53 protein-coding genes, 7 tRNA genes and 1 pseudogene (1 of these 61 running past the window's edge) are annotated in these 57,671 nt (G+C 37.2%); 55 read left to right on the top strand and 6 right to left on the bottom strand.

Annotation, left to right across the window (positions count from 1 at the left end; translation table 11 throughout):
• From LI241_RS08170 to LI241_RS08060, 23 genes are all read left to right on the top strand, one after another.
• Positions 1 to 626: the 3' portion of a V-type ATPase subunit gene (locus LI241_RS08170; protein ID WP_008687668.1), read on the top strand. 412 nt of this gene lie to the left of the window's left edge; only the last 626 of its 1,038 coding nucleotides appear in the window; its start codon lies beyond the left edge, outside the window; its stop codon occupies positions 624 to 626.
• A gap of 13 nt (positions 627 to 639) precedes the next feature.
• Positions 640 to 2,559 carry a V-type ATP synthase subunit I gene (locus LI241_RS08165; protein ID WP_008687670.1) on the top strand — a complete coding sequence of 640 codons (1,920 nt, stop codon included), beginning with the start codon at positions 640 to 642 and terminating at the stop codon, positions 2,557 to 2,559.
• 13 nt (positions 2,560 to 2,572) lie between these two features.
• The gene (locus tag LI241_RS08160; protein WP_008687672.1) at positions 2,573 to 3,016 is read left to right on the top strand and encodes an ATP synthase subunit C; all 444 of its coding nucleotides are present in this window, start codon (positions 2,573 to 2,575) and stop codon (positions 3,014 to 3,016) included.
• A 339-nt stretch (positions 3,017 to 3,355) separates the two neighbouring features.
• Positions 3,356 to 3,664: a V-type ATP synthase subunit F gene (locus tag LI241_RS08155; protein ID WP_008687674.1), complete on the top strand. Its 309-nt coding sequence runs from the start codon at positions 3,356 to 3,358 to the stop codon at positions 3,662 to 3,664.
• An 11-nt stretch (positions 3,665 to 3,675) separates the two neighbouring features.
• Complete coding sequence (locus tag LI241_RS08150) at positions 3,676 to 4,272, top strand: V-type ATP synthase subunit E (protein ID WP_008687677.1); 597 nt, start codon at positions 3,676 to 3,678, stop codon at positions 4,270 to 4,272.
• A gap of 37 nt (positions 4,273 to 4,309) precedes the next feature.
• Positions 4,310 to 6,061: a V-type ATP synthase subunit A gene (locus LI241_RS08145; RefSeq protein WP_008687679.1), complete on the top strand. Its 1,752-nt coding sequence runs from the start codon at positions 4,310 to 4,312 to the stop codon at positions 6,059 to 6,061.
• A 16-nt stretch (positions 6,062 to 6,077) separates the two neighbouring features.
• A complete protein-coding gene (locus tag LI241_RS08140) occupies positions 6,078 to 7,520 on the top strand; it encodes a V-type ATP synthase subunit B (protein WP_008687681.1) in 1,443 nt (480 codons plus the stop codon).
• A 2-nt stretch (positions 7,521 to 7,522) separates the two neighbouring features.
• Positions 7,523 to 8,161, top strand: a complete 639-nt coding sequence (locus tag LI241_RS08135) for a V-type ATP synthase subunit D (RefSeq protein ID WP_008687685.1) — start codon at positions 7,523 to 7,525, stop codon at positions 8,159 to 8,161.
• A gap of 167 nt (positions 8,162 to 8,328) precedes the next feature.
• Positions 8,329 to 8,405 (top strand) — tRNA-Arg (locus LI241_RS08130).
• Between the two features lie 7 nt (positions 8,406 to 8,412).
• Positions 8,413 to 8,489, top strand: a tRNA-Pro gene (locus LI241_RS08125).
• A gap of 6 nt (positions 8,490 to 8,495) precedes the next feature.
• A tRNA-Met gene (locus LI241_RS08120) sits at positions 8,496 to 8,572 on the top strand.
• Between the two features lie 12 nt (positions 8,573 to 8,584).
• A tRNA-Ile gene (locus LI241_RS08115) sits at positions 8,585 to 8,661 on the top strand.
• 17 nt (positions 8,662 to 8,678) lie between these two features.
• Positions 8,679 to 8,769: transfer RNA gene (locus tag LI241_RS08110), tRNA-Ser, on the top strand.
• A gap of 44 nt (positions 8,770 to 8,813) precedes the next feature.
• Positions 8,814 to 8,890, top strand: a tRNA-Met gene (locus tag LI241_RS08105).
• A gap of 3 nt (positions 8,891 to 8,893) precedes the next feature.
• Positions 8,894 to 8,969: transfer RNA gene (locus tag LI241_RS08100), tRNA-Phe, on the top strand.
• Between the two features lie 462 nt (positions 8,970 to 9,431).
• Entirely contained in the window at positions 9,432 to 9,947 is a 516-nt protein-coding gene (locus tag LI241_RS08095) for an RNA polymerase sigma factor (RefSeq protein ID WP_008687687.1), read from the top strand.
• Entirely contained in the window at positions 9,944 to 10,663 is a 720-nt protein-coding gene (locus tag LI241_RS08090) for a hypothetical protein (RefSeq protein WP_008687689.1), read from the top strand. The genes LI241_RS08095 and LI241_RS08090 overlap by 4 nt, the downstream gene beginning before the upstream one ends.
• Entirely contained in the window at positions 10,653 to 11,546 is an 894-nt protein-coding gene (locus tag LI241_RS08085) for an ATP-binding cassette domain-containing protein (RefSeq protein WP_227151126.1), read from the top strand. The genes LI241_RS08090 and LI241_RS08085 overlap by 11 nt, the downstream gene beginning before the upstream one ends.
• Positions 11,524 to 12,867 carry an ABC transporter permease gene (locus LI241_RS08080; protein ID WP_008687693.1) on the top strand — a complete coding sequence of 448 codons (1,344 nt, stop codon included), beginning with the start codon at positions 11,524 to 11,526 and terminating at the stop codon, positions 12,865 to 12,867. The genes LI241_RS08085 and LI241_RS08080 overlap by 23 nt, the downstream gene beginning before the upstream one ends.
• 295 nt (positions 12,868 to 13,162) lie before the next feature.
• A complete protein-coding gene (locus LI241_RS08075; RefSeq protein WP_008687696.1) occupies positions 13,163 to 13,936 on the top strand; it encodes a hypothetical protein in 774 nt (257 codons plus the stop codon).
• Positions 13,936 to 14,133: a hypothetical protein gene (locus LI241_RS08070; RefSeq protein ID WP_008687699.1), complete on the top strand. Its 198-nt coding sequence runs from the start codon at positions 13,936 to 13,938 to the stop codon at positions 14,131 to 14,133. Before LI241_RS08075 ends, LI241_RS08070 begins: the two co-directional genes overlap by 1 nt.
• A gap of 15 nt (positions 14,134 to 14,148) precedes the next feature.
• Positions 14,149 to 14,517: a GntR family transcriptional regulator gene (locus LI241_RS08065; RefSeq protein ID WP_008687700.1), complete on the top strand. Its 369-nt coding sequence runs from the start codon at positions 14,149 to 14,151 to the stop codon at positions 14,515 to 14,517.
• Positions 14,501 to 15,202 (top strand): ABC transporter ATP-binding protein, encoded by a 702-nt coding sequence (locus LI241_RS08060; RefSeq protein ID WP_008687702.1) that lies wholly within the window; start codon positions 14,501 to 14,503, stop codon positions 15,200 to 15,202. The genes LI241_RS08065 and LI241_RS08060 overlap by 17 nt, the downstream gene beginning before the upstream one ends.
• A gap of 117 nt (positions 15,203 to 15,319) precedes the next feature.
• On the opposite strand, the gene LI241_RS08055 is transcribed toward LI241_RS08060, so the two are convergent.
• A complete protein-coding gene (locus LI241_RS08055) occupies positions 15,320 to 15,886 on the bottom strand; it encodes a hypothetical protein (RefSeq protein WP_008687703.1) in 567 nt (188 codons plus the stop codon).
• A gap of 201 nt (positions 15,887 to 16,087) precedes the next feature.
• Between LI241_RS08055 and LI241_RS08050 the strand changes: the two genes are divergently transcribed.
• The 8 genes from LI241_RS08050 to LI241_RS08015 all read left to right on the top strand — a co-directional run bounded on the left by LI241_RS08050 (position 16,088) and on the right by LI241_RS08015 (position 23,741).
• Positions 16,088 to 17,359 (top strand): FHA domain-containing protein, encoded by a 1,272-nt coding sequence (locus tag LI241_RS08050; RefSeq protein WP_008687706.1) that lies wholly within the window; start codon positions 16,088 to 16,090, stop codon positions 17,357 to 17,359.
• The gene (locus LI241_RS08045) at positions 17,356 to 21,453 is read left to right on the top strand and encodes an FtsK/SpoIIIE domain-containing protein (RefSeq protein ID WP_008687708.1); all 4,098 of its coding nucleotides are present in this window, start codon (positions 17,356 to 17,358) and stop codon (positions 21,451 to 21,453) included. The genes LI241_RS08050 and LI241_RS08045 overlap by 4 nt, the downstream gene beginning before the upstream one ends.
• Positions 21,446 to 21,700, top strand: coding sequence for a hypothetical protein (locus LI241_RS08040; RefSeq protein ID WP_008687711.1), 255 nt, complete (start codon positions 21,446 to 21,448; stop codon positions 21,698 to 21,700). Before LI241_RS08045 ends, LI241_RS08040 begins: the two co-directional genes overlap by 8 nt.
• A gap of 13 nt (positions 21,701 to 21,713) precedes the next feature.
• Positions 21,714 to 22,016, top strand: coding sequence for a WXG100 family type VII secretion target (locus LI241_RS08035; protein WP_008687713.1), 303 nt, complete (start codon positions 21,714 to 21,716; stop codon positions 22,014 to 22,016).
• 12 nt (positions 22,017 to 22,028) lie between these two features.
• A complete protein-coding gene (locus LI241_RS08030) occupies positions 22,029 to 22,325 on the top strand; it encodes a pore-forming ESAT-6 family protein (protein ID WP_008687718.1) in 297 nt (98 codons plus the stop codon).
• A complete protein-coding gene (locus LI241_RS08025) occupies positions 22,326 to 22,502 on the top strand; it encodes a hypothetical protein (protein WP_008978628.1) in 177 nt (58 codons plus the stop codon).
• A gap of 74 nt (positions 22,503 to 22,576) precedes the next feature.
• Positions 22,577 to 23,419 carry a hypothetical protein gene (locus tag LI241_RS08020; RefSeq protein ID WP_017144684.1) on the top strand — a complete coding sequence of 281 codons (843 nt, stop codon included), beginning with the start codon at positions 22,577 to 22,579 and terminating at the stop codon, positions 23,417 to 23,419.
• Positions 23,420 to 23,444: 25 nt separating this feature from the next.
• Positions 23,445 to 23,741, top strand: a complete 297-nt coding sequence (locus tag LI241_RS08015; protein WP_008687722.1) for a DUF4176 domain-containing protein — start codon at positions 23,445 to 23,447, stop codon at positions 23,739 to 23,741.
• 82 nt (positions 23,742 to 23,823) lie between these two features.
• Here the strand turns inward: LI241_RS08015 and LI241_RS08010 are convergent, their stop codons facing one another.
• Complete coding sequence (locus tag LI241_RS08010; protein WP_008687724.1) at positions 23,824 to 24,387, bottom strand: HD domain-containing protein; 564 nt, start codon at positions 24,385 to 24,387, stop codon at positions 23,824 to 23,826.
• 147 nt (positions 24,388 to 24,534) lie between these two features.
• Between LI241_RS08010 and LI241_RS08005 the strand changes: the two genes are divergently transcribed.
• The 12 genes from LI241_RS08005 (at position 24,535) to LI241_RS07950 (ending at position 39,460) form a co-directional block, all read left to right on the top strand.
• Positions 24,535 to 25,536: a nucleoid-associated protein gene (locus tag LI241_RS08005; protein WP_008687727.1), complete on the top strand. Its 1,002-nt coding sequence runs from the start codon at positions 24,535 to 24,537 to the stop codon at positions 25,534 to 25,536.
• Positions 25,537 to 25,832: 296 nt separating this feature from the next.
• Positions 25,833 to 26,717 (top strand): cysteine synthase A, encoded by an 885-nt coding sequence (gene cysK / locus LI241_RS08000; protein ID WP_227151127.1) that lies wholly within the window; start codon positions 25,833 to 25,835, stop codon positions 26,715 to 26,717.
• Positions 26,717 to 27,271, top strand: a complete 555-nt coding sequence (gene epsC, locus LI241_RS07995) for a serine O-acetyltransferase EpsC (RefSeq protein ID WP_008687730.1) — start codon at positions 26,717 to 26,719, stop codon at positions 27,269 to 27,271. Before cysK ends, epsC begins: the two co-directional genes overlap by 1 nt.
• 288 nt (positions 27,272 to 27,559) lie before the next feature.
• A complete protein-coding gene (locus tag LI241_RS07990; protein ID WP_008687732.1) occupies positions 27,560 to 27,889 on the top strand; it encodes a PadR family transcriptional regulator in 330 nt (109 codons plus the stop codon).
• Entirely contained in the window at positions 27,886 to 28,632 is a 747-nt protein-coding gene (locus LI241_RS07985) for a DUF2812 domain-containing protein (protein WP_008687734.1), read from the top strand. The genes LI241_RS07990 and LI241_RS07985 overlap by 4 nt, the downstream gene beginning before the upstream one ends.
• A 30-nt stretch (positions 28,633 to 28,662) precedes the next feature.
• Positions 28,663 to 29,370 carry an ABC transporter ATP-binding protein gene (locus LI241_RS07980; protein ID WP_008687736.1) on the top strand — a complete coding sequence of 236 codons (708 nt, stop codon included), beginning with the start codon at positions 28,663 to 28,665 and terminating at the stop codon, positions 29,368 to 29,370.
• On the top strand, positions 29,367 to 30,929 hold the full coding sequence (locus LI241_RS07975) for a putative ABC exporter domain-containing protein (protein WP_008687738.1): 1,563 nt from the start codon (positions 29,367 to 29,369) through the stop codon (positions 30,927 to 30,929). The genes LI241_RS07980 and LI241_RS07975 overlap by 4 nt, the downstream gene beginning before the upstream one ends.
• A gap of 137 nt (positions 30,930 to 31,066) precedes the next feature.
• The gene (locus tag LI241_RS07970; protein WP_008687740.1) at positions 31,067 to 32,344 is read left to right on the top strand and encodes a hypothetical protein; all 1,278 of its coding nucleotides are present in this window, start codon (positions 31,067 to 31,069) and stop codon (positions 32,342 to 32,344) included.
• A gap of 212 nt (positions 32,345 to 32,556) precedes the next feature.
• A complete protein-coding gene (locus LI241_RS07965; protein ID WP_008687742.1) occupies positions 32,557 to 33,021 on the top strand; it encodes a MarR family winged helix-turn-helix transcriptional regulator in 465 nt (154 codons plus the stop codon).
• A complete protein-coding gene (locus LI241_RS07960; protein ID WP_008687744.1) occupies positions 33,015 to 35,288 on the top strand; it encodes an ABC transporter ATP-binding protein in 2,274 nt (757 codons plus the stop codon). The genes LI241_RS07965 and LI241_RS07960 overlap by 7 nt, the downstream gene beginning before the upstream one ends.
• On the top strand, positions 35,281 to 37,149 hold the full coding sequence (locus LI241_RS07955) for an ABC transporter ATP-binding protein (RefSeq protein ID WP_008687747.1): 1,869 nt from the start codon (positions 35,281 to 35,283) through the stop codon (positions 37,147 to 37,149). The genes LI241_RS07960 and LI241_RS07955 overlap by 8 nt, the downstream gene beginning before the upstream one ends.
• 232 nt (positions 37,150 to 37,381) lie before the next feature.
• Complete coding sequence (locus LI241_RS07950) at positions 37,382 to 39,460, top strand: NlpC/P60 family protein (RefSeq protein ID WP_226896973.1); 2,079 nt, start codon at positions 37,382 to 37,384, stop codon at positions 39,458 to 39,460.
• An 85-nt stretch (positions 39,461 to 39,545) separates the two neighbouring features.
• On the opposite strand, the gene LI241_RS07945 is transcribed toward LI241_RS07950, so the two are convergent.
• The 4 genes from LI241_RS07945 to LI241_RS07930 all read right to left on the bottom strand — a co-directional run bounded on the left by LI241_RS07945 (position 39,546) and on the right by LI241_RS07930 (position 42,948).
• Positions 39,546 to 40,103 carry a DUF3783 domain-containing protein gene (locus LI241_RS07945; protein ID WP_227151129.1) on the bottom strand — a complete coding sequence of 186 codons (558 nt, stop codon included), beginning with the start codon at positions 40,101 to 40,103 and terminating at the stop codon, positions 39,546 to 39,548.
• Positions 40,104 to 40,112: 9 nt separating this feature from the next.
• Positions 40,113 to 41,759 (bottom strand): membrane protein, encoded by a 1,647-nt coding sequence (locus LI241_RS07940; RefSeq protein WP_008687753.1) that lies wholly within the window; start codon positions 41,757 to 41,759, stop codon positions 40,113 to 40,115.
• Positions 41,752 to 42,477: an ABC transporter ATP-binding protein gene (locus LI241_RS07935; RefSeq protein WP_026006731.1), complete on the bottom strand. Its 726-nt coding sequence runs from the start codon at positions 42,475 to 42,477 to the stop codon at positions 41,752 to 41,754. The genes LI241_RS07940 and LI241_RS07935 overlap by 8 nt, the downstream gene beginning before the upstream one ends.
• A gap of 204 nt (positions 42,478 to 42,681) precedes the next feature.
• Positions 42,682 to 42,948: an autorepressor SdpR family transcription factor gene (locus tag LI241_RS07930; protein ID WP_008687756.1), complete on the bottom strand. Its 267-nt coding sequence runs from the start codon at positions 42,946 to 42,948 to the stop codon at positions 42,682 to 42,684.
• A 328-nt stretch (positions 42,949 to 43,276) separates the two neighbouring features.
• Here LI241_RS07930 and srtB point away from each other — a divergent pair, with 328 nt between their 5' ends.
• The 12 genes and pseudogenes from srtB to LI241_RS07870 form a co-directional block, all read left to right on the top strand.
• Positions 43,277 to 44,071: a class B sortase gene (gene srtB, locus LI241_RS07925; RefSeq protein ID WP_008687758.1), complete on the top strand. Its 795-nt coding sequence runs from the start codon at positions 43,277 to 43,279 to the stop codon at positions 44,069 to 44,071.
• A gap of 151 nt (positions 44,072 to 44,222) precedes the next feature.
• Positions 44,223 to 45,305 carry a putative lipid II flippase FtsW gene (ftsW, locus tag LI241_RS07920; RefSeq protein ID WP_008687760.1) on the top strand — a complete coding sequence of 361 codons (1,083 nt, stop codon included), beginning with the start codon at positions 44,223 to 44,225 and terminating at the stop codon, positions 45,303 to 45,305.
• Between the two features lie 65 nt (positions 45,306 to 45,370).
• The gene (gene murG, locus LI241_RS07915; protein ID WP_008687762.1) at positions 45,371 to 46,444 is read left to right on the top strand and encodes an undecaprenyldiphospho-muramoylpentapeptide beta-N-acetylglucosaminyltransferase; all 1,074 of its coding nucleotides are present in this window, start codon (positions 45,371 to 45,373) and stop codon (positions 46,442 to 46,444) included.
• An 8-nt stretch (positions 46,445 to 46,452) separates the two neighbouring features.
• Positions 46,453 to 47,355, top strand: a complete 903-nt coding sequence (murB, locus tag LI241_RS07910) for a UDP-N-acetylmuramate dehydrogenase (protein WP_008687764.1) — start codon at positions 46,453 to 46,455, stop codon at positions 47,353 to 47,355.
• The gene (locus tag LI241_RS07905) at positions 47,343 to 48,125 is read left to right on the top strand and encodes a cell division protein FtsQ/DivIB (protein ID WP_008687766.1); all 783 of its coding nucleotides are present in this window, start codon (positions 47,343 to 47,345) and stop codon (positions 48,123 to 48,125) included. Before murB ends, LI241_RS07905 begins: the two co-directional genes overlap by 13 nt.
• An 80-nt stretch (positions 48,126 to 48,205) precedes the next feature.
• Entirely contained in the window at positions 48,206 to 48,568 is a 363-nt protein-coding gene (locus LI241_RS07900) for an Asp23/Gls24 family envelope stress response protein (RefSeq protein WP_008687768.1), read from the top strand.
• A 10-nt stretch (positions 48,569 to 48,578) separates the two neighbouring features.
• Complete coding sequence (locus LI241_RS07895) at positions 48,579 to 50,210, top strand: DAK2 domain-containing protein (protein ID WP_008687770.1); 1,632 nt, start codon at positions 48,579 to 48,581, stop codon at positions 50,208 to 50,210.
• Between the two features lie 142 nt (positions 50,211 to 50,352).
• On the top strand, positions 50,353 to 50,481 hold the full coding sequence (locus tag LI241_RS07890) for a CHAP domain-containing protein (protein ID WP_081484686.1): 129 nt from the start codon (positions 50,353 to 50,355) through the stop codon (positions 50,479 to 50,481).
• Positions 50,482 to 50,756: 275 nt separating this feature from the next.
• Positions 50,757 to 51,362 carry a recombinase family protein gene (locus tag LI241_RS07885; protein ID WP_227151131.1) on the top strand — a complete coding sequence of 202 codons (606 nt, stop codon included), beginning with the start codon at positions 50,757 to 50,759 and terminating at the stop codon, positions 51,360 to 51,362.
• Positions 51,363 to 51,424: 62 nt separating this feature from the next.
• Positions 51,425 to 52,586 (top strand): annotated as a pseudogene (locus LI241_RS07880) (IS256 family transposase); the annotation flags it as partial.
• Positions 52,587 to 54,416: 1,830 nt separating this feature from the next.
• Positions 54,417 to 54,668, top strand: a complete 252-nt coding sequence (locus tag LI241_RS07875; protein WP_008687775.1) for a hypothetical protein — start codon at positions 54,417 to 54,419, stop codon at positions 54,666 to 54,668.
• A 128-nt stretch (positions 54,669 to 54,796) separates the two neighbouring features.
• The coding region (locus tag LI241_RS07870) for a Cna B-type domain-containing protein (protein ID WP_227151132.1) at positions 54,797 to 57,671 on the top strand (2,875 nt) is incomplete at its 3' end.

Below are 57,671 nucleotides of genomic sequence, written 5' to 3'. Positions count from 1 at the left end.
GGAATGTTCGCAGCTTTGATGAATTGCTGGAGGTTGTGAAAAAAACGATGTATTATGATGCCCTTGTCCCTTATCGGGTGAAAAAAGGACAGGAAAACGATATTGCCTATACGGACATCGAGACGACTTTGCATCAGAAGTATTATGCGCATGCAATGGATACGATTCACGATGTGTTAAAAGGAAAAAGCCGTAAACAATGCCATGATATGTTTGCCACTAAGGCAGAACTAGATAATCTGACAAAAATCTATCGTTTTAAAAAGTATTTTCAGGCAAGAGAGGATACCATACGGGATTCTTTAGTGCCATTGTATCATCGCATTTCCAAAGAGCGATTGGAAGAGCTTCTGGCAAGTCCCTTGCCATTATTTTTGAAGAAACTTAAGGAAGGCCCTTACCATCTGCATCTGGAAGATAAAGAAGATTTATATGTAGAATATTATACCCAGGCTTATCTTTATAAAATGGCAAAACGCAATGTGTATTTTGCTCAGGATGCGCCAACGGTATACAGCAGTTATCTCGTCGTTATGCAGCGAGAACTTGACAACATCATCAATATCATCGAAGGTGTTCGCTATCAGGTGAACAGCGAAGATATTGCATCGATGCTGGTGTATTAGAAAGGAGGATATCATGGCGATCGCAAAAATGAAACTCATCAACATTACGGCCGATAATGAGTATCTCAATGATGTCTTATTAAAATTTGTGGATTTGAACTATTTTCATCCGGAACCAGCCAGTAAATTTGTGGACAGTGTACATGGCTTAACAACATTGAGCGAGGAAAATCCTATCGCAGAAGTATTATCTCATGTACAAGAAATCGTCAACGAGATGCAATTGAATTTGCCGCAGCTGAGTATGAAAAGCCGTGACTATGATCTGGATAAGATGACTTCTTATGTAGATGGCATTTATCAGCGTTATCAGGATGGCGCACAGATTCGAGATGATCTGTTACACGTTATTCAGGAAAATAAGGACGCCTTAGTTCAGGTCAGAAATATTGAAAGTATTGATTTAAATTTGGATGATTTATTCGAGTGTGAGTATATAAAAATTCGCTTTGGCCGTTTGCCAATCGATAGTGTGGAAAAATTACAGTACTATCGTAACCGTCCATTTGTCTTTAAATCCTTCAATACAGATGACACCTATAGCTGGTGTTTATATATTACGACATCAAAATATGAAGGAGATGTCGATAACATTTTCTCTTCCTTATACTTCGAGCGTATCCGTATTCCGGAATTTGTTCATGGAACACCGGAACGAGCGAAGGAATCTTTGCAAGAGGAAATAGACAATGATTATAAACAGTTACAGCACGTAGAAGAAGTGCTGGCAAACTTAAAAAAGGAATGCAGTGAAAATATTGCTAAAATCGTAAGCGAATTAGCTTTTTTGAATCATACCTTTGAAGCACGTAAATATGTCGTTGGATTAGGAGAACGTTTCTCCATAACAGGTTTTATTGCAGAAGATGATGTACCAAAACTGAAAGCATCATTCTCAGAATTGAAGGAGGTGGAAATCGAAGTCAGACCTGCCCATAGCGACAAGCGACTCTCGCCTCCGACCAAATTAAAGAATGGGTGGTTTGCCAGGCCGTTCTCGATGTTTATAGAAATGTATGGCACGCCGGAGTATGAAGGCTTTGACCCAACACCAATCGTCGCTATTACCTATTCATTATTATTTGGTATGATGTTTGGAGATGTCGGTCAGGGACTTTGTGTTATCCTTGTTGGATGGTGGATGTATAAATATAAAAAGATGCAGTTAGGAGATGTCATGATTCGTATCGGTATCTTTTCTACCATCTTTGGCTTCGTCTTTGGTTCCGTCTTCGGTAATGAAACCATGTTGAACCCTCTCTATCATGCAATCTTAGGACTTACTGAGAAGCCTATAGAAGTTATGTCAAGTGAATTCATTTTGCCTTTATTGATCGTAGCGGTTGGCATTGGAGCTTTCTTGAATATGTTCTCAATCGTTTTAAATATCATTACGCATGCCAAAGATGATAATAAAGGGGAATGCCTGTTTTCTCAAAACGGAGTGGCAGGGCTTGTCTTCTATGGTGCTTTAGTAATTGGTGCCGGCTTTACAGCTGTTGGTATCAGCGTATTTTCACCACTGTATATCCTGCTGCTGATCGTTGTGCCACTTCTATTAATCTTTTTAAAAGAACCACTCATGCGCAAACTGGATGGTAAAAGCATGTTCCCGGAAAGCTTTGGGGCTTTCTTTATGGAAGGATTCTTTGAATTGTTTGAAATTTGTTTATCTTATATTACCAATACCATTTCCTATTTACGTGTTGGTGGATTCGTCTTATCCCACGCGGGCATGATGATGGCAGTTACCATGATCATGGAAATGGCTGGCGGTATCGGCGGATTAGCTGTTGGTATTTTTGGGAATATTCTAGTTATGTGTTTGGAAGGACTGATTGTCGGTATCCAGGTACTGCGATTAGAATTTTATGAAATGTTCTCCCGTTACTTTACGGGAAATGGAATCGTGTTTAAAACACTGAACGATTAGGAGGAAATTTATTATGTTAAACGCATTTGAATTATTGTTGCCACTGATTTTGATCGTATTGATCTCTTTACCTTTGGTGAATGTATTTCGTGGAAAAAAGAGCGCATCAGTGGCCAAACGCCGCATGATTACGCATGTATGTTTCTTCTTTGCCATTCTGCTTGGAACAGTATTCTTTGCTGCTTCTAAGGCATATGCTGCGACACAGGATGATATTGCATTGAAGATGGCTGGCTCCATCGGTCAGGGTCTGGGCTTTATGGCAGCTGCTTTATCTACCGGACTTTCAGCATTAGGGGCTGGTATCGCCGTAGCTGCTGCAGCACCAGCTGCCATTGGTGCTTTCTCAGAAAATGAAAAGAACTTTGGTAAATCAATGATCTTTGTTGCCATGGGTGAAGGTGTTGCTATCTATGGTTTGTTGATTTCTATTATTATGATCTTCATGAAATTATAAATCTTGATGAAATTATAAATCATGATGAAATTCTAAATCTTGATAAATTATAAATCTTGATAAATTATAAATCTTGATGAAGTTCTAAATCATAATGAAGTTCTAAATCATAATGAAGTTCTAAATCATAATGAAGTTCTAAATCATGGTGAAATTCTATACATGAAGAAATTCTAAATCATGATGATATTCTAAACTTATTTATACTGCCTTCACAATGCCTTTTCATATATAAAAGGAAGATGATTTCATCTTGTACCATATAGGATGAGACTACTTGTATTGTTGATGTAGGTCGTATAGAAAGTAATAAACAGCTGTAAGGAAAGGAGCTTTCCTATGAAATTTTACTTGCTCAGTGATAATATTGATACACAGATGGGATTGCGTCTGGCTGGTATTGAGGGTGTTGTTGTACATGAGCGCCATGAGGTGCTACAGGCTTTGGAAACAGCCATGCATATGGAAGATGTGGCCATTGTTTTAATGACAACCAAACTGATTCAGACATGTCCCGAAGTAATCTCTGAGTTGAAACTAAAACAAAAGAAACCGCTGATTGTTGAGATACCGGATCGTCATGGCTCCGCCAAAATTGGCGAAACAATTGATGGCTATGTATCCGAGGCAATCGGTGTGAAACTATGAGGTGTTGAGTGATGCTTGATGAAAAAATGAAACTGGAAGAATATTTTAAAGAAGAGATACAACGAGTCAGCGACATCCAGATCAGCGGTATTGAACGTGAAATCGAACAAATTCGCAAAAAGACAATCGCCTCTTTGGAACAAAGTGCCCAAACTGAGGCCGGTATGCTGAGAGAAACAGAATTGCGTGAAAAGCAAAGTGAGCATGCCATTGCTTTAAGCCGTTTGCATGAAGATACTAACCGTAAGCTGATGGCAAAGCGTAAAGAGCTGAATGAGGCTGTTTTTGATGAGGTAAAACAACGTATGCTTGCTTATTGTGAAAGTGAAGCATATAAAACAATGCTGTTGGATAAGCTTGATAAACTGGCAGAACATGCACAGGAGCATGCGGTTTTGCATATGGCGAAAAAAGATGAACGTTATCTGAAAATGTTATGTGAACGATATGGTCATGGGTGTGTCGGTGAAGTGGATGCCAGTATCAGCATTGGTGGATTCTTGCTTGCTTGTGAAGATAGCGGCATTGTCATTGATGAAACATTTGATACGGCAATTGAGGAACAACGCAGCTGGTTCTATACAAATTCAGGATTATTTATAAAATAACATGTGAATGTAAATTTCGCATGATCGAGGTGATAATGTGAGTGAAAATGTAATCTATTCCATCAACGGGCCAGTTGTAAAGGTGAAAGATTCAACCGATTTCTCTATGATGGAGAAGGTGTTCGTCGGTCATCAGCGTCTGATGGGAGAAGTAATATCCATCAGCCGTGAGGCTACGGTCATTCAGGTATATGAATCAACGACTGGATTGAAACCAGGAGAGCCGGTAGAACCTACCGGAAGTCCGATTTCAGTAACACTGGGACCGGGAATTTTAAGAAATATCTTTGATGGAATTGAACGTCCATTAAAGGAAATTGCCAAACAATCGGGTGCCTTTATCGCAACCGGAAGTGATGTGGCTAGCTTAGATGAAGAAGTTTTGTGGGATGTTACCATGAAGGTAAAGGTCGGTGATCATGTCATAGGCGGACAGATTTTTGCGACGGTGCCAGAAACGCCATTGATCGAACATCGCTGTATGATTCCGCCAACACTGGAAGGTGAGGTTATTGAAACAGTTTCGAATGGTCAATATAACATTTTGACATGTATTGCCAAAGTGGCAGATGCACAAGGAGAGGTACATGAGCTGACCTTATGTCAGAAATGGCCTATCAAAACGGCACGTCCAGTGAAACGACGTTTGCCAATCAGCGTACCGTTGATTACCGGTCAACGTATTTTTGATACCCTATTTCCAATCGCCAAAGGAGGAACAGCCGCAATTCCAGGCGGTTTCGGTACCGGAAAAACGATGACACAGCATCAATTGGCAAAATGGTGTGATGCGGATATCATTGTGTATGTCGGCTGTGGAGAACGTGGTAATGAGATGACGCAGGTTTTAGAGGAATTCTCGGAACTGATTGATCCAAAATCTAATCGTCCGCTGACCGATCGTACCGTCTTGATTGCCAATACGTCTAATATGCCAGTCGCTGCACGTGAAGCTAGCATTTATACGGGTTTGACTTTGGCAGAATATTATCGTGATATGGGATATCATGTTGCTATTATGGCCGACTCTACTTCACGATGGGCAGAGGCATTGCGTGAAATCAGTGGACGTTTGGAAGAAATGCCGGCTGAAGAAGGTTTCCCAGCTTATCTGCCATCTCGTATTTCGCAGTTCTATGAACGTGCGGGCTATATGGAAACTTTGAATGATGCGACCGGTAGTGTGTCTATCATTGGGGCAGTATCTCCTCAGGGTAATGACTTTAGTGAACCGGTAACCCAGAATACCAAGCGATTTGTTCGTTGTTTCTGGGCTTTGGATAAATCTTTAGCATATGCGCGTCACTATTTTGCTATTAACTGGAATGAAAGCTATTCTGAATATGTAACAGATTTGTCACGCTGGTACAATAAAAATGTTGATCCGCGTTTCTTACGTGACCGTCAGGAAATCATGTCGTTATTAGCAGAGGAAACAAAATTAATGGAAATCGTTAAGCTGATTGGTAGCGATGTTTTACCAGAAGATCAAAAACTGGTAATTGAAATCTGTAAGGTTATTCGAGTTGGCTATCTACAACAGAATGCCTTTCATCAAGATGATACGTATGTGCCTTTAGAAAAACAGTTAAAGATGATGGATACAATCTTGTATTTATATCGTCGTTGTAAAGAGGTAATTACGACCGGTAAACCACTGCGTCTGGTAATGCAGCTTGGTTTATTTGATAAAGTTACAAAGATGAAATATGATGTGCCGAATGACAATATAGCATTGTTGGATGAGTATCCGACGATGATTGATTCTGCCATCAGCACCATAGCGTGAAGGAGGTAAATGTACAATGAGTCTACAATATGTAGGATTGCATGAAGTCAATGGACCTCTGATTTTTCTGGATCATGTGTTAGATGCCAGCTATGAGGAAATGGTAGAAATCAAGTGCAGTGATGGAACAACGCGTTTAGGTAAGGTCGTTCAGCTTGAGGGCGACAAGGCAGCAATTCAGGTATTTGAAGGTACAAATGGTTTATCACTAAAAAATACACGAACGAAATTCACAGGGCGGCCAATGGAACTAGCCTTATCAAAAGAAATACTTGGCCGAACGTTCAATGGTAGTGGACAGCCAATTGATGGCTTGGGTGAAATTTATGCGGAAAAGAGTATGGATATCAATGGACAGCCATTGAATCCAGTATCTCGAGTATATCCGCGAAATTATATAAATACCGGTATCAGCAGTATTGATGCCTTGATGACCTTGATTCGTGGGCAAAAACTGCCAATCTTCTCCGGCTCCGGTATGCCACATAACGAATTGGCAGTACAACTTGTAAAACAAGCAAAGATATCAGATGGAGATGGTAAAAATTTCTGTATCGTGTTTGCGGCCATGGGGGTAAAAAATGATGTGGCAGATTACTTTAAGCGTTCGTTTGAAGAGGCTGGTGTCATGGAAAAGGTTGTCATGTTTGTCAATCTAGCAAACGACCCAATCATAGAACGTACGTTAACACCACGTTGCGCGTTAACTGCCGCAGAGTATTTGGCGTATGAGCATGACATGCAGGTATTGGTTATCTTAACGGATATCACATCGTATTGTGAGGCACTGCGTGAGTTCTCTAGCAGTAAGGGTGAAATCCCAGGACGGAAAGGTTATCCGGGTTATCTGTATTCTGACTTGGCTTCCTTATATGAAAGAGCAGGAATCATTAAGGATGCAAAAGGTTCTGTGACACAGATTCCTATTCTGACGATGCCCAATGATGATATTACGCATCCAATTCCCGATTTGACTGGTTATATTACAGAAGGGCAAATCGTGTTAGATCGTAATCTGAATCAAATGGGAGTATATCCACCAGTAGGTGTCTTACCGTCTTTAAGCCGTTTGATGAAGGATGGCATAGGTGAGGGTTATACGCGTAAAGATCATTCTGATGTATCAAATCAGTTGTTTGCAGCATATGCCAAGGTACAGGATGCGCGTAGTCTGGCATCCGTTATCGGTGAGGATGAGTTAAGTGATGCAGATAAACAGTATATGGTATTTGGAAATCTATTTGAACAGTATTTCTTGAATCAAGGTTTTGAGGATAATCGAAGTATTGAAACAACCTTGGATTTAGGTTGGGATCTGATTTCTGTCTTACCTAAAGCGGAACTAGATCGTGTAGATAACGAGGTGTTGGAGAAGTTTTATGATCACAAACGTGCTGTGAAACGTTTCAACATCAAAGAGGAACCAATTATCCGTGAACTGGCGAATGAGGGTGAGTAGTCATGGCAAATAAACAGGTATTTCCTACGAAGGGAAATCTGATTGCGACGAAAAAGTCGAATGCGCTGGCTCATATGGGATATGAGCTTATGGATCGTAAACGGAATATTTTAACGCGTGAAATGATGGGTTTACTGGATGATGTCAAAATGTTACGTGATGAAATAACTGAGACTTATCAACGTGCATATGCGGCTTTACAGCAAGCGAATATGACGTTGGGTGTTATCAGTGATCTGGTTGAAGCAGTTCCTATCGATAATGGTATACATGTGAGTTATCGCAGTGTCATGGGTGTTGAAATTCCTAAGATTTCTTATGATAAGCCGGATTATACTTTGAGTTATGGTTTAGAACATGCGAATTCTAAATTGGATTATGCGTATCGCTGCTTTTATCGTGTGAAGGAGCTGACCGTTGTTTTGGCGGAGGTTGAGAATAGTGTTTATCGCTTGGCAAATGCTATTCGCAAGGCGCAAAAGCGAGCAAATGCGTTGAAGAATATCGTGATACCGGATTTTGAAGGAAATATTAAATTCATTAGTGATGCGTTAGAGGAAAAAGAGCGCGAAGAGTTTTCTCGACAGAAGGTTATTAAAGCAACGAAAGATAAAAAAAGTAGTCAGGAACGGCCTTTGTAGCTGTTCCTGATGATGTTAAAATGCTTTAAATAAAGGGTTTTAAAAGAGCCGTAAAAAGATTCAAAAAAGTTTTTAAAAAATTGAAAAAAACACTTGCATAAGTAGGAATTATTTGTTATTATATTAGGGCACTGATGAAGTGCAAAAGAAAAAATGGTTTCATAAATGCGCCCATAGCTCAACTGGATAGAGCGTTTGACTACGGATCAAAAGGTTGCGGGTTCGATTCCTACTGGGCGCGCCATTTATATCGGGATGTAGCACAGCTTGGTAGTGCACTTGATTTGGGATCAAGGGGTCGCAGGTTCAAATCCTGTCATCCCGACCATTATTTGGCTGGGTAGCTTAGTTGGCTAGAGCATCCGGTTCATACCCGGAAGGTCGCGAGTTCGAGTCTCGCCCCCGCCACCAATTTGGCTAAATGGACCCTTAGCTCAGTTGGTTAGAGCAGCCGGCTCATAACCGGTCGGTCGTAGGTTCGAGTCCTACAGGGTCCACCAAAATAAAACTATATTTTGGAGGAATACCCAAGTGGTTGAAGGGTCCGGTCTTGAAAACCGGTAGGTCGGGAAACTGGCGCCTGGGTTCGAATCCCAGTTCCTCCGCCATTACGTTATTCAAATATGTGAAAACCGAATCGCTCATTAAACATCGCGGGGTAGAGCAGCCTGGTAGCTCGTCGGGCTCATAACCCGGAGGTCGTTGGTTCAAATCCTTCCCCCGCAACCAAATGGTCCCGTAGCTCAGTCGGTAGAGCAACGGACTGAAAATCCGTGTGTCGTTGGTTCAATTCCGACCGGGACCACCATTTGAATAACTGGCCGTCTCTAGATGAGGCGGTTTTTTTTGTGTGGAATTGAACATTCGGATATGTCCGTTGCTTACATTCCTCATTAACGTCTATTCGAAAAAGTGGCGGGGGAAGGATGCAACATGCACGTGAGGGCTGCTCTGCCTGTACAATGGCGGAGAAATAAACCTACCGGTTTTCCAATCATGAACATGTTACTTGGGTATGACGTGGCGGGGGCTATTTTCATAACGTTCCCGCGACCTTGCTTACCCGTATGGATGACAGGATGAACGCAATTTTATGCTCAATTGATCTCGTCAAGTGCACTTCGTTCCTAACAGGGTAGTCAAACGCACATCCATAATCGTACACACCTTATTGTATTTCAAAATAGGCGTTACTACGACACGCATAAAAAAAACGATTAAAAGAAAACTTTTTTTCTGATTTATCAGTTAACTATATGAGGAGGCTGCTATGAAAGAACATACAATCATAGAACACATACGACATGGCGATGTGAATGCACTCGATACGTTGATCCGTCAATATTATCCACAGATATATTCCTATGTCTATGCACGTGTCAAACATCGTGATATTGCAGCAGATATTACACAAGAAGTCTTTATCCGTTTCACACAACATATTGACTCCTACACCTTTCAAGGAAAAACCAAACAATATTTACTAAGAATTGCCATCAATCAGTGCAATAGTTGGTATGCGAAATACAAAGAAATAGCATTGCCGGATGATTTGGAAATTGCTGATGAAAAAACAGAAGATACATACGATCGACAACGATTGATTTTTTATCTTAACAAATTGCCGGATGAACAAAAAGATGTATTATTGTTAAAATACTTTGAACAATTAAAAAGTAAAGAGATTGCAACATTACTAAACATTAGTGAATCTACGGTAAAAACGCGTGTTCGTTTGGGCTTAAAAAAACTTAAAACGTATATGAAAAAGGAGGAATGGCTATGAGAATACATTGGAAAGAATTGCGGCAATATGATGAAAAGGCAATGGAAAAAACGATAGCGCAATGCCAAACACTAATGAAACACAAAGAAAATTGGTTCGTCAGTAAAAAAACAGCCTATCGTCAATTTGCGAAATTAGAAATTAAACGTATAAGTGTAGTATATGGCTTCTTTTTACTCTGTTTACTATATTTTTTACTTTTTTCAGAACAAATGAAAATCGGAATCGTGTTGCTGTATTATCTGTTACTAGGGTCCTATTTTCTCTATCAATTATATGAATTTAAAAATAATGATATGGAAGAATTAATGCAGGCACTTCCAATTCATGAAGGTAAACGCTTTATCTTGCATATGTGTACGTTTCTTATTATACACCTCATTAGTTTTCTAAGCTTTTCAATAGTTGGCTATCTACGTATGGACATCTCCATGTTAGAAATCATGCAATTAGCCTTAATACCTTTATTCCTGGCACATGGTTGTATGTTGTTTTTCTTAAACAGAATCAAACGACTTTATACAGCTTTCATCAGCTATATAATATTATTTTTGTTCTTTAGCAATTTCTTTCATCCAATCTTGATTAACAGTAGTGCACTGCAGTTAGGTTGGATCCAAACACTTATTGTGTCATTGTTCTCTACCGTATTATTTCTGATTGCCGCATATCGATATGGCTTAAAATTACAAAGGAGGATTCATTATGGAGCTTAAGACACATCATCTCAGCAAATTTTATACAAAAGAAAAGGCAGCGGTTGCCGATGTGAATCTTGTTTTGCAAGAAGGTATTCATGCTTTATTAGGAGCAAATGGAAGCGGGAAGACAACACTTATGCGGATGTTGTGTGGTATTTTAAAACCAAGTGAAGGTATAGTTACCTTTAATGCTAAAAATATTATGGAAAATTATGAAGAATACATTCTTCATTTGGGCTATTTACCGCAAAATGCAGGATTTTATATGAATTTCACAGTAATTGAATTTCTCCAATATATTGCCGTATTAAAGTGTCTGGAAGCTGATTATGCAAAACGGAAAATTGATGAGCTATTGGAGTTATTACGTCTAAAAGAACAGTCCAAAAAGAAATTGCGTCAATTATCTGGTGGTATGCTACAGCGTGTCGGTATTGCACAGAGCCTGTTAAACCATCCTAAGCTATTGATATTGGATGAGCCAAGCAGTGGCTTAGATCCTAAAGAGCGTATTGCCTTGCGGCAGCTATTATCGCGTTTAGCAAAAGATACTATTGTGATTCTTTCAACTCATATCGTCAGTGACATAGAAAATATAGCAGATGATATTTTGCTAATGAAAGAAGGGCATATTCTCTTCCAAAAGACAGTAACAGATACATTGCAAGAATTAAAAGGACACGTTTATGAATTATTAACAGCAGAAAATGAGCGAGAAATTATTGAAAAAAATTACACAGTAGTGAATTGTAAAAGAGTAAGTGAAGGTATCCTGTTTCGTTTGTTAAGTGACGATATGAAAGATAAGCGCTCAATTGTTGTAGAACCAACATTAGATGATGTATATTTATCTTATTTTCATGAGGAGGCTGAATATGTGGAAACTAATTTGTTATGAATGGAAAAAGTTAGCGAAAAGCCGTTCCAATTTATTGCTGTTCGTGGTGTTGTTAGCGGCCTGTGCTTACCAGATTAAAACGAATGTAACAACGGATATAAAAGACTATTATTTCGTATCCGATGAACATCTCGATGTGGTGAAAGAACAACAAAACTTTGCGAACAAAAGCTTTGAAGAGTTACAGAAACAGATGGGCGCCATCCATTACAATGAGATTGATCAAGAGCATTATAATTCTAGTCGTTCTTTGGATGAAAATTATATGAAGGTAACGTATGGTACACACTGGAAAGAACTTGTAAAGGCATATGAAGAGCACACTTTGACGCAAGAAATGTTGAATGATTGGAACGTTATGAGTCAAGATGATACCCAGCAACAGTCGATTGTAAGACTGGAAGATTTTACGATACATTATCTTTATACTGATGAAAGAGAGGTATCCGATCTTAAGGCAATGTTTCCAGATACGGTGATATTAACGAACCGTCAAGATTATCTTTATACCAAAGAAAAAGCTGAGCAAGGTTCCACACAGTGTTTTTTGAAAGAGTGTAATGGTTTTAATGCGATGTACTACGATACGTTAAATACCCGCTTTCTGAATGCGTCAAAGACCTATCATCCCACCATCCTAGCTAATAAATATTTTGATGAAATCATGCGAGTGAATTTTCTTGTTCTATTGCTCATCAGTATTTTGTTAGGCAATATTTACAGCAAAGAATCAAGTGAACAAACAATGATATATCTTTGTACAAGCAAGGCTGGATGGAAAAAAGTATCTATCGCTAAACTCATTGTCGCTTTGACTATTGGCGTATTGATTCCTATGCTGATACCAATTATCTCCAGTTTGGTTAATTATCTACGGTATGGTGGTTTTGACTTACAGATGTTTTATTATGGCATCGGTGATGTATCTGCCAATAGCATCGTACCTTATATTTTTACGAATGGGGAACTTTTAATAATCGTGTGTTTTGCATTGTTGGTTGGCTATACAGCATTGACATTAACATGTTTAACAATATCACGTTATGTAAAAAATACGTATATTGCAGGGGTCAGTGTTTTAATGCTGACGATATTACCCATCTATAATATCTTTACGTTGCAAAGTACCAATCTCAATGTCTGGTTTCCATCCTATCTGTTAATGCGGATATTTGATAATTTGGGGTATACATCACAATTGTTTTTCCAATTTGGCAGTATAACGATTTTACGATTATGGCTATATGTATTGGTTTGGTTTCTTGGCTGTGGTATATGTTTATTACTTATTCATCAGAAAAATAAGAAACATCTTATATAATTTCTCATTGATTGGTAATCTAATAACCTTATGATGTTAATGTCATGAGGTTTTTTTACAAGATAACCTACAGAGATATGAAACAATAGTTATGAAATTAAGATAATCTTTGGGAATTGCGACGCTATATAAAAAGGAGAAACAATTCATACGTTATCCATAACGTTAGTGATCTTTATTTTCCATAACACATATCAAGTGAAATAATGGTTGACACAACTGGCAGATCAATGTATTATTGTATTAGATGATTAATACAATAATACATCTAGTAAGAAACAAGGAGGGAATAAAAGTGTTTTGGAAATTATGTAAACATGAATTGAAATGTTCATATCGAGGTTTTCTTATTTTATATGCAATCACATTATTATTGGCGGTGATGATCAATCCAAGTATAGATTCAATGTTTGTGGTAACATTAACATTGATTTATGGATTGCTGCTATGTGTTATCCTAATCATGTCGATGTATGTCATCATTAAAAATTATCATACATCCATGTTTGCCAAACCGGCATATTTAACCCATACACTACCGGTATCTACGACAAAGCTGTTAATTGTAAAAATTTTGGTAGGGCTTATTTGGTTTGCACTATCCTATGGTGTTATCCTTGCCTCCATTATTGTCATTGGTTTATCTGTCGACAATTTCGATCTACAGCTCCTTTTTAAGGCATTTTCGCATATCCATATTTCATGGGGAGCAATCTTATATGCGGTATACACTGTGCTAGGTGTTGTGGAAAGTATTACCTTATTATATCTTGTAATTGATATTACTCATACGACACATATCCAACGTTTCCGTGTCCCTATTGCTATTGTGCTGTTTTTAATTATTTCTTGGGTATCATCGGAGATTATGAACATGTTCATCAATCCCGGACAAGGTTCTTTATTACAAATGGTCACAAGCAATGCAATGATAGGACAAAATATAAATACGACATTGTTAACAGATATGACGAAATTACTCATTTTATGTGGCTGGGAATTATTGTTAGTTTGTTTGTATTTCTTCTCAGGTAAGTATTTGATAGATCATAAAATAGAGGTAGAATGATGAAGGATCTTAAGGAAAAAGTACTTATTATTGCGTTGATTCTGCTATTTTCCTTTTGGTATTTGTATACCGGATATCTGGTCTTTGATTATTTTACGATCGGATGGCCATTTTATCTGATTGGTATCCTCATTTTGCTGATTATTATAGCAGCATGTCTGCATACAGTAAAACGTATGAAAAATGGTGAGTACTAAAAAGGAGTGATCTTGATGGACTTTGATACAAATCTACCAATTTATTTACAAATTATGACCGAAATAAAACGATTGATCATAACAGGAACTTATAAACCATCACAAAAAATTCCTTCTGTACGTGAATTGGCAATTGATTATGGTGTAAATCCAAATACGGTACAAAGAGCGTTAAGTGAACTTGAACGCGAAGGACTCGTGGCAAGCGAACGAACGAGTGGGCGTTTTATATGTGATGATATTGAACGTATACAAAAATTAAGAGTAACAATGATGAAAGAGAAAACAGATCAATTTCTAAGAGAAATACATGAATATGGATTTGATGAAGAGGAATTGATGGAAACGATAAGGGAGCGATTACAAAATGGAAAATCTTGTTGAGATTTGCGGATTAAATAAAGCATATGGTAATAAGCCGACATTACATGATATAGATATATTTTTACAGCCCGGACAGATTGTTGGTTTGTTAGGACCAAATGGCAGTGGTAAAACAACTCTGATCAAAATATTGACGGGATTGTTAAAGGATTATAGCGGTGTTGTAAAAATCAATGGAAAAGCGATTGGCACGGAAACGAAAGCAATCGTATCTTATTTACCTGATGAACCTTATTTCTCAGATTGGATGAAGGTTAAGGATGCATTATCAATTTTTATGGATATGTATGCTGATTTTGATTATGCGAAATGTCTGGAAATTATGAAAAAGTTCCAGATTGAGGAAAATGTGCGGATTAAAACGATGTCGAAAGGAACAAAAGAGAAGTTTCAACTGGCTTTGGTCATGAGCCGCAAAGCTAAGCTGATTATCTTAGATGAACCAATTGGTGGTGTTGATCCTGCGGCACGTGAAGTGATCTTAGATACGATATTGGAAAATTATTCACCTGAGCAGACCATTTTAATTGCCACACATTTGATTGCTGATATTGAACGAATTTTCAGTAATGTTATTTTCATTAAGAAAGGTAAAATTGTTTTGAATAAAGAAGTAGAAGAAATTCGTCAGGAAAGCAACAAGTCGATAGATGAATTATTCCGTGAGGAATTTCGTTATGAATAAGGCGAAAAAATAACTGTTTTAGCATAATAATGACGTATAGAATCATTCATTAGGAATGAGGATATACGTTTTTTTGTTATGTGATGGATGTAGTGGACTAGACGAAAATAGCTTAGGCTATTTAGATGGTACATTTTCATGTAGTAAATACGACAGGAACAGACTCATGCCAATCGTAAAAGATATTTCTAATAAAGTAGAAACGCCTCCATTTAATAAAAAAAGCAAACTGTCAAATACAACAAGGGTAAAATATTTAGGAAAAGCTTTCCTAAAGAAGCGATAATCTTTTTTAAATGTATCGAAAAGAAAATGAAAGAATAACAGGACATAGCCAATGGTTGACCACATAGCAAGCCGTGTATGCCATTTGGATAATTGAGGATATTGCATAGGATCATAGGGAAGACAGACAGATATGATCATGATGATACAGACAACACCTAAGCAAAACTTACCCAAAGATGATGTATAGCGTAACGCTTGCATGAGTTTCATTGTATACCAGAAAAAATAGGCGGCAGCGCTGCTTGCCCATATTATTAAATATACAGGATGATGTAATGTATTTCCAAGGTAAGATAAGTTTTCTGTTAGGGGAGCACAGTACCATAAGGTTCCCAGATTTATTATACAAATCAAAACAATGGCAATGTACTGTATGAATTGATTCCTATCCTTCATGGCAACTCTCCTTTTCTAATGTCATTATTATACACAAAAAACAAGTAGATAAAAAGAGATCATTCATTATGACATGGATGATGATTTGACCGTATTTGTTATCAGTTTTTATGAACCTAAAATAAAAAAATGAAATAAATCATTAAAAATTACGTTTTTTTGATTTTAAAACGTATATACAAGGTGAAGGGGGATAGAGCAATGAATGATAAGCTGAAAAAGATGGAAAAACGTGAAGATGGTTTTTTAGAAGTTCAGTTGAAACGTCTGGCTGATTTTGATGACTATCTGTTTCAGAAAATGCATGAGGATGCAAGCTGTTTACTTTGTATACGTGATTACCGAAGTAAAAGCCGTTTGTATTATGATCTAAAGGGACATCTCACATTACGTTCTTATTTACAGCAACATGCTTTTGAAAAGGGAGAATTTCTTGCTTTTTTGCTTTTCATTTTAGAAGATATGGTTCGTGTCAATGCCAGCAAACCCATCTGTTTAGATGTAGAATATATTTTTTTATCAGCTGATGGAAAGCATTTAAAATTTCTTGTTTTGCCATTACAAGAAGATGGTTGGTTATTTCAAAAAGAGGAAGTAAAAGCCTTTGTTAAACAGTTGTTGAGTGCGGTACATACGAATGAAGATTATGAAACAGCTGGATTATTGGTTCAAATATTAAAACAAAAAGAATTCACATTGCCTGTCTTGTTACAACAATTGCATGCATTACAGGAACAAACGATGGCAAAGTTAACTTGGTGGCAGCGCATATGGCATAAAGAGAAGGAGGCTTATTATGTAAGAGATCTACCTAATGTACAAGTTTATCCCAGTATTCTGCCGGAAATTTCCATTCAGGAAGAAAGGCTGTACTGTGGGACACAACAAAAGATGAAAGAAGAAGATACATCTGACAAAGCTTCGAATAAGGTTAAAATAAAAAAGAGGAAACGCAGACAGGGAAAGAAAGATCAAAATTCAAATAGTGATGCTATACGAGCAGCTATGGAGGATAAAGAAAAGGTAATAGAAAAGGCAGAAGATCAAAGTAACAGAAGATTGGATAAAGTGGATATTCCAAGCTTTCCAAATGAGTTTGCGCATAATCATCAAGTGAAAGAAGAAGCATATTCGACAATAGACAAGAGAGAGGACAGCTATGCGCAAACTGTGGTTTTATTTGAAGAAACAATACCTTATTTGGAAAATGTGGATAGTCATGAGCGAATTATCTTAATCAAAGAACCTTTTACGATAGGAAGAAGCCCGGATAATGATCTTTGTTTACAGGCGTTGGAAGTATCAGCGTATCATGCGGCGATGGAAAGTTCGCAAAACCTTTTAAAAGATTTGCATTCCTCTAATGGAACCTTTGTGAATGGGGAAAAGATTCATGAACAAAGGCTACAGGATGGTGATAAAATCGCTTTTGCGAATCAGTGCTTTTATTATCATAGCAAGGTTTCTTCATGAATAGGCAAGCAGCAGAGTTATTGTGTTTACATAGCTCATTTTGTTTATATACCAAAGAAAATGTTACCCAAATTGAATTACTTATAAAAGAGCGTGCCAAGTATTGGCTGTATTTAGAATCAAAAGATGAACGCATACCTGTGATGGAGGTAAGCTGGGATAGTAAGCTAGGCTGGCATTGGTATGGTAATCAACAGTTTTATGATGCGAAGCAGCTTTGTGAAGGCTTTTTGAAAAGAGCACATATTCATCAATTTTATGGACAGCCAAGTTTACGTTTATTATTACAGCAATATGATACTATGCCCCAATTTCGTTATTACGCTTTATCATATAAGCAAATTCTCATTGGTCGTGGAAAAGATTGTGAAATTCAGTATGAACAACCTTATGTATCATTTCATCATGCTTTATTGCGTTGTGAGCAAACACAATGGGTGCTTAGTGATCTGCAAAGTCGTAATGGTGTGTATGTGAATCAGCAACGTGTGAAAGAAATAAAGCTACAATGTGGCGATGTTATTCATATCATGGGGTTGCAGCTGGTATTTGGTCATGATTTTTTTATGGTGCAGATGTTAGAAGGTGTCCGCGTGCGAAATCTCTCATATTATCAATTGCCTACTGAACAAGCGTTATCTCCACAGCAATTCTGTTTAAAGGAAAGTAGTGTCCATTTTCCAAAATTTTCGATAGAGCCAATTACCATAGAACCACCGAATGACAAAGTGCCACAAAATCAGCTTCCCTTATGGCTTTCCCTAGGGCCTTCCTTAACGATGGGCATTTCATCAATTGTGATGGGGATATCAGCATGGATGCAAGCAATCATACTGAAACAATCTATATGGCAAAGTATGCCTTCTTTGGTCATGGCTGCCAGTATGGCGCTTTCAACCATATTGTGGCCAATCATAAGTCGTTCCTTTGAAAAACGACAACAACTTCAAAAACAACGACAATATGAAACCGTGTATTTGTCCTATTTAGAAAAAAAACAAAAGAGTATAGAGGATCAGGTCAGTGCTAAAATTGCTTATATGATAAAGCAAAAACAGCTTTGGTTATTAGGAAATGAAAAGCTGCAAGAGCAGGCGCATCCAATATGGTTTCTAACAAAGCAAGCGAACGGCTTTTTAGATGTCTTGTTAGGGGAAACTAGGATGAGCTTGCAAGTGCCTTTGAACTATCAACAACAAGAGTTGTCGCTGTATGAGACATCTATAACAAAAGCGTTTTCCCGTTTTATTGAGCAAGCTACGTTACAGCTTCAACAGACGATTACGCATTCTTTTGGTGAGCACCGTAGTCTAGCCATTTGGGGTGAAGAGAGTTTATGGATGAGCTTGCAATTGGTATTGCAACTATGTCTGACGCACTCACCAAAACAATTAAAACTTTTTTTAATTGGCGATGAATATCTGACACGAGCGTGGCATTTACGTTTTTTACCTCATGTTTTCTTAGATCAACAACGTTTACTTATAACTGATCGCCAGTCGGTATCCTATTTATTAAATAGCCTGCAAAAGTTACAACAACAGAATATTACATGTCTTTTGGTTTATTTTACATCTTCTAAGATGTCCTATCTTCCCATTGATGAATACATAAAGCAATATGCATTTCTACATGTTTTACAACAAGCAAAGGAAAAAACTTTTTTAGCATCGGCAATGGAAACACTTTGTTATGTGCCTCGGCGTGATTTGGCATATCTTCAGCAAGCTGGTGAAAGCATATCATTTCAGCCTTTTCCATGTGCAGATGATGTCATAAAAAATAATTTTCAAGTTATCGACAGCTATACCAAAATGTCTTGTGTAACAAGTACGAAACTGTCGTTTCTGTCTATGTATCATTGTGGGAATGTATCGCAACTAGATGTATTACATCGTTGGAAACAAAGAAAGCAAAAACGTTCTTTAGCTGTCATTGTGGGAAAAGATCAACATGGTGAAATGGTGTATTTAGACGCCCATGAAAGCCGCCATGGACCACATGGTTTGATTGCCGGCATGACGGGATCAGGAAAAAGTGAATTTTTAATGACATATATATTGTCATTATGTGTTTGTTATAGCTGCGAAGAAGTGAGTTTTGTATTGATAGATTACAAAGGTGGCATGATGGCAAACGCATTTGCCAATGTCCCACATATCGCATATTGTATGACGAATCTAGAAGAAGGGAATATGTATCGCTTTATGCAGGCGCTAGATGCGGAATTGAAATATCGTCAGCAGTTGTTTCAAGATACTAAAAGACAGCTTGATGTGGCTACGGTAGATATGGATGCTTATCAACACTATTATCGTGAAGCTCTTGTAAAAAAACCTTTGGCACATCTGTTTCTGATTGCTGATGAATTTGCTGAATTGAAAACTCAACAGCCACAATTCATGGAACAATTAAAACAAGCAGCGCGCATTGGTCGAAGTTTAGGCATTCATTTGGTATTGGCTACACAGAAGCCATATGGCATCATCGATGATCAAATATGGAGCAATGCGCGTTTTCATATATGTTTAAAGGTGCAGGATAAAAGCGATAGTATGGATATGTTAAAAAAAGAGGATGCATGTAATCTTCAACAGGCTGGTGAATTTTATATGCAGGTGGGAAATGATGAGCTATATTTGCAAGGAATAAGCAGTTGGACGCAAGCCCCGTATCATCCGGAAACAACATATCAAAAACCTTTAGCACAGGATATTTGCTTATATAACGATCAATTTGAAATCATCCATAAGCAACAGTTAAAAAAGCAGGAAGCTTCCTTGCATACCCAGCTGGATGTTATTTGTCATTATCTACAACAACAAAGTGAAGTAGCAGATGATCAGCGCCCGTTCTTTTTGCATGCTCCATTACCGTTTAAGGTACAAGAATGTTTATGTACAGAAAGTGAGCCTTGTTTGGGAATGGCGGATGATATCAGCAAGCGTCAGCAATTTCCATTTCTATTTCCTATTGTGAACATGACACATGCATTGGTTGTGGGAAAGCAAGGGAGTGGGAAAACGATATTTATTGAGAAATTCTTATGGGAATGCGCGAGAATTGCGTACAGGGAGCTATCGGCAATTTATGTTTTGGATGGTTTTGCCACCAAGTTAAAGGTTTTGCAACAATTAGATATAGTTGCGAATGTGATGTGTATGAAAGATAACGAATATGTGGAAAGTTTATTTTATCAGCTGCAACATGAAACCTTATGGCAGGATGATACAAAGCATATATTGCTTATCATTCATGGCTATGAGCAATGGAAGGAAAGCTATCCGCAACTGGATGATGTATTAACTTCCGTATTTTTAAAAACGCCTTTTGTGCATATTTTCATGAGTGTTACTGCAATCGCTTTATTACCTTATCGTCTTCTTACTTATTTCGCGCAACGTTATGTTTTGCAACTGCCGGATTCAAGTGAGTATGCCTGTTTATTAGAAGATACTTCGTTGCGGCCTATGGCACAAAAAGGCAGTGGTCTTTTTATCAGGCAACAGCGCGTGATGCTATTTCAAATTTATCCATATGCAAACAGTATACAAGAACAATTGCTGCTTGCCCAAACACAGGGACAAAGTGTATATGCTGTTCCTATCCTTCCCAAACATATATCAACGCAATACCGTAGTGATGCTTTGTTTTTAGGAAAAGATATAGAAAGTAAAGAAGATTGTTGGTTAATGCTCGATTCATGTTCCTATCTTTTCATATGTCAGGCTTTTCAATATGCAAATGCGTTTATCGCTTATCTTAATGAATGGAAACAACGTTTCCCAAGTTATGCCCAACACTTATCGCTGTATCAAGGTACATCTTCCTTACCGCAACAAGAAAACCAGCGCATACCAGTATTACTACAAAATCTTACAACACTTAGCGAGCTGCAATTGTTGCCATGGTATGTGCAGGCTTTGTATGAAGGGGATATTTTGTGGATTGGAAAAGGATTGCAGGAAGCAGCATCAATATTGAAACTGCCTATGGCATGTATGGATAAAGAATTACAGGAGCACGAAGCTTTATGGTATCGAAAGGGGGAAATACGATGGATACGTGTATGGGAGGACGATCAACATGGATGAAAGAATTTTGGTGGAGACGTGCCTACCAGTCGTGCAAATGCGTTTTGATGCAGGTCTGGCATCTTCTTTGACGATTCAACAGGCGATGCAGCTTTTATATGAAGCAGCGATGCAACAGGTAGAGAAAGGAGTATGGATACCAAAGCCAATCTTGTTGTATAACGCTAGCAATAACTGTGTGCTTAGAAAGGATAGCACAATAAAAGAGGCAAGGGTCCAAAGCGGTGATTGTATATATTTATTTTAGGAGGTAGTTTATCATGAGTGTAAAAATCAATGTAGATCCAGCACGACTAGAGGCAAGCGCTTCTCACATAGAACAGATGTATATGAATTATGAACGTGAATATCGTCGTTTGTTTCAAGATGTTCAAACGATGGGAAATAATTGGCAAGGAAAGGATAATCAGGCATTTGTTCAGCAAATTAATGGCTTTGTGAAAGACTTTGCCTCAATGCGAAATTTGATGAAGGAGTATGCAGAATTTTTAAAAGCATCGGCTAGGGCATATCGCAATACACAGAATGAACGTGCACAACAAGCACGGCATCTAATAAATTAGGAGGGCGTATACATGGATACTTTAACGATCACGCTGGCACAAGTTCAAGGCTGTGCCGCTGCCATCCGTACTCAAAATCAGAAATTGAATCATTGTTTGCAAGATATTAGTATGACAATGAATCAGTTGGCTGCTTATTGGCAGAGTCCGGCGTCAGAAACTTTGCGAACAAGATTTCACAGTTTACTCCCCGTTTTTGATAACTATCGAAGTGTTGTAGAATCTTATGCCCGTTTTCTCGATCAGACGGTAGATACCTATCATACACTGGAACAGCAGCTACAGGCCGGAGCAGATCAATTTCGTTAAATGAATGCATACAGCTATGCTTATGAATTACATTTGACGCAATGTGAACAACTGCTGAATCAGGTGACTGTCATTTTGCAGACAGTTGAAGATAATAATGAAAATTCGCTTTTATTGCAAGTGATTCGTTCTATGTTAAAAGAACTGCAACAGCAAAGAAGGTGGCTGCAGATATAAAAAATAGTAAAATATTTGCCATTTAACATGCATTGACATGTATTAATACTGGAAGGCTGAAAGATGCTGAGCTATTGCTGCAGACACTTCCTTTGTCACAACTGTATCAGGATTTACAAAAACTGCAAAAGGTAACTAGTGATGTTATTCAACCTCATGTGTTGTCACAGTTATCACGATCACTTTCACTTTTACAAACAAAACAGCAACAACTTTGTACACACTTAAAAACGAGTGCAACAGCTTATGAAAATATGGAATCGTCATTGAGCAGCAAAGCAAAGGCGATAAGTGATCATTTGCAATATCAAACATACACGATGGATCATTCTATGCGCTGGCATACGTCTTTTCGCAAAGATAAATCCTTGTTTAGTTATTTGCAAAATGGTGTCTGTGCAGGGATTTATGCTGGACTGGATGTTGTGAAATTTTCTGTGGGATTTCATGAAACGTATGCGCAAGGAAATTTATCAACGAGTGTTGGAAGTGCCAGTGTCAGTGGGGATGCTAAGTTTTCGTTGTATGATAATCAAGGTTTCTCTCCTTCACTAACCGTCAGCTTGGTGGCAAAAGCAGCCTTGGCACAGGCAGTTGCCGATATTCATTTAGGTAATTCTTATGTGTACGCGGATGGTGAAGCAAGTGTGGGAGTTGGTGTTGTTAAGGCGGAAGGGACAGCTGTCTTAAATAAAGAAGAGCTTACTTTAAAGGGTGAAGTTGGTGCAGCAGCAGTACAAGGTGAAGTAAAAGGCAGCATAACGATTTTGGGCGTGAGCATAACAGCAACTGGCACTGGTGAATTAGGTGCTATCGGAGCAGGAGCTGAGTTTTCCAGTAAAAAAGGAGAATTTTCATTTGGAGCAAAAGGCAGTTTGTTAGCTGGTCTGGGTTTCCGTGTAAAAGTAAATTACTGATCGATAAGGCAATAAAGGAGTACATATGAATAAAACGAATCTACAGGAATTACTGCCTTTGGGCAGTATCGTCACTTTAAAAAAGGGGACGAAAAAAATCATGATATGCGGTCGTATCCAAGAGGAAGCCACCACGAAAAAAATTTATGATTATGCGGCATGTTACTATCCGGAAGGTATTTTAAATCCACATGAGCTATTTTTATTTCAACACGAAGATGTAGAATTCGTGTATTTTGTGGGAATGCAGGATAGTGAAGAATTCAGCTTTCGCGATTTCCTGATAGGCAAATTGAAAGAAAAAGGGATGCTGGAAACATAAAAAAAGGGTTCTATATGCCATCATATAGAACCTATTATAGTACACATATCAAAATATTTCACAGCAGTATGCATAAACAGTATTATTTCCATATCTGAGTTGCGAAAGAGCAAATAGTTAAAAAAGAAACAGCTGCTCTAGAATAACGAACTTTGCGGCTACCTTGTAAAATGATTTCAGATAGTGCACAATACTTATCAACAGCTTGCAGAAGCCATCCTTCTTTTGTTTTAGGCATATGAAGGGTCATTGGCCACATATGATGAACAATGGCATCTTCTATCACAGGATTGATTGTGCAGGTTTTCTTAGCATTTTCTAAAGCAATTAAAGGATGAATTGCACAATGTCTGCCTTCCATGGGACGATTGTTCTTAGTTCGCCAGTCATAAAAATATAAATCATGTAGTAAGCCGGCACGTGCGATACTGTAGGTGTCTAAACGAAATTTTCGTGCGAATAAGAAAGAATAATAAGAAACATTCAGAGAATGTTGAAATCGTGAAGTATCCATATGCTGAGAAAAGGCTTTTAATTCCTGTACATCGTCAACCTCAATTAAATCTTGTATACAACTGACAAATTCTTTTGCCAGTAAGTCGTTATCGCTTGTTAGATCTACTCTGGAAAATATTGCTTTCTGCATGCCATTACCACCTTTTTTCTGATATATAATCAATGTATCATATTCTGTGTAAAAAATCATGTGAGAAATTTGTGAATTCATCCTATAGGCAAAATAATGAAAATAAGGTATGATGAATAGCAGAGAAAATGGAAAAGAGGAAGCATGATGTTAGAATTTGAAAAGAAAATTGTCCATGTTTTGGATTGTGAACACAATACGTGTATCCTATCAGAAGGATGTATGAAAAAAGAAGACGATGTGATAGCAAAGATGTTGAGTAGCAAGGCAGAAAAAGTATTCCATAGTGCCTCTCGTAAAAGGGGCGTTTTTCGCGAAACGAGTTATGTGAAAGAGCTGCTTGTGAAATTAAAAGATCATAGTATCACATTTGAAACCTTTTCGCAGAAATTGGCACAGTATGTATTTGATAAAAAGATGGAGCATGCCCAATACTATGTTAGCGATTTTATTGTGGCTTTATTATTAAAGGATGAACGTCGTTATGTATTGGTGCTCGATAATGCCTGTACGCAAGGTATTACTCATACGGTTCAAAATGAGGAAGATTCCATAATTACAGAAATAATACCTTACAAAGCATTGATCAGTTCTACGTTAACAGCAAAAGATCGCGCATTTCTTATAGAACTATCCGATGAAAGTCTGTGTTGTGTGGAAAATAAGGTAGAGATTGAAGGTGAAAAGGTAAATTTTTATGCGGAGGTCATTTTACAAAGTACGACAATGCCTTCGTATAAAGAAAGTGTGAAAAGCATCACCAAGTTAACAGAAGAAATGAGTGATAAGTATGAAATGGATGAAGTTGATATTGTTCCGAAAATGAAGAGCATGTTGGTAGATAACATCGAAAATAGTAAGCCGATTCAAATTGATGAAATAGCAGAAGAATTATTTGCAGAAAAACCACTTGCTAAAGCAGAGTTTAAAGAAGCGTTGAAGAAACAGGGGGTGCCGACTGCCATTGAGGTGGAATATGTAAAGCCGACTCGCTCAGATAAAGTACAGAAGATTAAAACAGATAAAGGAATTGAAATTATCATACCTGTGGACTATATGAATACGAAGGAATTTGTCGAATTCAAAAATCAGCCCGATGGAACCATATCCATCCAGTTAAAGAATATCACTCATATAACCAGCAAGTGATTTCTTATATTTCCAATAATTTACATTGATTTTCAGAAACTGATGGTAAATCAGTTTCTTTTTTTGGTGAAATGTGTCATAATAAAAAAACAAAGAGCGTCAAAACTGACTTTCTTTGTATGAATGCATATACTATTGTAGAGAAGGAGGTACTTGTATGTTTCATCAGCTTATAGAATATAGTATGGAAAGGGTTGGATTGCGATGTACAGATGACCTGCTTCAGAAACGATGTTGTTGCGAAAGAGATGCATAAGAAAAACATATCGTAAAACAATAGGAGGAAAATAACGTTTATGAAAGAAACGCTGAAATTAATTGGCAATACGCCATTATATCGTATAGAAAATACCAATATTTATGTAAAATTAGAGAAGTTTAACGCTGCTGGAAGTATTAAAGATCGTGCTGTCTTAGGAATGTTGAAAAAGGCTATGGAAAAAGGCACGATAAAAAAAGACAGTGTTTTGATTGAAGCTACCAGTGGCAATACCGGGATTGCTTTAGCCATGTTAGGAGCAATTTATCATTTGCCAGTCATTATCATTATGCCAGAAACTATGAGTATGGAACGACGTAAACTCATTCAGGCATATGGAGCGGAATTGATTTTAACCGAAGGTGCAAAAGGAATGCAGGGATCATTAGATGCATTGGCAAGCTTACAGAAAGAACATCCTAACTACATCACTTTATCACAGTTTGATAATCCGGATAATCCCCAGTTTCATTATGAAACTACGGGCAAGGAAATCCTGGAGCAATTACCGGATGTGGATATTTTTGTGGCCGGCATTGGAACCGGCGGCACGTTTACAGGAGTTGCTCGTCGTTTAAAGGAAGCTAATCCAAATATTCGCTGTGTAGCCGGAGAACCCAAAGACAGTGCTATCATCAGTGGGCATCAGCCAGGACCTCATAAAATTCAAGGAATTGGCACAAATTTTATCCCTGCTAATTTCGATAAAGAATTAGCAGATGATGTGATGTTGATCAGCAATGAAGAAGCAATTGAAGAAACCAAAAACTTTGCGCGTACCACTGGTATACTCGTTGGTATCAGCAGTGGTGGCAATATTGCTTTAGCAAAACGATTAGCTGCCTATTATCCAAATAAAAAGATTGTTACGATCGCACCGGATGGCGGAGAGAAATATCTTTCCGTATTGGATTTTGACTAATGTTTCGCGTATTAAAGGATATCAATCATAACTTAAATCGCTCATTGGAGAATGATCCGGCTGCTCATTCTAAATTAGAGGTGCTGTTGTTATACCCGCATATCAAAGCCTTGGCATTTCATCGGGTATCGCATTTTCTATATCGGCATCATCTGTTTTTCCTTGCTCGCTTTAATTCCAACATTGCCCGTTTTTGGACCGGTATTGAGATTCATCCGGGGGCAACAATTGGTCGTGGTTTACTGATCGATCATGGAATTGGTGTAGTCATTGGAGAAACTGCCATAATTGGTGATGATTGCCATATTTATCATGGTGTCACCTTAGGTGGTACGGGGAAAGAGCATGCTAAGCGACATCCTACATTGGGGAATCATGTTATGATTGGAGCAGGGGCAAAATGTTTAGGAAACATTACGATTGGTGATCATGCGAAAGTCGGTGCAAACGCCGTGGTCATTACGGATGTTCCAGCGGAAACAACTTTTATCGGGTTAGCCGCAAAAGATAAACGACAAAAGCACAGGTGTACGCCGGAAGGCTTTATCGAATAAATATAAGTGTTATCGTAAAAGCATCTTAGAAAAGGAATCCCTCATTTGCCTTAAGCAAATAAAGAGATTTCTTTTTTTATTATGAACTGATAAACCCTTGTTTCTGGTAATTGTATTTTGTTTCTGCATTTTGCTTTAATATTTTGCTTCAGTATCGTGTTTTCATTGCATGATGATTTAAAAGATGGTTTTCTATTGCGGTAAGACTGCTTGACATAGTATCTATGTTCTGTTAAACTATATCTGTAATGGATATATCCATTTGCGATATAATAGGAGTTGATATGTGTGTCAAAACAGGCAACGCAGGAAAATGAACAGCTGACAGATGCAATGTTTTATATATTATTGGCTTTGTTAGAGGAGCGTTATGGTTATGTCATCATGAAATATATTGAAGAATTAAGTGATGGCATGATGCAGATGGGGCCGGGAACATTATATACGCTGTTGAAAAAACTGACGAAATTGCAATGGATCCAGCAGCTTACAAGTGATAGCCGCACCAAGACTTACCTCATTACACAAGAAGGAAAACGTATTTTATGCCAAGAAGTGAAACGGCGTGAGCGTATGGTGGAAGATGCTAATAAGGCTTTAAAGAAGGGGATTGTATGAAGGAAAAAAGAAAAACGAAACAAATATTATGCGGAGGTTTAGCCTTTTGTGGAGAAGAAGAGATGGAAATGCTGCATGCATATGCCCTGGATGGCTGGATTTTTAGAAAGTTCAGTGGTTTATCTTATGTTTTATATAAAGAAGAACCACAAGATCTTATTTTCAGCTATGATCTAAATAAGGTAAAGAAAGAAGACGCGCAAGAATATCTAGATCTTTTTGCGGCAGCAGGATGGGAACAAATTACCTGTAACTCCTCTAGTACATGGTTTTTTATGGCAAAGCAAGGAACGCCTCCCTTACACAGTGATCATGCGACATTGAGTGAAGAATATACCGGTACCGGTAAAACTGCAAAATATCTATTGTTGGTATTAGCGTTTGTTAGCTTGTTTAGCTTTTTCTTGATTAAACAGGCTGCCATATTTATGTATCTATTTGCTTTTGGCTGTGGATGTATAGGAGGTTTATTCATGCTTTTGATCGGTACGCAGTTTCGCAAACATAAGCGAAAGTTATGCATTACGATGTGGAGCTTTCAACGCAGTATGTGTTATTGTTTAGGCAGTCTGTTCATTATGCTTAGTATGCCGTTCCTATCAGATATCGTTCCCTCTTTGCATATCCTATGGCGCTTTCTTCGCCTTGGAGCATGGATGCTTTTCATCGCCACCTTGTTTTCTATGTATTGGCGATATCCGTTGTATCGCGATCACAAGGAACAATATTTGTTTAAGAAATAAGAAAAAGGAAAATGAAAAAAGGAGAAAATTATGATCGAAGTAAAACATTTAACAAAAACGTATGGGAAGTTTAAGGCTGTCGATGATATTAGTTTATTGGCAAAAGATGGTGAGATAACGGTACTGTTAGGTCCTAATGGAGCTGGGAAATCTACCACGATCAAAAGTATTGCAAATTTATTACGTTATCAAGGTGAAATTAAGATTGGCGGATATGCCAATGATATGCTAGAGGCAAAACGCATTTTCGGTTATATTCCGGAAACGCCGGTACTTTATGATCTATTAACGATAGATGAACATGTAGAGTTTATTGGAAAGGCTTATCGTTGTGAGCATTATCAAGAAAGAGCAGAACACTACATCACGATGTTTGATTTATCATCAAAACGTAAAAAGTTGGTAAAGGAACTAAGTAAGGGCATGCGTCAAAAGGTAAGTATGCTGCTGGCTTTATTGATTGCGCCCAAGGCGTTATTAGTGGATGAGCCAATGGTTGGTTTAGATCCTGCCAGTATAGAGGAAACTTTGCAGTTATTCCAACAACTTAAAGAAGAAGGGGTTGCTATCTTAATATCTACGCATATCATAGATGTCATCGATGCCATATGGGATGAAGCCTATATCATGAATAAGGGGCATATTGTCGCCCATGTACGTAAGGAAGGGTTACAGGAGCAAACCTTAAAAGAATTGTTTTTTACTTCTACGCAGCATGAAGTGGGGGAGGCGTCATGAAAGTATTAGGAAAGTTGTATTTATTAAAATTAAAAGGTACGATACGAAATATTTTTTCAAAACCTTCCAGCGCAATCTTTACGATTATAATGATTTTGCTTTATGGTGCCTTGATTGTAATGGCATTATCACATCCGGAAATTGCGATGTCTGTGGGAAATCTCCAGGATGTTTCTATGGTAATTTTGGTAAATATCGGATTTAGTGCCTTGATGGTAACAACGATGATGATGCAGAAAAAAATGGCTCTATTCACGGAAGATGATGCTTTTTACTTATTTACTGCACCATTTAAACGCAGTGCCGTCATGCAGTATTTGATGGTTAGTGTAGTAGTTTCAGCATTATTATTTGGCGCGATTAATCTTTTTATGATCGTGATGTTGGGAAGTCACATTGCATTTGATGGCGGCTTTCTGCTTTTGGTCTTTTTGACGCAATCACTTTTATATTTCTTTTTTCTGACCACCCAATATTACTTGTATTTAAGAGGATTAGAAAATGCAAAAATGAAAAAGCTGATACGTATCATTCCGCTAGCATGTCTATTCTTAGTTGCCATAATATTCCTTGTTGTTTTAGTAGCAAATGATTTTGATGTTACAAAAAGTGGTATGGAATTTGTCGCGGGTACACCATTTCATTTGGTACCTGTATTTGGCTGGGTAAAACTGATTTTAGTTTCCTATGTTGCCCATGATTTTTACAAGATGCTGATTGGCAGCGTATTGTTGATAGGTGCATGTATCGTGATTTTCTTATGCATGTCTTGTTATCGCAAGGATTTTGTCGAAGATGTTATGGCGGATGCTCAGGCTTTCAGCAAGCGTTATAAAGCCATAAAAGAAGGCAAGACGGATTCTTTTGCGGATCGTAAGGTTAAAGACGTCCAATTTGCTTTTCAAGAAGGGGCGAAAGCTATTTTTTCAAAAAATATGTTGTTAATGCGGAAAACGAATGATTTTATTCGTATGCAGGATGTCATGTTTGTGGGTATTTATTTAGTTATAACGCTCATCATGGGCCTAGGCTTTAGCTTTTATTGCTATATGTTGATCTTTTGGATGTTTTCCATGATTCAAAATAGTGATTTTATGCGGGATATGAAAAATTATCAGATATATCTGATTCCGGATGCCCCATTAAAGAAACTATGGTATGTCATGCTTCCTACTATCATTAAGACCTTCCTTGTCTTGTTAATCGCTATCGTAAGTGCTTATATCCTTTTGCAGCCGGATTTCAAAGAGGCATTGCAATATTTTGTTATGTTGAGTGGTTATGCTTTCTTATTTCTTGCCACGACCGTTTTATCTTTACGTATTTTAAAAAGTCGTAACAATGTAATGATGGAAAATATGTTGCGCATGCTTTTAATGATCTTAGCAGCGATTCCATCTACCGGGGTACTGATTTATATGATATCACAAAATACATTGACAATAGCAATGATGAATAGCATAACGATCTACAATTTGCTCATTAATTTTGTGCTTTCCGGTATTATCCTATATGGTTGTCGTAATATGATGAATGGAAATGAACTCAGTAGTGATTAAGCATACATGTATTGATTCCAGATGTAGATGAAGATGTAAAAAGATTGAAAAATTCCGCTGGTCCAGGGAGTTTTTCTTTTGCTTTTGGCGGTTTTATGATATAGTATGGTACAGTGAAGTAAAAGAGGTAGGCTATTATGTGGAAATATGAATGTAAACGACATTTACTGTATATGACAACAGGCGTTATCATCGGCGCGCTCGTATTTGGGGCATTAGGTTGGCAAAGAGAAGGTTTACTTGCCACTTTAGAAATGGTGACAAGCGATAAAGCAATCTTACAGGATCCAATGACTCCTTACCTTATGGGAGCATTGGCAATTGGTGGATTGGTGAATGGTTTAATGTTAATGTTTCAGCTGATGCAGCGCTTTAATATTAATTATTTTATCTTTATGATGATTTTCTTTTTGGCAAGTGAGCTAATTATTTTAGCAGGCATGGTATTACTGTTACCGGCATTTGTCGTATGTATCTATGGCTGGCTGACTGTGCCGAATCGTGGTAAAAAGCGCATGCTAGATAAAAATACCGTAACCAGTGTACAAGAGGTAGAGCGTGTATATCGCCTGCATCATCATTATGATGAAACCTGCGAGATTTATGGTAAAAATGCATGGAATATTATGCTTCGTGTGAATATCTTATATTTCAGTGGAATCTTAGCTTTATTTCTTGTATTGATGTATGTAGAAGATTTATTTATTGTTATGGCGGCTGGTCTGTTGTACATGATGCTGTTTTTTCAGCTTACGAAGTATAAAAATAAGGCTTTACAGCCGATTATCGCACTATTGTATGATAAATGTGATCCTCAGGCATGTGCCAGTGCCATCTTTGCGTTAGCGAAAAAAGCACATAAGAAAAAGAATTTCCCATTGACACAGCAATTGGCACAGTGCATGATCTATCTTAATGACCCTCATCTGGCCATTGATGTTTTGGTTACCAGCAATCCATCTCGTAATGGGTTTGTATATCCTTATCATACGTTGATGGCATATGCTTATTATCAACTTGGTGATGAAAGTATGGTAAAACATCACTTGCAGGAATGTGAGAAAAGTAAAAAAGGCAATATGGCAGGTCCTATGAACATGTTTGCCCAGCAGGCATTGGCAAGCATTCAAAATAAATTGGATCTGATGAAACAGGATTTCCGTAAGGCGAGAACTTATTATATGCAAGGATTGCAAGCGCAAGCGATGCCATTTCAATTGGTAGATTCTCACTATTATTTAGGCTTGATCTCTTTTGTTGAACAGGATATGCGGGAAGCCCAAATTCATTTCCAATATGTGCAGCAACATGGCAACCGCATGTATTTTAAGGAAAAAGCGGATTCTTTTATGGAAACGATTCTCGCTTTAGAAAAAGCGAATGAAGAAGCTTATAGTGAACAGGAAACTTTGTAAAAAGTTCCTGTTTTTTTCATCTACATACGATCTTATCTTTACATAGTTTACGAGAAAACGAAAAAATGTTTCGATGATGTAAGCATTCGTTTTCTAATAATGATGTGAAAACTATGTGAAGTCATGCAAAATGGTTGACTGTCTGAAAGATATCACTATAATAGTTAAGGTAGTTAACTATTAAGCTACTTAACTATTTTAGGAGGGATACGATGGATGAAATGGATATTGTCCGGAAAATAACACATCTTGTGTATACACATCGCCGTGATGCTGCCTTTACGGGGCAAAAACAGCCAAATGTGAAACATCGAGATATCATGATGCTGGATGCCATTATTAAAATGGGCGATTTGGTTAAAATGAGTGATATCAGTGCATATTTTCAGATAACTCCGGCGGCTGTTTCACAATGCATCAAAAACTTTGAAAAGAAGGGCTGGGTGGAACGTACCGTTCTTGAATCAGATCGTCGAAGTGTGTATGTTCGTGTCAGTGATGAAGCAAAGCAGATGGTGCAGGAAATGGAAGAGCATATGAAACAGCAACTCATTGCATTCATCGCTGAACTTGGTGAAGATGATGCAGAAGCATTTGTACGTATTTTGGAAAAAGGTTTTACGTTTTTCAAATGTGAACGCAAGAAAGAAGAAGGAAAGGAGACAGGGAAATGCTGAAATTAAGACGCTATACGAAACCGTTTCTGATGTCGATCCTTATAATCGTCGCATTGTTATTTGGACAGGCGATGTGTGAACTGGCAATGCCGGATTATATGTCTGATATTGTAAATATCGGAATTAATGCCGGTGGTATAGAAGACGGTGTTCCAGAAGCGATACGCGAAAGTGAATATCAAAAGTTAAAGGTGTTTATGGAAGAAAAAGAGCAAAAGCTCTTTGAAAAACACTATACCCTCATGACACCGGCATCCGCAAAGCAGGAAGCAAAGGATGATTACCCTGCATTAAAAAAGGAAAACGTTTATCTGTTGCAAGACATTGATGCTGATACCAGAACAGCAATCAAGCATGCATTATCTGGCTCAGAAACAATCGTGATGGGCATTGAACAAGCGGTAGATAAGATAAAAGATAAAGATGCAATGGATAGCAAAGAAGTTAGTAAAGAACAAAAGGAAATGATGGAGATGATCCAGAAACTTCCAAAAGGTGTGGATGTCTTCATGGCCATGCAGATGATGCCGCATGAAAAACTGCAGGAAATGAAGAAAGATATGAATAAAGTAATGAAGGCAATGGGGGAAAGCACAGCAGATACTGCTAATGCGCAATATGTTCGAAATGAATATAAAGCCATGGGTATGGATGTGGATGCGATACAATATCAATATTTGTTTGTGAAAGGCGGATTGATGTTGTTTGTAGCATTAGGCTCTGCGGTAGCAGCGGTTGCGGTTGGCTTTTTAGCAGCGCGTGTGGCAGCAGGCTTCTCCCGTGATTTGCGTAAGGATGTTTTCCATAAGGTAGAGCATTTCTCCAGTGCAGAATTTAATAAATTTTCAACCAATACCTTAATTACGCGTACGACAAATGATATCCAGCAAATTCAGATGGTACTGGTTATGATCTTGCGTATTGTTATTTATGCGCCGATCATTGGTATTGGTGCGATTATTAAAGTAATTCAGTCCAATGCCAATATGACGTGGATCATTGCTTTGGTTATTGTGGTTATTTTAAGTATCATGATGGTGGCTTTTACGACTGTTATGCCTAAATTCAAGATTTTGCAGAAATTAATGGATGGCTTAAATTCAGTCGTTCGTGAAATGCTAGATGGTATGCCAGTCATTCGTGCTTTTAATAATCAGAAAAAGGAAGAAGAAAAATTTGAAGAAGCTAACAGTAAGATTATGAAGACAAACATGTTTACAGCACGTGCAATGTCTACCTTGATGCCATTGATCATGCTGGTTATGAACAGTGCAACCATTCTGATTGTTTGGGTTGGTGGTCATCAGATTGATTCTGGCAGCTTGCAAGTTGGTGATATGATGGCGTTCATGCAATATTCCATGCAGATTATTATGGCCTTCATGATGATTACAATGATTTCTATCATGATTCCACGTGCCAGTGTAGCGGCTGGACGTGTTTCGGAAATTTTGCATACGAAACCAAGTATCGAAGATCCACAAGCACCAAAACACTTGGCAGATGATCAGCGTGGTCGCATTGAATTCCGTAATGTATCCTTCCGTTATCCAGGTGCAGAAGAGGATGTCTTAAAAAATATCACCTTTACTGCGGAACCAGGACAGACGACGGCCTTTATTGGAAGTACAGGTTCAGGGAAATCAACGATTATTAATTTGGTGCCTCGTTTCTATGATGTGACGCAGGGTGCGATCTATGTAGATGGGGTGAATGTCAAAGATGTGACGCAGCATGAATTGCGTGATCATATTGGCTATGTGCCGCAAAAGGGTACGTTATTTACGGGTACGATCGAAAGCAATTTACGTTATGCTAAAGAAGATGCTACTGAGGAAGAATTAGCGAAGGCCGCTGAAATTGCGCAGGCTTTAGAATTTATCGAAGAAAAACCGGAACGTTATGAAACAGCGATTACACAAGGTGGAACTAACGTATCTGGAGGACAGCGTCAACGTTTATCGATTGCCAGAGCTTTAGTGAAAAAACCGGAAATTTATATTTTCGATGATACCTTCTCAGCTCTAGATTTTAAAACAGATGCTAAACTGCGCAAGGCGTTAAATATTTTATGTCAAGAAACAAAAAGCACGGTATTATTGGTAGCACAGCGTATTTCCAGTATCATGCATGCCGAACGTATCGTCGTGTTGGATAAGGGTGAAGTTGTGGGTATCGGTAATCATGAAGAATTGATGAAATCCTGTGAGGTATATCAGGAAATCGCCTATAGTCAATTGTCAAAGGAGGAATTGGGAAATGAGTAAAACAAACCGTCCTTCTGCACCAATGCGTAAAGGGCCGATGGGAGGACATCGCGGTCCTGGACGCCCGGTTGAAAAGGCTAAAAACTTTAAAGGTACGATGAAGCAGTTAATTAGCTACATGAAACCTTATTATGTAAAAATTATTATTTCTTTCATATTCGCCATCTTTTCAACGATTTTTATGGTTGTAGGTCCTAAAATCAGCGGAAAGGCTATAACCGAATTAAGCACTGGCTTTATTGCGAAAGTACGAGGAAGTGGCGCAATTAATTTTGATCGCATTTCGGAAATATTACTATTTTTAATTGGTTTATATCTGATTTCAACCTTCTGTAATTTCGTGCAAGGCTGGATGATGGCAGGCGTGTCACAGAAAGTATCTTATAATCTGCGAACATCTATGTCAGAAAAAATCAATAAACTGCCATTCGCATATTTTGATAAACAATCACATGGTGAAGTATTGTCAAGATTCTCTAATGATGTTGATACGATTCAGCAGACACTAAGTCAATCTTTATCACAACTATTATCTTCAATTGTACAGCTATTTGGTTTTTTAATCATGATGCTGACCATCAGTTGGCAAATGACATTGATGGCTCTTATTGTTATTCCATTATCTTTGATTTTGGTAACAACGGTTGTAAAGCATTCACAAAAATACTTTGCCCGTCAACAAGCATCTTTAGGTAATGTCAATGGTCATATTGAAGAGATGTATAGCGGACATATGGTGATGAAAGCCTTTAATGGGGAAGAAAAAAGTATTGCCCAGTTTGAGACTTTTAATGATGAACTTTATAATTCTGCATGGAAATCACAATTTCTAAGCGGATTGATGCAGCCAATCAGTATGTTTGTAGGTAATCTGGGCTATGTCGGTGTATGTATTTTAGGTGGTTATTTGGCCATGAATGGTATTATTGAAATTGGTGATATTACTGCCTTTATTCAATATGTTCGTAGCTTTAATCAGCCAATTGCCCAACTGGCGCAGACAATGAATGTCATGCAGTCAACGGCTGCCGCAGCAGAGCGTGTATTTGAGTTTTTGGCCGAAGAGGAAGAAGTAGCGGAGACCAAGACACCGCAACCGATTGCGGCACCTGATGGAAAATCGTTAATTGACGGTATGGTGACGTTTGAAAATGTTCATTTTGGATATACACCAGATAAAATTATCATCAATGATTTCTCGATGTATATCAATGCCGGAAAACGTGTTGCCATCGTTGGACCTACTGGTGCCGGTAAAACAACGATCGTAAAACTGTTGATGCGTTTCTATGAATTAAACAGTGGTACGATTTATGTGGATGGCTGTGATATACGTCAGTTTAGCCGCAGTGATTTACGTTCTTTATTTGGCATGGTGTTACAAGATGCATGGTTGTTTAATGGAACGATTATGGAAAATCTGCGTTATGGCAGATTAGATGCAACAGATGAAGAAGTCATGGCTGCAGCCGATGCTGCATATGTTGATCACTTTATTCGTACTTTAGATCATGGATATGATACGATGATTGATGAAGAAAGCAGCAACATCTCACAAGGACAGAAGCAGTTGTTAACCATCGCACGTGCGTTCTTAGCAGATCCAAAGATTTTAATTTTGGATGAAGCTACTTCCAGTGTAGATACCAGAACGGAAGTTCTGATTCAAAAGGGCATGGAAAAATTAATGGAAAATCGTACATGCTTTGTCATTGCGCATCGATTAAGCACGATTCGTGATGCCGATTTGATTCTGGTTATGAAGGATGGCGATATTGTGGAAGTCGGAGATCATCAAGAATTAATGGCCAAGAATGGCTTCTATACACAGCTGTATAATTCACAATTTGAAGAATCTTAACTATCAAGATAGAATGAAAACCAGCAGAATAAGATCGTTTGCTGGTTTTCTTATTTGGGAAACCCTGATGATATAAAAACTTGAGAGATGAAGGACTATGCGTTATAATAAACCATAGCAAGGGGATGATGAGATGAGGATACAAAGTCTTAAACATTGGATAAAGGGAAGTTTAATAGTAATTCTCTTTTTTATTGTATGTATGCAAAGAATTGATGCACAAGAATATAAAATGGCAAAACAGCTGCCGTTTTCTGTCAGCAGCACATCAAATGTGACATCCATTACTTTAACTTGGCAATGGGTGCCAGAAGCAGATGTTTATAAAATTTATCGCAGTGAAGGTGATGCAGAACATTTTACCTATATAGGCAGTGTTGGGAACTTAGAATATACTGATAGGGTGGTGAATAAGGGGAATACAACGTATTATTATCGTATCGAGGCATATACAGGAACACGGCTCATCGCTACAAGCACATTAACTAATCATCGTCTGCAATCGATGACAGCTCCCATGCTGAGTGCCTATGTCATAGATTATTCTGGCATAGATCCATATGTACAATTAAACTGGGATCCGGTAGAAGGCAGTACTTCTTATGAAGTATATCGATATACGGCTAAGACGAAAGCTTATGTAAAAATAGCAACCATAGCTCATTCAGATAAAGTGTTCAGCTTTAACTATATGGATTCAGATCTTGCCTTAAATCAGTCCTATACGTACAAGATCAAAGCCCTACGAACAAACGAAGCACTTTATAGCAATACAATAACGGAAACGCTGGAGCCGTTAGCAACTCCAAATGTGAAAATGGAAGCAAATACTTCCTATCTTCATTTGTCATGGGATAGTATACAAAAAGCCAAATATTATGAAATTTATCGCTCAACTTCACCGACGATGGGATTTACAAGAATCGCGGTAATTGAAAATTATTATACTTTTTATACAAATCGCGTCAATAACGCTTGTAAACCAAATCAAACATATTATTATAAAGTCAGAGCTAGACGAACCATTAACAATAAGGCAAATTATGGAGCATTCAGTAAGGTTGTCAGTGGCAATATGCACTTGGCAAAGCCATCCATGAAAGCAAGTGGTGGTCCACAAATTACGTTATCATGGAAGGAAGTGCCGGATGCCAGTATATATACTATTTATCGTTCTACGCAAAGTACAACAGGTTTTAAAGCCATTGCTTGTGTTTCTGACAATCGCTATGTACAAAAAGGTGATAAAATCAAACCAAATCAACGATATTATTATCGTATCATCGCCAAGAATGAAGCAAGTGGTGTGAAAAGTTCAATTTCTAATACGGTTTCCGCTTTTATCAGTATAGGAAATCCCGCTTCAACGTCTGCTAAGGCAAGCGCCGTTAATGCGAATCAAATAAAGATAACATGGAAAAAAGCGACACGAGCTACAAATTATGAAATTTATCGATCCACCAGTAAGACAAAAGGCTTTGTGAAAATTGCCACAACGGCAAATACAACTACGTATACGGATGCCTCATCATCACTTATCCCTAAAAAAACCTATTACTATAAGATAAAACCGATTCGCAAATATTATCAATGGAAGTTTGTTGGAAGTAATAGTAATGTAACCATGGCTATGACACAAATACCAACAACAAAAATCACTTCCATTTCATCACCGGGAAAAGGGAAGGTGATCATCAACTGGAAAAAGATCAATAATGCCCGATATAAGCTTTATCGCAGCACTAGCTATCATGGCAAATATAGTCTAATAAAAACAATTACAAACTGTGCGACTACATCTTATAAGAATACCGGTTTACAGGCGGGTAAGAAATATTATTTTAAGATAAAAACCTATGTTACTGCTGGAAATAAAAAGCATTATGATGGCAAGTACACAGGTACGCTAAGTATTACAACCTGCAAATCCCATACGAAATATGATGTTGTGGATACGGCCATAGCACAGAAAAAAAAGCCATATAAATGGGGTGGCAGTGGCCCTAAAAACTTTGATTGTTCTGGGTTGATTTATTATGCTTATCGTCAAAATGGCTATAAGGTACCTAGAGCGTTGGCTTATGCCGGACATAGTATTGGCAAAAAGACAGCAACTATTAAAATGGGGGATATTGTTCATTATAAAAACCATTTTGCTTTGGTAATCAGTAAAAAGAAAATTTCCAATGGTTATGAAGTGCGTGTGATTGAAGCGATGAATACGAAAGATGGAATCCGTGAAAATGTTTATTATATGGGAGAAAATGGACCTTTATTTAATAAAAATTTCATAGGCTTTCGAAGAATCTGATGGTTACACATAAAAAAGCAGGTGCTATGCGTGATAGAAGCCCTTTGTCAGGAGGAACGCATAAGACCTGCTTTTGCTATTTTATTTAACGTTTTTGCAATGCCGCTTTTGCCTGTGTAAGGGTTGTTAAGGCAGCCTTGGCTACATCTGGTTCGCTTTGGTTTTGCAAGACCTCGTATGCTTGGATAAAGGCGGATTCATAGGCTTTCCAACTATCCGGTGTGTATATATCCATTTGCAATTCACTGCTTGCCATTAATAATTTCTGAATTTCTTCTAATGTTTGAAAATATGCGTGCTCTTTTTCGATTTCTTCTAAAAGATCAATTAACCGCCATGTTTCATTATGTTTTGTACGCATGGCTTTGCGCGGCATACTAACTCCTTGCGCTTTCATGCGGGCATTCAGTTCTTGAATTTCTTCATCACTAAACCCATCAAGAAACATCAAATCAATGTGCATATGCATAGTTTGCGTTACTTCTTGTTGGGCTTTATCCTGTATGCCTAGCAGATAACCAATTAGTTGCTGCAAGTCTGTATCTGTTAAGATACGATACGCAATCTGCATATCCGAAAGAATAGTTTCAAGAATCGGCTTTTTCTCTTGATAATCACCGAAATATAGCAGAATTTTTTTCATAAACACTCCTTATATCTTTTTAAATAATTTGCAAGCGATGGTATCCATCTTGCTATAGATTACTACAGATATTAGTAGGATGGCAATACATATGCCTATGGAGATTGGCATGATAAGATCATTTGGAAGCAGGAATAAGGCTGCAATCAATAAGCCAGCTATTAGCATTCCCCCAAACATGGCAATCATACCGGACATATTCTGTTTAACTGCAGCAGCCTCTTGTTCCCATACTAGCTTAGGATGTGCCATATCAAGCAGAATGCAAAGCTCGTTACCCAAGAAAATAGCTATAATTGCACTGATAAAAGCGATGATATAATAAAGGATAGGAAGCATTGGAAAGAGGATATAAGCAATAATGAATAAAAGGAGAATAGTGAGAACGCTGACAATGATTCCGGCATTCATCTTAGCTATTATTTGTTTTCCTAAAGGCATAGGAATGTACTTCATGAACATGACATTACTGCCTTCTCGTGATATGGCTGTTGCACTGATCATATTAATACAACCAATCAACATGCCCATAGCTAATCCAGGTAAGATGGCATAATAAGCATATCCACTAAAATCTATTTGATTAAGGGCTGCTAAATTCAAACTTTCACCTTGTGACATGATGGAAATGACAATGACAATCGGGAAAATAAAGCAAGTACCAATACAATTCAAAAAATAAACTGGTGTACGTAAAAGCAATCGCAGTTCTTTTTGCGTATACGTAAATACTTTTGATTTCTGTGTTAATGCTTTTTTCATTTCAACATCATTTAATACTTTACGAGTGCTCTTTGTTTCATCGAATCCAATTGCCCCTTTGAAATAGAAATATTTTCCCATGATAAGGAAAACAGCAAGTGCTGCGATTAAAATCAGCAAGTAAAGGCCTAGCTGCAAGATGTCCTGGCTGATTAAGGCATGGGATGCAAAAGGTACTGCAGGGAACAAATAGGCAAACATGGAAATCAAAGAATTATTACCTTCAATTAATAAATTCACTAGGGCGGAAGGATCTTCTTGCTGCATTCCGCTAGAATTCATAAAATAAGAGAAACTCAATGCGAAAGCAACACTTAAGATACCACCAATCATATTGAAGCGATCGCGATTTTTAAAAAAGGGCACAAAGCGCATTACCAGCATGGAAATAATGCTGGAAAGAACGAGAGGATAAATCGGTAAGGTTAAAGCGATGATGACCACGAATACATAAAATAGTATACTAACTGATTCATTCTGCAAATATCCCGCTATTAAAGGAAGAAAAACGATGAGCGTAAACACATATTCATATAATAAACAAACACTAAATTTACTTGCTAAAATCGTTTGGGGCTTTAAGGGGAGGGATAATAAGATTTCGCTGTCTTTACTGAAGTAAAAAACGCCGGGAATCAAGAAAATAGAGAATAGAAACGTTACTAAATTTGTCATATGAAAACCGGCTGCTAAAATACTGCCGCTTTGTTGCAGGGGAGCCATCGTTTTAAAAGCTTCTTGAAACATATAATACAGCATGAATAGCAAAGGGATGAAACATATAGCTAAAAAACCATATAACAGGTAAACCCGCATTTTCTTTGTTTTCCCATCCGCAACCATACCTGCTGCATTTTTAAATAATGTGCGGGTAAGTGAGAAATACTTACGCATGAGATATAACCTCCAAGAATAAGGATTCTAGAGAATCACAATTTGGATGGTTATGTTGCAATTCCTCTAACGTACCAAAGAAAATGATACTTCCTGCATTAATGATGGCAACTTTATCACATAACTTTTCAGCAACTTCTAAGACATGTGTTGAAAAGAAAACCGTATTGCCTTTTGCCGCATGTTCTTTCATCATCTGCTTTAGTGAGTAGCTAGATTGCGGATCTAAGCCCGTCATAGGTTCATCTAAAATCCATACATTAGGATCGCTAATCAAAACACCCATAATGACAATTTTTTGTCGCATACCATGAGAATACGATAAAATTTTATCATTTAATGCATTTTCCATTTCAAAGGTTTTAGCTAATTGCGCAATCCGTAGTTTTCTGGTTGCTGAATCAATTTCATAAATATCAGCCATAAAGTTTAGATATTCAATTCCTTTTAGCCGCAAGAAGATATCCGCATTATCTGGAACAATACCAAATTCCTTTTTAGCTTCTAAAGGTTGTGTGACAATATTTTTTCCATTAATGAGAATTTCTCCTTCATCGGGATTTAAAACGCCTGTTATCATTTTAATGGTTGTTGTCTTACCAGCGCCATTTGGCCCGATAAAGCCTATGATTTCTCCCGTCGGTATGGTAAGGGAGATGTTATCAACAGCTTTGTGTGTACCTCCGTAAACTTTTGTAACATGTTTAATTTCAATCATGATCTTTTTCCTTTCTATTGCCGTTGGCAATGCGTTTAGATTAGGGACATCATTAAACTGATCATCAAAGTTAAGCAAATAAACAATGATGATATTGGCTGCTATCAGCATACTATCTTCGAAAGAAGCGATTCACCTTATTTACGATATACATTAGAATACAATGCATATACACTAAGGGGTAAGCAATTACCGATACGAATTTCATTTCGTACGTTTTAAAGCTTTTAGCCAATCAATGAGGTCATTTACGGTTTTGCTATTTAATTCATAATAGATAAATTTACCATCACGTTCATCTAGGATGAGATCAGCTTCTTTTAAAACTGCAAGATGATGAGAAATCGTGGCATTGGTGCTGGAAAACTGTGAGACAATTTCACCTGCACTTTTTTTATGATCCTTAACTAGAAGGATAATTGCTCTTCTGGTTGGGTCACTTAAAGCTTTAAATGCTTCCTGAACTTGCACCTAACATACCCTCTTTCATTTTGAAATCTATCTAAATGTAGTATAAGCTAGCTCCATACTAATGTCAAATGATTTAAGTAATGATGCAAAAGGATTGATGAGGCTTTTTTTGGTAAATATGGTATCTTTTTAATGGCCGCGTCAGTAAGATGCAGCAGATCAAAGAATCGATGTAAAACAAACAAGGCAAAACGTTTTCCTAAAAGGGCTGTGAAATCATCGTACTTAAGTAATCAGCAACTGGTACTACGATAGTTCCTATGGTAGAATTTCTAGTAAAGCATTATGAAATATGATAAAATGAAAAAGCAATAAGGAGTGATACTGCATGCGTAAGAAAAAGCCAAAGAAACCATTAAAAAAATGGCAGAAGATCCTATACGATATTTTATTTTTAATTGCCTTGGGCGTCTTTATCTATTCCGGGTATCAGCTCTTTCATATATACTCTCAAAATCATGCGGAAGAAAAAGAGAAAATAGAGCTACAACAATTGAGTAATATACCAGATGATCTAGAAAAAGATTTTACGGTGAATTGGAAGGCTTTAAAAAAGAAAAATGATGAAATATTAGCCTGGATACTCATACCGGATACCAATATCAATTACCCTATCGTAAAAGGAAGTGATAATTCCTTTTATCTGACACATTCGTTTGAAAAGAAAGCGAACTATGCTGGTGCCATTTTCATGGATTATCAGGCAGATGGGAAATTTAAAGATCGTAATACCATTATCTATGGACATAATATGTGGCATAAGACGATGTTTACAGATATTGAAAAATTCAAAGAAAAAGCATTTTTTGATAAACATCCGTATTTATATATTTTTACACCTCAGCAAAATTATCGATGTGAAATTTTCAGTATCCATTCAGCCAAAGATCTTTCGGCATCGTATGATCTAAACTATCCGACAAAGGAAAGCTGGCAACAATATTTAAATATGGTTGAAGGATTATCCGATTTTAAACGGAATGTAAAGCTAAATACTCAAGATCATATCGTGACTTTATCAACATGTTCCTATGAAGAGGGAAATTCCACAGATCTGCGTTATCTTCTTCATGCTAAACTGGTTAAATGGGATGGCAGCTATAAGGTGAAAAAAGGGAAGTAGATGCTGACTGCTTCATCAAATAGCAAATAGAGATCGAATAAGTAATGAAGCTGTTTTTACATAGATGATAATTAGAAAATGATAAGCAAAAAGTAGCATTGCTACTTTTTCTTTTCCTTTGAGCATACAATGAAGGGAAGGTGGTGGCGCTATGTTTTCTAAAAAATGCAGACTATTGACTTTGGAAATCATGGTCTTACTTATCATAGGCATTGTTATGGTTGGCAGCAGTTCGAGAGTTTGGGCAGCCGCGAAGTTCCAGGACGCAACATATTTCATGAGCCGTCAGGCGGTATTTGCCTTACTTGGTCTATTTGTGATGTATGTTGCCAGCCGCATATCATTAGTGCATGTGCGCCGCTATGCCAAACGCTTATTTCTTTTATGTGTTGTCGCATTAATATTGGTATTGATTCCAGGTGTGGGTGTCTTGCGTAATGGTAGTCGTAGTTGGTTCGGTGTTGGTTCTTTTCTTATCCAGCCTTCAGAGTTTTTTAAGATTGCCATTATCATTTATGTAGCAGATTATCTGGCAAAGCGCTATCGTATCAAAAGCTTTCGTAAAGACTTGTTTTTTCCCGCTTTTCTGGTAATGATTGGTTTTGGCTTGATCTTATTGCAACCTGATTTTGGCAGTGGCTTGGTTATGGTCTGCTCAATTGTTATCATGGTGTTAGCGGCCGATTCTCCTTTATCTTATTTCGTACGCGTAGGTATTTTAGGCGCCGGAGGTTTGGGTGGCTTGATTTTAAGCGCACCTTATCGATTGGCACGAATTACATCGTTTATTGATCCTTGGAAAGATCCTTTAGGAGCTGGTTTTCAGATTATACAATCCCTTTTCGCTATTGCACCTGGGGGGATTTTAGGTGTTGGTTTTGATAATAGCATGCAGAAGCATTTTTATTTGCCCGAACCGCAAACAGATTTCATCTTTGCTATCTATGCGGAAGAATTTGGCTTTATCGGCAGCGTCTTACTAATTGGCTTATTTATAGCTGTTATTTATCAGGGAGTTAAAATTGCTAAAAATTGTACAGATCCATATTTATGCTATATTGCTATTGGTCTTACCTCCCTGTTTGCTATTCAGGTCATGATCAATCTTGGTGTAGTTGTCGGGTTGTTTCCAGTAACTGGGATTACGCTTCCTTTTATCTCCTATGGAGGCAGTTCTTTAATGGTTATGATGGGGAGTATGGGACTGCTTATGAGTATTGCAAAGGAAAGTTGAAAAAAGCGAATTTTATTTAAAAATACGGTATGAACATGGTATAATAAATCACAGGGAGTGATGACATGAGATTACTGATAGCAACCGGTGGAACGGGAGGTCACATATATCCGGCCATTGCGCTGGCAGATGCGGCAAAAAAACGCTATGACGATATTGACATTTTGTTTGTTGGAAATGATGATCGTATGGAGGCGAAAGAAGTACCTGCACACGGCTATCAATTTAAAGGTCTGCATGCAAGCGGTTTAACAGGTGGTATTGTCAATAAGATGAAGGCATTATTGCTGATGGCAAAGGCCTATCGCAAGGCACTCCGTATCATAGAAGATTTTAAACCTGACATTGCCATTGGTTTTGGTGGTTATGTAAGTGCACCGGTAATGCTGGCTGCACATAAAAAGCATGTAAAAACGATGATACATGAGCAAAATTCCATTGTTGGTGTATCGAATAAAATGGTGGCAAATTATATGGATGCCATCGTAATCTGTTATGAAAAATGCTTTGAAGAATTTGGCAGAGAAAAAACAAGATTGTTAGGAAATCCACGGGCAACCAATGCTGTCCAGGTTAAATTTGATGAGGCATATTATCGTTCTTTAGGTCTGTCAATGGATAAGCCGCTGATTTTGGTGGTTATGGGATCTTTAGGTTCTTCTTCCATCAATGCCATTATGAAAGATGTCTTACCTAAGATCGACAACAAATATCAAATCTTGTTTGTAAGCGGAAAAAACAATTATGAAGAAATGAAGAGCGTTTTTCCACAGGATAACATTAAGGTTGTAGACTATGTAAAACAATTGGATATCATTGCTAAAGTGGATCTGATCATATGTCGTGCTGGAGCAACGACGGCTGCTGAAATCACAGCATTGGGAACACCAAGCATATTGATTCCAAGCCCTTACGTAGCACACAATCACCAATTTTATAATGCCAGTGTGCTGGTTGAAAAAAAAGCAGCATATATGATAGAAGAAAAAGATTTGAATGCAACAGTATTGGATGAAAAAATCAAATTGATTATGGATCATCCGGCAATAAAGGAAGAGATGCATCAGCATGCGTTGGCGCTTGGTAAGCCCAATGCCAGCAGTGATATTTTAGACTGGTGCGATGAAATGAAAAGGTGAAATATAACATGACATTGAAAGAAAAATTACAGCCCTATGCGGATGTGGAAGTCAATGTGTCTTTAAAAACACGTACAACCTTTCGCATTGGTGGGAACTGCAGTTATTTTATATACCCAAAAAATGAGCTTTGCCTGTTAAGAGTTATGGACATCTTAAAGGATGAAGAAATGCCGATAAAGATTTTTGGCAAAGGTAGCAATATTTTATGCAGCGATGATGACTATGATGGTGTGATTCTCTGTCTGGATCGCTATTTTACGGATTTTTATTTTGAAGAGGATGGCAGTTGTTTGGTGCAAGCAGGTACAAGCATCATCTTGTTGGCACATGAGGCTATGAAGCGTTCTTTAAGCGGTTTGGAATTTGCCAGTGGCATCCCCGGAACGATTGGCGGCGCTTTGTTTATGAATGCCGGTGCTTATAAGAGTGATATGGCAGGCATTGTCCAAGAGGTTTATGTACTGAAAGAACATACGATCTGCATTATGCGTAAGGATGAATTAGACTATGCCTATCGTCATTCTATTTTTCAACAGCACCGAGACTGGTTGATCTTAGGATGCCGTTTGCAATTACAGGAAGGCGATCAAAAGGAGATTCGTGATGTTATGGATTCACGGCGAAAACGTCGTATGGATTCACAACCTTTAAATAAGCCATGTGCCGGCAGTGTGTTCCGCAATCCGGAAAGCCATCAGGCTTGGCAGTTGATTGAGAGTATCGGCATGCGAGGAAAACGCATCGGTGGAGCTATGGTTTCTGAAAAACACGCAAACTTTATCGTGAATGAAGATAATGCCAAAGCTAACGATGTGGCGGCATTGGTAGAAGAAATTCAAAAAGAAGTCAAGGAACGTTTCGACATTGATTTAATTACGGAAGTAGAGAAATTCAATTGGAACAATTAGACGAGCTGCTTTACGATGATGTCGAAGCGAAATACCTGGCTCTGCAAAATAAAAAGAAAAAACGTAAAAAGCGGCGCAGAAAACGGCGACTTGTGATTGCTGGTGCTATACTTTTAGTGGCATCCTTGTATTTTATGAGTGATATTTCTAAGGTGAAATCATTAGAAGTAAAAGGTAATCGCTTTTATACGAAAGAAGATGTCTTGAAAAAAGCGCATCTTTCCTATGAAACACGATATATGATCACACCGAAATGCTACCTTTCTTGGAAATTGAAAAAAGACGATTTCATTGAAGATGTGGAAATTGAGAAAAGCATGGATGGCGTGATTGCTATTGAAATCAAAGAAAAACTGGTCATTGGTTACTTTGTCGAAGGTGAAAAGAATTATGTTTTATTGAAAGATGGCTCACAGAAGGAAATAACCAGTGAAAACCTTGACACCATAGTCAACTACCCATTGATTGATGGTTTTTCCAAGAAAGAAAGGAAAAACTTAGCTGCTGCATTTGCTAAAAATAAAAAAGAGGTTAGTCAGGATATCGTATCTATGATTTCTGAGATTACACCGCATGCTGAAAGTTACGATAAGCATATGGTGAAAATCGTGATGCAGGATGGCAATACGATCTATACCTCCTATGATTCCGTATTTATCCTTAATTCTTATAAACAGACTTTAAAAAATTTGAAAAAAGATCATGTCTGCTTTGTCATGGATGCGAATACGGAAACCTACATAACGGAAGACTGTAAAGCCTTTAAGTAAGAATTTTAAGGTATTTGAGAATCTTTCTTGGATTTCCAAGGGGATTTTGATATAATAATGAGGATATAAGGAGGAATTTTATGTCAATCTCTAAAAGTACACAGTACGGAAATATCAATGTTTCCATCGACGCAATCGCCTCACTTGCCGGTGGTGTTGTAACCGAATGCTATGGCGTAGTCGGTATGGCATCCCAAAAATTTGTGAAGGATGGAATCGCAGAATTACTAAAGAAGGATAATTATGCCAAAGGTGTTGTTGTTCGTCAGCTGGATAACAATGACTTGGAATTGGATTTATATATCATCGTATCTTACGGCGTGAAGATTAGTGAAATCGTTCATGAGGTGCAGATGCGTGTGAAATACATGTTGGAAAAAAATCTGGAATTAGACTTTAAGAAAGTTAATGTCTATGTGCAAGATGTCAAGGTTATAAAGTAGGTAGAGAACTATGGAAATGATCAATGGAAAATTGTTGAAAGACATGTTGGCAAGCGGTGCCAATAATTTGTCAAATAAGTTTACGGAAATCGATGCATTAAATGTGTTCCCTGTGCCTGATGGTGATACAGGAACGAACATGTCGCTGACGTTTAATGCGGGCGTAAAGGATGCTTTAGCATGCACTAGCGATGATGTGTGCGATATTGCAAAAGTATTATCAAAAGGGTTATTAATGGGAGCAAGAGGAAATTCCGGAGTTATTACTTCGCAGATTTTCCGCGGTTTATATCAGGGTGTAGATGGCATGAAGGAAATCAACGGTTTCCAATTAGCAAATGCGCTGGTTATGGGTTCTCGTGTTGCCTATAAAGCGGTCATGCGACCAGTAGAAGGAACTATTTTAACTGTAGTACGTGAAGCTGCTGATTACACATATGCATATGCAACCTCAACGCAAGATGTGACTTGCTTACAAGTTATGGAAAAAATGCTGGAGGAGGCGAAGGAGTCCTTAGAGAGAACGCCTGATCTTTTGCCGGTATTAAAAGAAGTTGGTGTCGTTGATAGTGGCGGTGCTGGACTTGTTACGATTTTTGAAGGGTTTGTTTCTGCACTGAAAGGTGAAGTTATTGAACGCCAAGAAGCACAGGAAAGTAAAGAAGTTGCCGGTGCTGGTATGGAGAGCGAAGAATTCGGCTACTGTACAGAATTCATCATTCGTTTATCGGAGCATGGCGCTAGAAATTTCCAAGAAGAAGCATTACGTGATTCACTTGCTCGAATTGGTAATTCTATTGTATGCGTGCGTGATGATGATATCGTTAAAGTACATGTACATACCTTGACTCCTGGAGATGCCTTAAATATGGGACAGCGTTATGGTGAATTCGCAAAACTTAAGGTAGAAAACATGCAGGAGCAGCATGAAAATATCATGATGAACGCAACGGTAGAAGAGAAACCAAAAGAAGAAAAACCAAAACAGAAGTATGCAATTATTACGGTTGCAGCAGGGGATGGTTTGAAAGATATGTTTAAAGAACTGCGTGCTGATTATGTTATCAGTGGTGGGCAGACGATGAATCCTTCTACCGAAGATTTTGTGCAAGCCATTCATCAAGTGAACGCAGAAAATATCTTCTTATTGCCAAATAACAGCAATATTATTTTAGCAGCACAACAGGCCGCAAGTGTCTGTGAGGATCTGAATGTGGAAGTCATTCCATCAAAATCCATTCCTCAAGGATTAAGTGCATGTATCATGTTTAATCCTGATGTGGATTTCGATATGAACCTGGCTGAAATGAATGATGCCATCAGTATGGTAAAAACCGGTCAAGTTACGTATGCCATCAAGGATACGACATTTGAAGGATTAGATATCAAAGCTGGCGATTACATGGGCTTAAAAGAAAAAGACATTGTTGTATCATTACCAGATAAAATGGAAGTAACACGACAGTTACTGGATATGATGATTGATGGAGAAAGTGAAATCGTGACGCTTGTTTATGGCGAGGATGTCAACGAAGAAGAAGCAAATGAGATTGCTAGTTATATTGAAGATAAATACGATGTTGAGGTAGAACTCAACAATGGCATGCAGCCGGTATATTCGTTTATAATTGGTGTCGAGTAGAATACTACTCGAAGTAACAACGTATTAAACATAGGGAAAAGAGGCTGTAACGAAATAGACTGAATTGACAAGTCTATGAGGTTACACCTCTTTTTTCTATGCCTCGTTCTGGAAACATCAACAAAGGAAACCAAGAGGTAGTATTCCTCTGCCAGGTGATATCATCTTTTTCGATTGGGAAAATGCTGGTGTTAGTGATCATGTTGGAATCGTGGAACGTGTTGATAATAATACTATTTATACGATTAAAGGCAATTTCATCTATGAGTAATTATAAAATTAATAGCAGAATTATTTATGGATACGAAGCTATCAAAAATGAATGAAGACTTTTTCGCTCATTCTACATAGTTTAAGAAAACTCATATAATTTCTGATCTGTAATATTCTGCTTAAATTTATTCTATAAACACCATACTGTTATCTATTTTGGGTAGTAGCTTTTTTAGTTCAGCTAATTCAAATATGGAAATAATTAACACTGACTCTATAATGAAGATGTGAGATAATTAAAAATTGAATTACCGGAATAGGAGGAATTATTTAATGAAAAAATATGGTTATGTAAGAGTCTCTACAAGAGATCAAAATATCGATAGACAGATGTCTGCTATGCTAGAAATAGGAATTGATAAAAAGAAAATATTTATTGATAAATTATCAGGTAAAGATTTTAATCGCCCCAAATATAAGCAATTAGTAAATCGGCTTACAATGGGTGATGAACTTTATATCAAATCTATTGATCGATTAGGTAGGGACTACGATGAAATCATTGAACAATGGCATTTTCTGACAAAAATAAAGGATGTGGATATTATTGTATTGGATTTCCCTCTTTTAGATACAAGAAATCAGGTCAACGGCGTTACAGGGAAATTTATTGCAGATTTAGTATTACAAATTCTTTCTTATGTGGCACAGATTGAACGTGAAAACATTCGTCAACGTCAGATGGAAGGTATCAAGGAAGCCAAAATAAAAGGTATTCAATTTGGGAGACCTGCAAATGATTTACCGGAAAGATTTACAGAAGTATATAATTTATGGAAAGCCAAGCAGATAAGTCAACGTGAAGCGGGAAGATTGCTTAATACCAATCATGTTACATTCGGTCGCTGGGTGAAACGAGTAGAAAAACTTAATAAATAGTGAGAGTGTAAAATAAACTGTGTAAAATAAGATCGTATAACTTAATGATACGCAGTTTTTTACAATCCATAGAGGATGCAGATGAAGCACTCAAGGAACTTTTTGATCCTATATTTGAATCATTGTTCCAAGGTGAAATGAATCATCATTTAGGATACGAAAATGATGATAAAGATTATAAACAAAGGCAGAATCGCAGAGATGGATATAGTCAAAAAACTGATCATACTACAAAGGGAGATATCACGATCGTTACACCAAGAGATCGTGATGGCTCTTTTGAAGCACAGATGATATCAAAACGATAAAGAGATGTTTCAGGAATAAAAGATAAAGTATTGGCGTTGTACATGAGGAATGAGTCAACGTGATATATCAAAAACAATAGAAGATATCTATGGATTTTCAATTTCTCATGAAATGGTATCCGATATTACAGATGTCATACTACCAGAACTAGAAGAAAGGCGAAATAGACCCTTGAAGAAGTGCTATGCCTTCTTGTTTATAGATGGTATGTATGTAACATTGCGTAATGGCTATGAGGCGAAAGAATGCGTTGTATACACGATATTAGGCTACGATTTGAATGGATATAAAGATATCCTTGGATTATGGCTTAGTGAAAGTAAGAGTAAGAATTATTGGATGCAGATATTTGATGAATGAAAGCACGAGGATTAGAAGATGTTTTCTTTATGTAGATGGATGGGGTTAGTGTACTTAAGGATGGCGCAAAAGCCAACTTCGGATGTGATCGTACAGCGAGCATCGTCCACTTGATACGAAACTCAATAAAGTATGTACCAAGTAAAGATTTTAAAACATATACTTCCCATCTTAAGAAAGTATATGGAGTGCCAAGCCTTAAAACTTGTCAAGCAGAGTTTGAAAAATTCCAACATGCATGATCACAATTTCCAGGAGCAGTGGACGTATGGCGGCGTAATTTTAGTTATGAAACAACTGTTCGATTATGGGAGTGCCGTAAGAAAAGTAATGTATACGACGAATGCGATCGAGGCAATCAATTCCAGTTTCCGCAAAGTGACGAAAAAAGGCGCCTTTCCAAACGAGAACGCCTTATACAAATTACTATATTTACGTTGTACAGAACTTGAAAATAAATGGGAGAATGGTACCATCCGCAGTTGGTCACAAGTATTAAATCAACTCATTATCAATGACAAGTTTAGCTCTCGCATTGAGAAATATCTAAAGTGATTATATTTTACTTACACACTTTTCTTGACAAACCTGCTACCTTCCTTAATTTAAAAATTTTACACATTGTTATCGACAAGCCTAATAGATGTTTAATTATTTTTTTATGGTGCACACTTTTCGTGACAAACCCTAAATAGTTAAATTTTAGATTTTTTATGACAAAAATTACACATTTAGTTCCATCTTTTTTTGATTGAATAATTCCTAAAATTCCCATCCTTATGTCATATTTCCATTTTATCATCCTTGAAACGAAAAGTGTGCTTTCTTTACCATCTACAAATTCGATACTTATAATTTTACTTAAAAAAGTTTTCAGTAAAATTCCTAATATGTCTAAATAGTAATTTATCGCTAGAAATATATTAGTGAAAAAAAGGGAAAGGAGGTTGTTATATAGAAAAATGGAAATACAGACAGATTGTTACCATGGGAGACAATTTGGAATTTTAATAGTCCTTTCTTCTTATCGAAATAAAAAGGGATATTGGAAATGTATTTGTCAATGCAAGTGTGGAAAGCAAAAAGAAATTTTCACTAGTAATCTTCTAAATTGGTGGGACAAAAAGCTGTGGTTATACAAGAGAAAATCCGAATCTGATTGAGGGTACGAATTTATGTCTAATCCGAGTTGAAAAACTCTCGAAAAGTAATACAAGTGGTGTAAGAGGAATGTCCCCTACTCGAAATGGTAAATGGATTGCTAAATCACATTTCAGGGAAAGTGATATTTTCTTGGAACATATGCAACAATTGATGAAGCAGAAAAAGCAAGAAAAAAGGCGAAGAGAAATATTTTAAGCCATTTCTTGAAGGTATGGAAAAGAATAATTGAAAGGAAATTGAAAAAAGAAATTATGCCTATAGCTCTGTCAGGTGGGATAACACTATCTGAATTTGGAAACGATGTGCTGTATGAAGTATTCATTGACATTAAAGAAGTGAATGCTATTAATGAATAGGAAGTAACTAAATTTAGTGTTTGTGTTGCTAAGCCATTTTGGCATACAATCAGGAAAACAAAAACAGATAATTTGAAATGGTTCATTATATGTAAATAAGGAGAGAATAAGTGTGAAAGAAAATCAAAAATATAGCAATTTAATAGACTTGAAACAATTTTCATACAATACTTTTGCTTACATGTAGTGAGGGAATGGAGGAAATATGAATAATTAATGATGAAATTGTAATAGAAACATGGCGAGAGACTGAGTCAGAATTAGAAATTATTGAGTTAGGGTTAGAAGAAAAAGAGCTGAAAACAAAAGGATCATTGAATGGCGATATTAAAGTTTCGTTACCAATTAATACACAGTTCTGGGAAGCAGATGTACGTTATGAAGTATTAGAAGAAGGAAAAGTTAGTATCTCTGATATAGATAAATTTGTTTCACAATCTAGTAATCCCAAAATATTGTAAATAGATAGTGTGACATATGGTAGCATAACCTATTTAATTACACAAGTAGAACATTTGGCTGTAACTGGATATGAAACAGTAATAATGACTAATGTGAATACATTTTCAAATCGACCTTCAGGTAACTGAGATTAGGCTAGAGTGAAAAGAATCTTTCCAAACGTAACGAAATCAAATCAAGAGATGATTTTATGTTTTTTAAGAATCGTTTTCATACCTTAGATTTAGAAAACATTACTTCTTTACCTGTTCAAATGTTTTATGTGTTTAGTAAATTGTAAGAAGTTTCATTACCCAAAGTAACAGTGGTTGAAAAAGCCGATTAGGAACTAATACCTTTATGGAAACCCCAATTGAAATAGTTAATATGCCTTCCCTTTTAAAAGTAGGAAATAAAATGTTTTATGACGGTAATTTTTTTAAAAACTATTACAATACCATATGTACAAGAGGTAGAGGAATTAGAGTTTTATAGAGCCAATGTGCTAGAGGTTGTCGACTTACTGTTGGTGAAGAAAGTTGGGAAAAACGCATTTCGTGTTTTAAGTAATCTAAAAGAAATCAAGATGCGGGAAGTTGAAGAGTTAGAGAATTTTGAAAAAAGTAGAAGAGAAAAAGGGCTTTTCCAATTCGAAGATTGGGTACTTTATGAATAAAGAATTAAGAAAGAATCTAATATCTTTTTGATGCCGTTCATTATTTATTCTGAATCACGAATATATTAGAAAAAACACATAAAATAAAGAACAATGTTTTATATAAGGAGAGAAAGAGAGATGCAATTATGAAGAAAATATTTAGAGTCATGCCAATATTATTACTTTTAGTTAGTTTAATAACGTTTGCAATACCCCAAAATAAAGTGTTTGCAAATAATGACAACATTGCTTTTGGTGAGAATGAAGCATCAAATTATGTGGTTCATACAACGATGGAATCAGATAAACAAGCAGTTGCAATTGATATTAAAATAGAAGCAAAAGAGAATATCAATATACAGAAGGTAACTTTACCGGATAAAAGTGAAGTTTCTTTAGTAAATTCAAGCATCACTTATCGTGCGTTAGAAAATGGTACATATGTATTTACTGTGTATTATACAAAAACAGAGGGCACTAGTTCTGAGGTCATTAATGATAAAAATCAAACAAATGAAATTTTGACAGTGGATATTACAGTAGATGTGGATGATATTGAAAAATTAATAGAGAAAGAATCATCTGAAAATATTGAAAAGAGTAAAGTTGATCAAGAAAAAGTTGCTCAAGAAAAAGTTGCTCAAGAAAAAGTTGCTCAAGAAAAGTTAAATAAGGAAAATGTGTTAAAAGAAACAAAAATTGAAGATTCAGTACAGGTTTCTACATGGGCAGAGTTAGAGACAGCACTACTAAATAAAGATAATATTTTTATAGAAATAACAAAGGATATTGAAATAGAAGATGAAATCCTTATACAGAATGGAAGAACGGTGCATTTTACTGGTGTCGGCAGGCTGGTCCGTTCTGAAAAGCTTGATAAATCATTGCATATGATAAATATAGAAGAAGGAGGAAATGTGTATATAGAGGGTATTACTATTGATGGTAATAATGTTGGTGATCGATTTATGAACATGAAAAGAGTTGCCACTGCAATAGAAATATCAGGAAAACTTACATTAGTATCTGGAACAATTACTCGACACACCTGCTATGTGATTCATATGCAGGGAAAAAATGCTGAATTTCATATGCAAGGAGGCATTATTACTGAGAACGAAGCTTCTTCTGGTTTATTAATAGAAGATCATGCTACCTTTATAATGGATGGGGGAGAAATCACAAAAAACTCCTTTGATAATTGGTCAGATATGGAAGAAAATGGAATTTATTTATTAAATGGAAGTAAGTTTATATTAAATAATGGATACATCACAAATAATATATGCGATGGATTAATGAGTGGAATTGTTAATGTTAGTGGTGGTCGAAGTAATCGAGATGAAGATGCTGCAAGTTTCGTTATGAATGGGGGAGAAATTTCCAATAATTATAGTAATAGAACAGCTGGAGGAGTAACTGTTGGTACTTGGTTAGATCCTGATTATGTAACAGTTGCTAACTTTCAAATGAATGGTGGTAAAATATCCAATAATACTTCTAGATTCAGTGGTGGAGGAGTTTTTATTTTATGTAATGGTGAATTTGAGATGAATAATGGGGAAATCATAAATAATCAAGCTCCTATGGGAGGCGGAGTCTCAGCATTTGATGCTTTTGTTGCGATGGGGGCAGGTGATGCTGGTTTTGATATAAATGATTGGGGCACTAAGTATAATTGTCCTGCTGCATTCACTATGAATGGTGGTGTGATATCCGGGAATAGCACAAATGACGCCATTCAAGCAGATGCTACACAAGGTACAGGTGGTGGTGTTTATGTCGCTTCGAATAAAGTGACATTGAATGCTGGCAAAATAACTAATAATAAGGCAGAAGATCAAGGTGGTGGTGTATATGTTGGAAGTATTCCTTATGAACTTCATATGTATAATACCTTGATTACAGATAATGATGCAACTTTATTAGGAGGAGGGATATGGTCTTGTCCTACTGGTAGTGTACAAATTCATGTGAATAATGGAGGGGCATTGTTTGATAATAATGCCTTGACAAATGCAGCAGGAGATGATTATGTGTCTGTTCCAAGAAGTGATAAGTATATTACAACACTTGCTGAGAGAATGCTAGGGGGAGGCAGTGTTACATATTATGAAGATGGAAAGGTTTTAGAATTAGGAGTATTAGGAAAACCAGATCCATCCGTCTCTCGATTTGATCCTGCAAATCATGGGGAACCAATAAAAAATATTAGTAATAGTAAAGAAACATATGCTTTGAAAGTTGATACAACACAGAATGCAAAAGAAATAGCAAAGGATGCAGCCAAGCTAATTATTTCAGGAAATACTTCTGTAAGAGGTGGTGGAATAGGAACAAATGGAAGTGTCGTTATTGGAGAAGAAGAGAATAATCAAACCATTCATGTAGAGAAACAATGGGCAACTATAGATGGAAAAACACCGACAGTAAAAGTAGACCTAATTCGTATTGATCAAAATGGGAATAGAACAATTCTTGATACAGTAGAATTAAATGAAACGAATAATTGGAAGGTAACATTTAACCATTTACCGTTGCAATATACTTATGATGTTGAAGAACATGCAATGGAAGGATATAGAGCAACATATGAGAAAGTTGTGAGCGAAAATGAAATATCTATAATTATTAAGAATACACAGAGTACCATCGAAAAAAAAGTAACAAAAGTCTGGAATGATAGTAATAACCAAGATGGAATACGACCAAATGAAGTAAAGGTACAACTTTTAGCTAATGGAAAGGCCTTCGGGGAAGTGCTCACACTGAATGAAAAAAATAATTGGAGTTCTTCTTGGAAAGATCTTCCAAAGTATGAATCAGGAAAAGAAATTGAATATACTATAAAAGAACTAGATACAATTTCTGGATATGAAAGTAAGATAGAAAGTGATAAGGATGGAAACTTTATTTTAACAAATACACATGCTGTCGAACTTATCAATAAAACTGTAGCGAAGATTTGGAATGATAGTAATAACCAAGATGGAATACGACCAAATGAAGTAAAGGTACAAC

This window comes from Longicatena sp. 210702-DFI.1.196 (assembly GCF_020563125.1).
GTDB classification, from domain to species: domain Bacteria; phylum Bacillota_I; class Bacilli_A; order Erysipelotrichales; family Erysipelotrichaceae; genus Longicatena; species Longicatena caecimuris.
This window is presented reverse-complemented; position numbering and strand designations above follow the sequence as displayed.

Coding starts and splice junctions, on each gene's coding strand:
- LI241_RS08165 (WP_008687670.1), top strand. CDS start 640: ATGGCGATCGCAAAAATGAAACTCATCAACATTACGGCCGATAATGAG.
- LI241_RS08160 (WP_008687672.1), top strand. CDS start 2,573: ATGTTAAACGCATTTGAATTATTGTTGCCACTGATTTTGATCGTATTG.
- LI241_RS08155 (WP_008687674.1), top strand. CDS start 3,356: ATGAAATTTTACTTGCTCAGTGATAATATTGATACACAGATGGGATTG.
- LI241_RS08150 (WP_008687677.1), top strand. CDS start 3,676: ATGCTTGATGAAAAAATGAAACTGGAAGAATATTTTAAAGAAGAGATA.
- LI241_RS08140 (WP_008687681.1), top strand. CDS start 6,078: ATGAGTCTACAATATGTAGGATTGCATGAAGTCAATGGACCTCTGATT.
- LI241_RS08135 (WP_008687685.1), top strand. CDS start 7,523: ATGGCAAATAAACAGGTATTTCCTACGAAGGGAAATCTGATTGCGACG.
- LI241_RS08095 (WP_008687687.1), top strand. CDS start 9,432: ATGAAAGAACATACAATCATAGAACACATACGACATGGCGATGTGAAT.
- LI241_RS08090 (WP_008687689.1), top strand. CDS start 9,944: ATGAGAATACATTGGAAAGAATTGCGGCAATATGATGAAAAGGCAATG.
- LI241_RS08085 (WP_227151126.1), top strand. CDS start 10,653: ATGGAGCTTAAGACACATCATCTCAGCAAATTTTATACAAAAGAAAAG.
- LI241_RS08080 (WP_008687693.1), top strand. CDS start 11,524: ATGTGGAAACTAATTTGTTATGAATGGAAAAAGTTAGCGAAAAGCCGT.
- LI241_RS08070 (WP_008687699.1), top strand. CDS start 13,936: ATGAAGGATCTTAAGGAAAAAGTACTTATTATTGCGTTGATTCTGCTA.
- LI241_RS08065 (WP_008687700.1), top strand. CDS start 14,149: ATGGACTTTGATACAAATCTACCAATTTATTTACAAATTATGACCGAA.
- LI241_RS08060 (WP_008687702.1), top strand. CDS start 14,501: ATGGAAAATCTTGTTGAGATTTGCGGATTAAATAAAGCATATGGTAAT.
- LI241_RS08055 (WP_008687703.1), bottom strand. CDS start 15,886: ATGAAGGATAGGAATCAATTCATACAGTACATTGCCATTGTTTTGATT.
- LI241_RS08050 (WP_008687706.1), top strand. CDS start 16,088: ATGAATGATAAGCTGAAAAAGATGGAAAAACGTGAAGATGGTTTTTTA.
- LI241_RS08045 (WP_008687708.1), top strand. CDS start 17,356: ATGAATAGGCAAGCAGCAGAGTTATTGTGTTTACATAGCTCATTTTGT.
- LI241_RS08040 (WP_008687711.1), top strand. CDS start 21,446: ATGGATGAAAGAATTTTGGTGGAGACGTGCCTACCAGTCGTGCAAATG.
- LI241_RS08035 (WP_008687713.1), top strand. CDS start 21,714: ATGAGTGTAAAAATCAATGTAGATCCAGCACGACTAGAGGCAAGCGCT.
- LI241_RS08030 (WP_008687718.1), top strand. CDS start 22,029: ATGGATACTTTAACGATCACGCTGGCACAAGTTCAAGGCTGTGCCGCT.
- LI241_RS08025 (WP_008978628.1), top strand. CDS start 22,326: ATGAATGCATACAGCTATGCTTATGAATTACATTTGACGCAATGTGAA.
- LI241_RS08015 (WP_008687722.1), top strand. CDS start 23,445: ATGAATAAAACGAATCTACAGGAATTACTGCCTTTGGGCAGTATCGTC.
- LI241_RS08010 (WP_008687724.1), bottom strand. CDS start 24,387: ATGCAGAAAGCAATATTTTCCAGAGTAGATCTAACAAGCGATAACGAC.
- LI241_RS08005 (WP_008687727.1), top strand. CDS start 24,535: ATGTTAGAATTTGAAAAGAAAATTGTCCATGTTTTGGATTGTGAACAC.
- cysK (WP_227151127.1), top strand. CDS start 25,833: ATGAAAGAAACGCTGAAATTAATTGGCAATACGCCATTATATCGTATA.
- epsC (WP_008687730.1), top strand. CDS start 26,717: ATGTTTCGCGTATTAAAGGATATCAATCATAACTTAAATCGCTCATTG.
- LI241_RS07985 (WP_008687734.1), top strand. CDS start 27,886: ATGAAGGAAAAAAGAAAAACGAAACAAATATTATGCGGAGGTTTAGCC.
- LI241_RS07980 (WP_008687736.1), top strand. CDS start 28,663: ATGATCGAAGTAAAACATTTAACAAAAACGTATGGGAAGTTTAAGGCT.
- LI241_RS07975 (WP_008687738.1), top strand. CDS start 29,367: ATGAAAGTATTAGGAAAGTTGTATTTATTAAAATTAAAAGGTACGATA.
- LI241_RS07970 (WP_008687740.1), top strand. CDS start 31,067: ATGTGGAAATATGAATGTAAACGACATTTACTGTATATGACAACAGGC.
- LI241_RS07965 (WP_008687742.1), top strand. CDS start 32,557: ATGGATGAAATGGATATTGTCCGGAAAATAACACATCTTGTGTATACA.
- LI241_RS07960 (WP_008687744.1), top strand. CDS start 33,015: ATGCTGAAATTAAGACGCTATACGAAACCGTTTCTGATGTCGATCCTT.
- LI241_RS07955 (WP_008687747.1), top strand. CDS start 35,281: ATGAGTAAAACAAACCGTCCTTCTGCACCAATGCGTAAAGGGCCGATG.
- LI241_RS07950 (WP_226896973.1), top strand. CDS start 37,382: ATGGCAAAACAGCTGCCGTTTTCTGTCAGCAGCACATCAAATGTGACA.
- LI241_RS07945 (WP_227151129.1), bottom strand. CDS start 40,103: ATGAAAAAAATTCTGCTATATTTCGGTGATTATCAAGAGAAAAAGCCG.
- LI241_RS07940 (WP_008687753.1), bottom strand. CDS start 41,759: ATGCGTAAGTATTTCTCACTTACCCGCACATTATTTAAAAATGCAGCA.
- LI241_RS07935 (WP_026006731.1), bottom strand. CDS start 42,477: ATGATTGAAATTAAACATGTTACAAAAGTTTACGGAGGTACACACAAA.
- srtB (WP_008687758.1), top strand. CDS start 43,277: ATGCGTAAGAAAAAGCCAAAGAAACCATTAAAAAAATGGCAGAAGATC.
- ftsW (WP_008687760.1), top strand. CDS start 44,223: ATGTTTTCTAAAAAATGCAGACTATTGACTTTGGAAATCATGGTCTTA.
- murG (WP_008687762.1), top strand. CDS start 45,371: ATGAGATTACTGATAGCAACCGGTGGAACGGGAGGTCACATATATCCG.
- murB (WP_008687764.1), top strand. CDS start 46,453: ATGACATTGAAAGAAAAATTACAGCCCTATGCGGATGTGGAAGTCAAT.
- LI241_RS07900 (WP_008687768.1), top strand. CDS start 48,206: ATGTCAATCTCTAAAAGTACACAGTACGGAAATATCAATGTTTCCATC.
- LI241_RS07895 (WP_008687770.1), top strand. CDS start 48,579: ATGGAAATGATCAATGGAAAATTGTTGAAAGACATGTTGGCAAGCGGT.
- LI241_RS07885 (WP_227151131.1), top strand. CDS start 50,757: ATGAAAAAATATGGTTATGTAAGAGTCTCTACAAGAGATCAAAATATC.
- LI241_RS07875 (WP_008687775.1), top strand. CDS start 54,417: ATGACGGTAATTTTTTTAAAAACTATTACAATACCATATGTACAAGAG.